Raw genomic sequence first — 41,386 nt, 5'->3', positions numbered from 1 at the left:
TGAGAGCGAGAAGCGGGAGGCGTTCGGCGAGTGGTTGCACGAGTACAATCACCACCGGTTCCATACCGCCGTTGGCGGTCCTCCCGCTTCCCGCGTACCTAACCTCTCTGGTCAGTACACCTAGGGCGCGAAGGCCAGGAAACAGGCGGTGAAGCCGTGTACGTGGTTCACACCGGCAACCGGGCCGATCTCCCCCGCGGCGAAGAAGCCCGCCACCGGGGCCGCGCCGAGGATACGGCGGACCGCGAGGACGTCGTGGTCGGCCTGGGGGAACAGCGTCTCCCCCCGGCCGTTGCAGGAGAAGAGCAGGCCCGCTCCCACGGCGGTCTCGGCACCGAAGTCGGTGAGCCGACGGGCCAGGTCCTCGTCCGCCGTGCCCGCGTCACGGACCTGGAAACGCACGGTCTGGCCGACCTCGACCATGTCGCCGATGGTGAGCGCCCCCAGTTCTGGATCGGCGCCGTGCAGGGTCCGGATGAGGAAGTCGCCCTGCTCGTGGCGCTCGGCGTACTCGTCCAAGGCGATGCCGATGTGGAGCCCTCGCGCGGCCAGTTCGCGGTCCTCGTCGGAGAGCTCGTCGACCAGCTGCTCGAGTTTCTCGTAGGCGTTCCCGCCCGCCAGTTCCAGCACGAGGTTGCCCTCGGCCTTGGTGATGGTCATGCTCGGCCCCACGGGACGGCAGCCCTGGCTCACGACCGTGCCCAGGACCCCGTCACCCCCGATCAGGACCCCGATGGCCCCGTTGGGCGCCACCTCGCCGTCACAGAAGAGCCGCACGGAGTCCTCACCCCGTATCCCGTCGGCCATCCCGCCGACCAGCGGCAACCCGCCGAGGGCCTCGGTGGTCTCGCGGACGAAGGCCTGGGTGGGGAACTCGTAGGGGTTGGTCAGCAGGATGCCCGCCCGGTCACGCGGGGTCGGCTCACGCATGCCGACCACCGCCAGATGGTCGCCCTCCACCACCGTGTCCAGACGGAAGGGGGTCAACTCGACCCCGGGAAGCCGGGCGCCCCACACGCTGACCGCGCCCTGGCCCTCCACGCCGCGGCCGCCGCCGACCACACCGGTGGCGCTGCACCCCAGGGTGAGCGCCTCACCCGTCAGTTCCATGACCCGCTTGCCCGCGAGCGTGACCTCGTCCGGGTCCGACCCGCTGACGAAGAAGCAGACCAGGTCGGCCGGGCCGTCCATCTGCTCCAGGGCCTGCAGGACGGCTCGCTCGGCCGCGTTCACGAGGTCGGCCCCTGTCGTCAGAGCATCGCCGAACCTAGCCACCAGCTGCCACCCCCGCCTTCGTGGGAACCTTGCCGTCCCATTCTTCCATCCGTACTCCAGACAGGAGCTTTCCTCCTGCTGGCCACTCAAACGCCCGTAGCCCTACACTCCGAGTCGTGACCCCTTTTCCCCGTACGCGCGACGCGCTGCGCGAGTCCGGCCACGTCCTCCGATCCACGGCCGAGGAGGTTCGGGAGAACCTCTTGGCGCGGATGGGATCCGGGCGGGCCCGCTTCCCCGGGTTGCACGGTTTCGACGCCACCGTGCTGCCCCAGCTGGAGCGCGCCCTGCTCGCCGGACACGACCTGGTGCTGCTGGGTGAGCGCGGCCAGGGCAAGACACGGCTGATCCGCACGATCGCCGGGCTGCTCGACGAGTGGTCACCAGCCGTCGCGGGCTGCGCGGTCAACGACCACCCCTTCGCCCCTGTCTGCCCCACCTGTGCGCGCCGTTCGGAGGACGAGGACCTACCGGTGGTCTGGCGCCACCGGGACGACCGCTACGGGGAGAAGCTCGCCACGCCCGACACCGGCACCGCGGAGCTGGTCGGGGACGTGGACCCGGCCAAGCTCGCCGAAGGACGGTCCCTCGGCGACCCAGAGACCGTGCACTACGGCCTGCTCCCCCGGGCCAACCGGGGCGTGTTCTGTGTGAACGAGCTCCCCGACCTGCCCGCCCGCGCCCAGGTGGCGCTGTTCAACGTGCTGGAGGAGCGCGACCTCCAGGTACGCGGGTACACCCTGCGCCTTCCGCTGGACCTGCTGCTGGTGGCCAGCGCCAACCCTGAGGACTACACGAGCCGGGGCCGCATCGTCACCCCTCTCAAAGACCGCTTCGGCGCCCAGGTGCGCACCCACTACCCGCCCGAACTCGACGACGAGCTCGCCCTGATCAGGCAGGAGGCGGTCCTGCCCGCGGGCACGACCGTCCCCTCGCACCTGCTGGAGACCGTCGCCCGGTTCACCCGGCTCGTACGGGCCTCCAACAAGGTCGACCAGCGCTCGGGGGTGTCCGTGCGCTTCGCCGTGGCCGCGGCCGAGACCGTGGCCGCCTCGGCGCTGCGCCGTGCCGCACTGGCCGGGGAGGAGATCCCGGTCGCGCGCGTCTGCGACCTGGTGGGGGTGGCCGAACCCCTCCTGGGCAAGGTCGAGTTCGAGACCGGAGCGGCCGGGCGGGAGGGGTCCATCCTCGAGATCCTGCTGCGCCGGTCGGTCGCCGAGACCTTCCGGGACCGGCTCGGCGGGGCCGACCTGGAGGCGCTCACCGACCGGTTCTCCGGCGGCGGCACAGTGGAGACCGGCGACCTGGTGGGCGCCGCCGAACTGCTGCACCGGGTCGGTGCGGTCCCAGGGCTTTCCGGACTGATCGAACGGGCGGCGCCCGAGGCGGTCGACGGCCCTCCCACCCCGGGACTTGCCGCCGCGGTGGTCGAGTTCGCCTTGGAGGGCCTGTACCTGGAACGGCGCTTGGGCAAGGACGCTCTGCCGGACGGGGGTGTCTACCGCTTCTGATGTGGTTCCGGTACCGGGCGTACACGGGTGGCCCCGACCCGCTGGCGGATCCGCACGCGGACGCCGTGCCCGTCACTGAGCTCACGGAGGCGCCCGCCGGGACCTCGGGGACTGGCGGGACGTCCGGTACCGGCGGGTCCCACGGTACCGACGGGGACGTGGGGCTGTGGGCGCCCTCGGCGGCCGAGGACCACGGGCTGTCCCCGGGCGAACTGCGCCGGTTGGGCGAGGCGGCGTTGGGCGAGATCGAGGCGGCACGCAGGACCGCCCCAGGAGACCACTGGGGCGGCACCGGGGACGGAGGCGACCCCACCGGGGCGAGCGTGCCCCACGACGGCCTCGACCGGCCCCTGGACGCCGTCGCGACCCTGCGCGAGGCGGCGCTGCGCCGGGCCTCGGCCGGGTCGGGCTCCGACGACGCGTTCGGTGCGGCCGCGCTGCGGGCGGAGGACGTACGGTACGCGGAGACCGAACCCTCGGGGGCGGCCGCCGTGTGCCTGCTCGTGGACCTGTCCCACTCGATGGTGGCCCAACGCCTGCACGAGGCTGCGACCCGCACCGCGCTGGCACTGCACACCCTGGCGCGGACCCGCCACCCCGAGGACCGGGTGCTGGTGATCGGATTCGGTGACCGCGCCCGCGAGATGACCCCCGCGGACCTGGTCGAACACGACTGGCGGCCGGTCCCCGGCACCAACCTCCAGCACGCGCTGCTGCTGGCCAGGCGGTACCTGCGCCGCCACCGCGGGCTGCGGCCGGTGGTCCTGGCGGTCACCGACGGCGAACCCACCGCGCACCTGGACGAGGAGGGCGAGGCCCGGTTCTCCTGGCCGCCCCTGCCGCGCACGGCCGAGGTGACCGCCGCCGAACTCGACTCCGCGGTGGGTGAGGGCGCGGAGGTGACGTTCTTCCTGCTCGCGGAGGCACCCCGCTTCCAAGAGCTGCTGGCGGGCCGCCGGAGTGTGCGCGTGGTGGGCGCCGACGCCGAGGCTCTGGGGCCGCTGGTCGTCGAGCGCTACCTGCGGCGGCGGGACTGAGCGGCGGCAGGGCTCGGGCGGCGCCGGTTCCGGACAACGGCGGGCCGGGCGCTCAGCGCTCGAAGATGTTGACGTCCGAGGCCAACAGCATCAGTTCCTCCGGGGCGTCGCCGCCCGAGTAGAGGAGCTGGTGGCGGTTGGCGGGCATGAGCGTCTCAGTGAAGCGCAGCGGTCGCTCACCGTCGTAGGACACACGTTCCTGGACCAGGAGTGGGATGCCGGGGCCCAGACCGAACGAGTCGGCCTCGTCCTGCGAGGGCATCCGCGCACCCACGATGTCCCAGTTCCACCGCTCTCGGAAGCCGAGCTCGCGCATGGCCGCGCTGACACCGCCCTCCAGGTGGTCGGGGGACATGAGCGCCGTGTTCTTGGCGATGCTGAAGGGGAAGTAGGTGACTTGCGACTGCCAGAGGCTGTTGTCGACGAAGCGGTCCGAGGAGCGGATCACGACCAGGCCGCCGTGCGGGCCCTCCTCGTCGGAGTCGTGGCGCAGCCGCTTGGCCACTTTCGGCCGCATGGTGTCCAGGCTGACTTTGATCTTCTCGTCGCTGTTGGGGTAGCCGGCCATCTCGAGCCTGGGCTGGTAGCCCGCTTCGAAGCGCTCGGAGTCGGTGCCGCCGGAGATCGGCGTGGCCAAGTGGATGATCGGCTGGTGGTCGGCGACGTAGGCGCCCCGGCCGACCTGGATGACGATGCGGCCCTCGTCCTGGAGGATGCGCATCCCCAGGCGCGCGGTGGCACGCGAGACCCGGAGATCCCCGGCGAGCTCCTCCTCGCCCGGCAGTTTCTCGCCCGGCTGGTACTGGCCCTTGGCGAGTGCCTCGCGCAGGTAGTCGGCCACCACGGTCTTCTTCGTCGTACTCATGCGCTGTTTCAGTCCCGGTAGTAGGCCTGGAGGTTGCCGTGCTCGAACTGATAGCGGATGCTGTGCCCGGCATAGACAGTGTGCACCAAACGGATGGGCCGGTCCTCCGAGTAGTCGGTGCGGTTGACGTTCAGCACCGGCACCCCCGGCGGTAGTTCGAGTTGGGACGCCTCCTGCGGCGTGGGCATCCGGGTCTCCAGTTCGTCCACGTACCCGGCCTGGCGGTGGCCGTGCTCCATGAGCTCCACCAGCGCGCTCTCCACGTCCTCTGGCAGCATGAGCGGGGTCCCCTGGACCAGGTCCATCGGGTAGTACGCGGAGCTGATCGAACCCGAGCGCTCCCCGGAGAACCGGTGCATGCGCCGGACCACCGTCATGTCGCCCTCCGGTACCCGCAGTCGGCTGGCGATGTCCGGGGTGGCGCTGAGCAGCTGGAGCTCCTCCAGATTCAACCCGCTCATGTTGGATTCGTTGAGCCCGCCGGGGCCGCCCTTGCTACGGGTCGCGTAGAAGATCTCGGGGACCACGTCCTGCACGAAGTGCCCGCGCCCGGGCCTGCTGACGATCAGCCCTTGGTTGCGCAACATGCCCAGGGCCAAGCGGATCGTGTTGCGGGAGGCTTCGAACCGCTCCTCCAGCTGCTTTTCCGAGGGGAGCTGACCGCCCAGGGGCAGGCTGCGCTCGTGGATCTCCCGACTCAGCGCTCGAGCAATCTGTCGGTATCTGCTTTCCGCCCGCATAAGTCCGCCCTCGTGGGGGTAAAAGACCAACAAGCTAGCTTGTTGGTACAAGCTGAGTGGTTCACCAGCAAAACAGGTACAACCGGTTCCGTTGGACCCATCTTAGATGAAGGCCACCCTCAGTACATGGTGGATCTGCCGTTGAGACACCGAAAACGGAGAACATGAGACCCCGACGATCACCAGCGCCCCACCAGGAACAGCAGCACGAAAGAGCAAGGACCTAGTGAGACAGATTCCACCACCCCCTCGGTTCGCAAGGGGGCCGACCAAGACCTGACGGACACACCCCCGAGGAGAGCACGACATGGAGACCACGTTCATGATCCTCACGTTCGCCGGACTCGCCCTGATGGGCCTCGCGGCGGGGTTCTTCCTCGCCATCTCCATCGGCATCCGCCGACAGGACAACCGCGGCCGCTACCGCTCGCTGCGGGAGGACGACAACGACAGCGCTCTCTCCCACACCGGCCGACTCGTCTGCGGACTGCGCTTCCGCGCCGACGAGGACGACGACGGGCTCCCGGCGCAGGACCGCACGCCCACCGCGGCCTGATCCACCGGAACCGAAGACCCGCTCACCACGCAGTACACGCAACACAGTGGCAGTGCGCCGCGACGGGCCCGGCAACGAGGCCGGAAGACCCGCGCGGCCAGGGCACGCCAGCACGGAGACCCCGCGCTCACGGCGGATCGGCAGCACCGACCAGACGAACGCACACGGGGACTCCCCGGCACAGGCCCCATACCGCACGGGCTCCCTTTCGAAGGGCTCAGCCCTCCAGGGCTTGCAACAGGTCCGCGACCAGGTCGTCACCGGACTCGATACCCACGGAGATCCGTACCAGATCGGACGGAACCTCCAGCGCGGACCCGGCGGTGGACGCGTGCGTCATCCGCCCGGGGTGCTCGATGAGGGACTCCACCCCGCCCAAGGACTCGCCCAGGGTGAACACCTTGGTCCGCTCACACAGCTCGAGTGCCGCCTTCTCCCCGTCGCGCAGAGCGAAGGAGACCATCCCGCCGAAGGAACGCATCTGCCGCTCGGCGATCTTGTGCCCCGGGTGACCGTCCAGCCCGGGGTAGTAGACGCGCCGCACGGCGGGGTGCCCGGTCAACGCGGTCACGACGCGCTCGGCGTTCTCGCTGTGGCGGTCCATCCGCACCCCCAGAGTCTTGGCCCCGCGCAGGGTCAGCCAGGAGTCGAAGGGACCCGGAACGGCACCCATGGTGTTCTGGTGGAAGGCCAGCCGCTCGCCCAGCTCGGCGTCGGCCACGACCAGCGCTCCCCCGACCACGTCGGAGTGGCCGCCGACGTACTTGGTGGTGGAGTGCACGACCACGTCGGCGCCCAGCGTGAGCGGCTGCTGGAGGTAGGGCGAGGCGAACGTGTTGTCGACGACGTGGAGGGCGCCCGCGTCGTGGGTGATCTGGGCGACCGTCTCGATGTCGGTGATCCCGAGCAGCGGATTGGTGGGCGTCTCCGTCCACACCACCTTGGTGTTGGGGCGCACCGCGTCGCGGACGGCGTCGGTGTCGGCCTGGTCGACCGCGTCCCAGCTCACGCCCCAGCGCTCGACCACCTTGGAGATCAGGCGGAAGGTGCCCCCGTAGGCGTCACCGGGGATGAGGATGTGGTCGCCAGGGGCGAGCACCGTGCGCAGCAGGGTGTCCTCGGCCGCCATGCCGGAGGCGAAGGCCAGACCGCGCGACCCGGCCTCCAGGGCTGCCAAGCACTCCTCGAGCGCCGTGCGCGTGGGGTTGGCTGTGCGGGAGTACTCGTACCCCTGCCGCATCCCGCCCACGCCGTCCTGGGCGTAGGTACTCGTCTGGTAGATCGGCACAACCACGGCTCCGGTGCCGGCGTCCGGCTCCTGCCCCGCGTGGATGGCCAGCGTCTCGAACCCGTCGAACTTCTTCCCGTCGAACTTCATGTGGCCACAATAGCCCCCGGAATCCACCCGGGAACCGCTGTCAACTGGGAGGTCTCACACCTTGGACAGGGGTCGGGGCCGCGCCGCGGGCCTCCTCGGCGGCTGGCTACGCGGGCGGGAAGTGCCGGCGCGAACCCGGCTCCGGCGGATCGGCGGGTACCTCGGAGGGCAGGCCGTTCACCGGGGTGGGCACCCGCGTGGGTGTCCCCGTCTCGCGCATCGGCGGGTCCCAGCCCATTTCGGGGTCGTACCCGCGGACCACCTTGCCGGGGATGCCCGCGATGACGGCGTAGTCGGGGTAGTGGCCCGGACGGACCACGGTCCCCGCGGCGACCACGGAGTTCCTGCCCAGGTGGACCCCCGGCAGGATCACGCAGTTGGCGCCGAGCCAGGAGCCGTCGCCGACGCTCACCGGGTCGTCCACGGGCCACTGGAGGCCGACGGGGATATCGGTGTTCGCGTAGGCGTGGTTCTGGTCGGTGATGTAGACGTAGGGGCCGGTGTAGACGTGGTCCCCGAGGTCGACGGAGCGGTGGGCCACGATGTGCGAGCCGCGGCCGATGGCGCAGCCGGAGCCGATCCGCACCACGGTCTCCTCGCCGAGGTCGTAGTCGGGCCCCATACCCGCGGCCAGGGTGATGTCACCGCCCAGGACGGTGTGCACCCCGATCTCGATCCACGGCTCCCCGTAGAGCGTGGCCGTGGGGAAGGAGATCGCCGACCCCTCGCCGAAGCGCGCGAACTTCCGAGCGGCCTTGGAATCGGATCGGATCGTCGCGTGGCTCCGTGCGTACGACCAGACGGAACGGATGATCCAGGACAGCAGCCGTGACACGCGTGCACCCACTTATTACCCGGCAGTAATACTGACGCGAACAGTAACAGTGTCCGAGTATGCGCCATAGTGTCCGGTACCTGAACACCGGGGCCCGAACGGCGCTCGGTATGAGCAGGGTCCGGGCCCCGGAGGTTCGGATCAGCCCGACAGGTGGGCCAGCAGGTCCTGCCTGGTGAGAATCCCCACCGGCTTGCCGTCGCGCAGCACGACCAGCGCCCCGGAAGTGCGCAGCAGACGGACGCAGTCGCTGACCGGGGTGCCCGTACCCACCGTGGCCAGCGGCTTGCCCATGTGGGTCTCCACCAGGTCGTCCAGCTCGGCGCGGCCGTCGAAGAGCGCGTCCAGGAGGTTGCGCTCGGCGATGGAGCCCACGACCTCGGCCGCCATGACCGGCGGCTCCTCCTTCATCACCGGAAGCTGGGAGACGCCGTACTCGCGCATGATCGCCACGGCGGTGCCGACCGTCTCGTCGGGGTGGCTGTGCACGAAGTCGGGCATCTCGCCCTCCTTGTCCCCCAGCACCTGACCGGCCGTGGCCTCCTCCGTCTCGGCGGACAGGAAGCCGTAGTCGGCCATCCACTCGTCGTTGAAGATCTTGCCCAGGTAGCCGCGGCCGCCGTCGGGCAGCAGGACCACCATGACGTCGTCGGGGCCCAGGTCCTTGGCCACGTGCAGGGCCGCCTCGACCGCCAGACCGCAGGAACCGCCGACCAGGAGGCCCTCCTCCTTGGCCAGGCGGCGGGTCATCAGGAACGAGTCCTTGTCGCTGATCGGCACGATCTCGTCGCAGATCGCCGTGTCGTAGGTGCCGGGCCAGATGTCCTCACCGACACCCTCCACCAGGTACGGGCGCCCGCTGCCGCCCGAGTACACGGAGCCCTCGGGGTCGGCCCCGACGATCTGCACACCGCCCTCGGAAGCCTCCTTGAGGTACTTGCCGGTGCCGCTGATGGTCCCGCCGGTGCCGATGCCCGCCACGAAGTGCGTGATCCGCCCCTCGGTCTGGTCCCAGATCTCCGGGCCGGTGGCGTGGTAGTGCGACTCCGGGTTGTTCTCGTTCTCGTACTGGTTGGGCTTCCAGGCGCCGGGGATCTCCGCGGCCATCCGGTCCGAGACCGAGTAGTAGGAATCGGGGTGGTCGGGGGCGACCGTCGTCGGGCAGACCACGACCTCGGCCCCGTACGCGCGCAGCACCGAAAGCTTGTCCGGACCGACCTTGTCCGGGCAGACGAAGATGCAGCGGTAGCCCTTCTCCTGCGCGACGAGGGCCAGGCCGATACCGGTGTTGCCCGAAGTCGGTTCGACGATGGTGCCACCCGGCTTGAGTTCACCGCTCTTCTCCGCGGCCTCGACCATGCGCAGCGCGATACGGTCCTTCACCGAGCCGCCCGGGTTGAAGTACTCGACCTTCGCCAGGATCGTCGGGGCCAAGCCCTCCGTGACTTTCCGGAGGCGGACCAGCGGAGTGTCCCCGACCAGGTCGATCAGTGAGTCGTGTACCCGCAACTTTGCTCCTTTGCATAGTGGCGACCGGGTCTTCGGCCCGCCGGTATCGCTTCCCCGGTGGGGCCCGGGGCGGGTGGGACCGGTCCGGTCCCCCACACCATGACTCTAACCTCACCAACCAGCGCGTTCGGCGCGCCTGCGGAGGGTGTAGACCGGTCCGGGACGGCGCAGCCCCGCGGGTGGAAACGGCCCCCGCGTGCGGATCCGGACCGTTCCGCCCACGCGTGTCTTGGGTGTCTCCGGAGCGCGGATTGTGTCCCGCCGGGCTACGTGACCACGGGGTCCCCCGCCGGTAACGTCGGCAGGGAGTGTTCCGGCGCCATCACCGGCCCGCCGCCACCGGGCGGACGGATCCGACGCTTCGGGGGAGTACCGATGCTGCGAGCCGCACGAGCGCGACGCATCGCGGCCGCAACCGCGTTCGGCGGGGGCGGACTCACACTCGTGGGCGGGGGCACCCTGGCCCTGCTCTACCTCCAGGCGCGACTCGCCAGACGCGCCGTGGGCAGCACCGACTGGCAGCGGCCCCAGGCCGACGGCACCTACGGGGACGGCGACGGACCTCCCCTGAGCTTCCTCATGCTCGGCGACTCCACTGCGGCCGGGTTCGCGGTGGAGCTGGCCCGGCAGACCCCAGGTGTGCTCGTGGCCGCGGGGCTCGCGGCCGCCACCGACCGGCCGGTGCGCATGCGCTGCACCGCCACGCCCGGAGCCACCTCCGCGAACCTGAAGGGCCAGGTGGAGCGGGCAGGGGTCGGTCTCCCGGGGGCCGGCTACGACATCGCGGTGATCTTCATCGGCGCCAACGACGTCATCCGCCGGGTCCGGCCCAACGACGCCGTCGCCGCGCTGCGGGAGGTCACCGGGGACCTCGTCGGCCGGGGCACCCCGGTCGTGGTGGCCACCTGCCCCGACCTCGGCACCGTCCGCTCCATCGGCTGGCCCCTGCGCTCGGTGGCCCGGCGCGCCTCGCGGCAACTGGCCGCAGCCCAGACGATCGCCGTCACGGAGGCCGGCGGCCGGACGGTCTCGCTGAGCGACATCCTCTCCGACGATTTCCGGTCCGACCCGGTATCCATGTTCGGGCCCGACCGATTTCATCCGTCAGCCCGCGGGTACGCGCAGGCCGCGTTCGCCGTCCTCCCCTCCGCCTGCGCCGCCCTGGGACTGCTCCCCGAGCTCGACGAAACCGAGCGGACCAGGGGCGTCCTGCCCGTCGACCGCGCCGCCGTCGTGGCGGCCGAGACGCCGGGCACGGAGGTGTCGCGCGCCGCTGACCAGGGACCTGCCGACCACCGGGCCGGCTGGGCCGCGCTCGTCCGAGGCCCCTTCCGGTCCCGCGGAACGCCGCCGCCCACACCCTCGGACGGCTCTGAGGAGACCGGCGACCAAGCGGACGCGCCAAGGCCGACCCCGGGTGGCGCGCGGGAGCGCCCGACAGGTTAACTGGTCAGTAACAAGACCTGCCGTGACCCGACCAAGGACGAAGAACATGCCCGAAGCAGTCATCGTCGCCACCGCGCGCTCCCCGATCGGCCGAGCCTTCAAGGGCTCCCTCAAGGACCTGCGCCCGGACGACCTCACCACCCAGATCGTCAGCTCCGCCCTGGCCAAGGTGCCCGAGCTCGACCCCAAGAGCATCGACGACCTCATGCTCGGCTGCGGTCTCCCCGGCGGTGACCAGGGCTTCAACATGGCCCGCATCATCGCCGTTCAGCTCGGCCTCGACACCGTCCCGGGCACCACCGTCACCCGCTACTGCTCCTCCTCCCTCCAGACCACCCGGATGGCCTACCACGCCATCAAGGCGGGCGAGGGCGACGTGTTCGTCTCCGCTGGTGTGGAGACCGTCAGCCGCTTCGTCAACGGCAGCAGCGACAACCCGCAGAACGAGAACCCGCTCTTCGCCGACGCCAAGGCGCGCACCGAGAAGCGCAAGGAGGGCGGCCAGGGCGTCTGGACCGACCCCCGTGAGAACGGCGACCTGCCCGACGCCTACATCGAGATGGGCCAGACCGCGGAGAACGTCGCCGAGATCACCGGCATCTCCCGCCAGCGCCAGGACGAGTTCGCCGTCCGCTCGCAGAACCTCGCCGAGAAGTCGATCGACAACGGCTTCTGGGAGCGCGAGATCACGCCGGTGGCCCTGCCCGACGGCACCGTGGTCAGCACCGACGACGGCATCCGCCGCGGCACCACCTACGAGAAGGTCTCACAGCTCAAGCCGGTGTTCCGCCCCGACGGCAGCGTCACCGCCGGCAACGCCTGCCCGCTCAACGACGGCGCCTCCGCGCTCGTCATCATGAGCGACACCAAGGCCAAGCAGCTGGGCATCACCCCGCTGGCCCGCATCGTGTCCACCGGCGTGACGGGTCTGAGCCCCGAGGTCATGGGCCTCGGCCCGGTCGAGGCCTCCAAGCAGGCCCTGGCCCGCGCCAACATGGCCGTCGGCGACATCGACCTGGCCGAGATCAACGAGGCTTTCGCCGCGCAGGTCCTGCCCTCCGCCGACCAGCTGGGCATCGACGTCGACAGCCAGCTGAACGTCAACGGCGGCGCCATCGCCGTCGGCCACCCGTTCGGCAGCACCGGCGCCCGCATCACCGGCACCCTGCTCAACGGCCTCCAGTTCCACGACAAGACCTTCGGGCTGGAGACCATGTGCGTCGGCGGCGGCCAGGGCATGGCCGCCGTGTTCGAGCGCCTCAGCTGATCCACTGCCCCATACGGGCTGAGACCGGCACGGAGGGGCCTCGGACCGCGGGTTCGGGGCCCCTTTCGTCATGCCTCGACCCGGTTGCGGACCCCCTGCACCCCTTGTCCGGACCCACCGGAACACGCGCTCCTGCGCGTCGGGCCGTGCCTCTACCGGCTACGGGTGTTCCCCGGGGAAACGTTCTCGCACTGGCAAGGTAAAAGCTGGTGACCGGGGCTTGTCCAAACCGTGATCCTGATGCAGGGTCGCAGGTAAGTGCCACACGCCGAACGCACTGCGGAGGTGCCTATGTCGGTAACCCACTCGCCGGAGATCCACGCAAAGCTCATCGAACGTATCCCGGTCGTCACCGGCCGAGGACTCCACGAGTGGTTCGACTCGCTCGACCAGGGACCCGGCCTCGTGCGCCCCGCCGACCGGACACGCTGGCTGGCTGACGAGTACGACCTCACCCACGGCTACGCACAGGCCATCGTCACCGAATACGACCGCCGCCGCAGGAACCGCAACATCCCCGCGCCGCGCCGCGGGATCGCCTGACCGGACCATCCTTCGCCCGCATGGGCCGACGCGCACCGCACACCCGGAACGGGGACCGCCAACGGCGGCCGGTGCGAGGGCGCGCGGCGGCATGCCCGGCCACGACACGACGGAGGGGCCGCCCCCCGGGAATACCCGGGTGACGGCCCCTCGACACGCGAAGGTGTACCTGAGGAGGCCGTGCCCCTCGTCCGCTAGTCCGCGAACATCGTCTTGATGATCCAGAGCAGGCGCAGGATCTCGATGTACAGCCAGACCAGGGAGACGGTCAGGCCGAAGGCGAACTGCCAGGCGAACTTGTTGGGGACACCGGCCGCGATGCCCTCCTCGATGCCGCGGAACTCGATCGCCAGGGTCAGGGCGGCCAGGACCACGAACACGATGCCGATGCCCAGACCCAGCCAGGTGGGTTCGCGCAGGCCGATGCCGCCGGCCATGAAGAAGCTGGCCACGAAGTTGATCAGCATCAGCGCCGCGGCGCCCATGACGGCGTACATGACGGCCTTCATGAAGCCGTCGGTCACCTTGATGATGCGGTACTTGTACAGCGCCAGCATCACGGCGAAGACCGCGACGGTACCGATGACGGCCTGGGTGACCAGGGTCAGACCGGCGTCCGCGTCGCCCAGGGTGGCCGAGAGGGAGGTACCCAGGACGGCGGAGAGACCGCCGACGAGGAGACCCTGCAAAGCCGCGTAGACGAGGATCGCGACCGGGTTGGTGATCTGCTTGAACGCGATGACCAGGCCGAGCACGAGCCCGCCCAGCACACCGACGATCATCAGCATCATGGCCATGCCCGCGTTGGCGAAGTCATTGGCCGTGTAGAGGAGGTAGTTGATGACGCCGAAGAGGGCGACGACGCCCAGGGTCATGCCGGTGCGCATGACGACGTCGTCGATGGTCATCGGCTGCTCGGCCGAGGCCTGCTGGGGGTAGCCGGGCTGGGGGTACCCCTGCTGGGGGTAGCCCTGCTGGCCGTAGGGCTGCTGCGGGTACGGCTGTCCGTAACCCTGCTGCCCGTAACCCTGCTGACCGTAACCGGGCTGTCCATAGCCCTGTTGAGGGCCGGACTGCTGTTGAAGCGCCCGCTTGAGGACGGGGTTGGAACTCCGCATCCGCATGTCTAGTAAAGGCCTTTCACGCGTGGATTGCTGCCCACAAGTTAACGTACCGGCTCCGGCGCGGGTTCCTGGGCCAAGGTCACCGTTGCGAAACAGCCGCAGAATCGCTCGGGATAAGCCCCCATAAATGGCGCAGGTCACAATGCCGGGAGCGGAAAGGGCCCGCACCCGTGTCACCGGTGCGGGCCGTTCGGGGCGGATCCGCTCCCGGACCCCTCGATCATCGGTTTGTTGGGCGTGGAAACCCGGTCCTTCAGGGCCGGGAGGAAACGCCCTGCTCCTTCCGCATCGTGTAGGCATAACCGTCGGCTCGCTGGAGCAGACGAACGTACCGGTGGTTGACGCCCTGGACGGTGCCCTGGGCGGTGGTGATGTTGAAACTCCCCGAAGCGCGCACGGCGACCCGGCCTGTGTGCGTCCCCTTCTTCTTCCCCTTGGGGACTACCGCGCGGACCAGATCACCGGTGGCGAAGGAGAAGAAACGCTTGGTGCGGGGCAGCCGCAGCCGGGCGAAGCCGTGCTTGTCGGTCCGGGTACGGGCGTATGAGCCCCGTCCCGCACACCCGGCCACCAGGACCGCCTCCACGGTCTGGGTGATGGTCTCGACCTTGCCCACGGCCACGGCGTCCAGGGTGTGGGACTTGGGCAGCCGGTTTCGGGTGCGGTTGAATTTGGTGCGCCCACCCGAGCCCACGCGGGTGGGCAGGCGCTGGTCCGCGGCCCGCCAGAGCGCCCACCGGGTGGACTGCGCCGCGGCCGCATCCCGCAGCGGAGCCTTGGCTTGGGCCAGCACCCGGGACAGGACACGCTGGTTGGTGACGAACTCTTCCACGGGCCGGTTGCCCTTGGCCTGGTTGCAGGGCACACACGCCAGGACCAGGTTGGAGAGGCGGTCCGAGCCACCCCGCGAGCGCGGGTGGACGTGGTCGATATTGAGCGGGGTGTTCGTGGCCCCGCAGTAGACGCAGGTGCGGTCGAACGCGGCCAGCAGGTACTCGCGCACCTCGAACCCGTGCAAGGTCCCCTGCTGGTACTCCACCCCCTCCAACGGCTTGCCCGCGGACAGGGCGTGGGTGTCGAAGGCGACCCGTTCCACGTGCACCGCCCGCACCGGAGCCCACCGGGCGAGCCGCTCCACCCACGAGGTGGTCGTCTCCACCCGGTGGCGCAGGGACGGGGCCAACCATCCTGGGGGTCGGGTGCGGTTGGCGAACCGGGGCGTGCGGTAGCGCAGGTTCGCGCCACGTCGCCTTCGCCGGTAGGCGGAGCGCTGGCCCATCTTCTTGCGGATCTGGGCGCCGCGGTGGTCGAGCTGGAGGCCGTAGCGGCCCCGGCGCTCACCGGCCTGGGCGGTGAACACGGCGACGCCGGTGTGCTTCGAGCCCGGGTCGATACCGATCTCCACCCCGTCGACTTCGGACTCAGCGCGCGTGCGGTCGGTCAGCCTGATGGTGAAGGGGGTGTGGCGGTGCACCACCGCGCGTTTCTTGGCTAGGAGCTTGCGGGCCCGGGCGGGAGGGCACGGTTGGAGGGGGACGTGGTGTTTGTCGAGGACGAACACGGATGGGTGGGTGGTGCGCACCTCACGGTGCTGCTCCCCAACCCCGGCGGGGTTGGGGGTGGCGCCACCGGTACCGGGTGAGGTGCCGGTGGTCTCCCCTCGACCATGTCCCGCACCGGGTACCACCGTGTGGTGGTGTCCGTGCCCCGTTTCGTTCCCGATCCGGGGGGGGTGTCTGCTGGCACGGATTCCAGAGGGAAAAGGGCTGCGCCGGAGGCATCCGTTGAGGGTGGTGGAGGGCGACGGGCGGGCCGCTGGGGAAGCACGGCTTGGTGGGTCTGCTCTCCTGTGCGGAACGTAGCCATCGAGGTCACCTCCTCTAGGGTGATGGCTGGGTCTGGTAAAGGCGGCCTTCAACCGCGTGGGTTGAAGGCCCGGTCCTTCGGGACCGGGATCCCTTTACGTCAGTTGCGGCTCACAAGGGAACGTGCGAGGAACAGCATATTGGCCGGGCGCTCCGCGAGGCGGCGCATGTAGTAGCCGTACCACTGGTCGCCGTAGGGAACGTAGACGCGCACGCGCTTGCCCTCGGCGGCCAGCCGGACCTGCTCACCGTCCCGGATGCCGTACAGCATCTGGTACTCGTAGTCGTCCGGGCCGCGGCCGTTGGCGGCGGCCAGCTCACCGGCGATGGAGACCATGCGCGGGTCGTGCGAGGCGACCATCGGATAGCCCTCGCCCTCCATCAGGATGCGCAGGGAGCGCACGTAGGCCCGGTCCACCTCGTGCTTGTCCCGGAAGGCCGCGGACTCGGGCTCGTCGTAGGCGCCCTTGCACAGGCGCACACGTGAACCGGCCCCGCTGAGGTCGCGGCAGTCGGCCTCGGTACGGCGCAGGTAGGCCTGGAGCACGGCCCCCACGAACGGGAAGTCCTCACGCAGCTCCCGCAGGATCCCCAGCGTGGAGTCGGTGGTGGTGTGGTCCTCCATGTCCAGCGTCACCGTGGTACCGATCGCCTTGGCGGACTCGGCGATCAGGCGCGCGTTGTCCAGCGCGATCTTCTCGCCGTCCCGGTTCAGGAACTGGCCCACCGCGGAGAGCTTGACCGACACCTCGGCACGGTCGCCCAGCCCGGCCTCGCCCAGGGCGGCGAGCAGGTCCCGGTAGGCGTTCACCGTGTCCGCGGCCTGGGACAGGTCCGTGGTGTCCTCACCGAGGAAGTCCAGGGTGATGTGGCGGTCCGTGGCCAGCTCCCCCACGGCGGGCAGGGCCTCCTCCAGGTTGGCGCCGGCGACGAAACGGCTGACCATGGCCCGTGTCATGGGAGTGCGCTCGATGACCTCCCGGCAGGTCGCGGACCTGGCGGCGAGCAGCAAGGGCTTGCGAAGCATGGTGACCTCGGAGAAGACGTGCGCGAGCCGACGGGCTGGCGCGGACGAAGAGCGCGGCCGGTCGGTGCCGCCGACCGCTTCAGTGGGTTCCTCGGGGGGTCGGGGCCGCTGGAGCGCGGCCCCGGGTGGCTCGCGCACCCCCTCAGGACGGAGGAGGGGGTACGCGGCCGGGGCTGCCCCGGACGGGGCGGCGGAGCTACCCCTGGTGGGGGTAGGAGGACTCGGTCGGCGCGACGAAGGTCTCCTTGATGGCGCGCGGGCTGGCCCAACGGGACAGGTTCTGGGCGGAACCGGCCTTGTCGTTGGTACCGGAGGCGCGGGCGCCGCCGAAGGGCTGCTGGCCGACGATGGAGCCGGTCGGACGGTCGTTGATGTAGAAGTTGCCGGCGGTGAAGCGCAGGGCCTCGGTCGCCTTGGCCACCGCCGCGCGGTCGTTGCCGAGGACGGCGCCGGTCAGCGCGTACGCGGAGCCCTCGTCGACGATCTTGAGGACCTCGTCGAACTTGTCGTCCTCGTAGACGTGGACGGCGACGACCGGGCCGAAGTACTCGGTGCGGAACACGTCGTTGGACGGGTCCGTGCCCTCGATGATGGTCGGGCGCACGAAGTAGCCCACCGAGTCGTCGGCGGTACCGCCCGCGATGATGTCCAGCGTCGGGTCGGACTTGGCGTCCTCGAGGACCTTGGACAGCTTGTCGAAGGAGCGGCGGTCGATGACGGCGCCGACGAAGTTCGACAGGTCGGAGACGTCGCCCATGGTCAGGGCCTCGGTCTCAGTGACCAGGTCGTCGCGCATCCGCTCCCACACGGAGCGGGCCACGAAGGCGCGCGACGCGGCGGAGCACTTCTGGCCCTGGTACTCGAAGGCACCGCGCACGATGGCGGTGCGCAGGACCTCCGGGTCGGCGGAGGAGTGGGCGACGATGAAGTCCTTGCCACCGGTCTCGCCCACGATGCGCGGGTATGAGCGGTAGTTGGAGATGTTCTCGCCGACGCTCTTCCACAGGTGCTGGAAGGTCTGGGTCGAACCGGTGAAGTGCACACCGGCCAGCTCCGGATCGTTCAGGGCGATGTCGGAGACGGCGAGACCGTCACCGGTGACCATGTTGATGACGCCCGGGGGCATCCCGGCCTCCTCCAGGAGGCGCATGGTCAGCTCCGCGGCGAACTGCTGCGTCGGGGACGGCTTCCACACGACCACGTTGCCCATGAGGGCCGGGGCGGTGGGCAGGTTGCCCGCGATGGCGGTGAAGTTGAAGGGGGTGATCGCGTAGACGAACCCCTCCAGCGGGCGCTGCTCCATCCGGTTCCACACGCCGCGCACGCTCAGGGGCTGCTGCGCCATGAGCTGGCGCGCGTAGGAGACGTTGAAGCGCCAGAAGTCGATGAGCTCACAGGCCGCGTCGATCTCCGCCTGCTGGATGGTCTTCGACTGGCCGAGCATGGTGGCCGCGTTGATCGTGGCGCGCCAAGGACCGGCGAGCAGGTCGGCGGCGCGGAGGATGATCGCGGCGCGGTCGTCGAAGGACATGGCCCGCCAAGCGGGCGCGGCGGCCTTCGCGGCGGCGACGGCGTCGCGGGCGTCCTGGTGGGTGGCGTTGCGCATCGTGCCCAGGACGGACGCGTGGTTGTGCGGCTGGACGGCGTCGACCGGGTCACCGCCGCCCATACGGCTCTCGCCGTTGATCCGCATCGGCAGGTCGATGCTCTCCCGGCCGAGCTCCTCGAGCTTGGCGACGAGTTCGGTGCGCTCCGCGCTCCCTGGCGCGTAGGAGAGGACGGGTTCGTTCACCGGCAGCGGGACGTTGGTCACGGCGTCCATGGGCACCTCCCTGGAAAGAATGTCCCTGAACGAGCAGGGTTGGCTGATTCAACCGTCCCAGAACAGCGCCCCTCGAACCTTGTGGGACGGGCCACTCTTTGCCAGCCTTATTTGTTCACTAGGACAAGACGAGGCATTCATGGACGCATGGCCCCCCACACCCCGACCTCGCCGTTCCAGTAGTGTCATGCACCGTAAGCAAACGGTGAAGGACGCCAACATGCCTGGTCAACAGGGATCAGAAAGCTCTGAGAGCACAGGACTCCCCCTACGTCGCCTGCTCCTCGCCCTCGGCGACCCCATCGTGGACGTCGCCGCGGCACCCGACGGGCTTGATGTTCAGGTGGACAACGTGGTCATCCTCGACCCAGAGGACCGGGGCGAGGCCCGCGAGGGCGACCTGGTCCTGCTCATCGGTGTCCGCGGCGGTGCTGCCCGGCGCCTGGTGCGCGTTCTGGCCGAACAGGGCGCGACGGCGGTCGCGGTCAAGACCAGCGGGCACGCCCAGCCCGAAGAGGTACTCCCGCCCCCCAGCGACGCCCGGGTTCCCCGCCCGTCCCGCACCGGCGGGCACGACGAGCTGCGCGGGCTCCGCGCCCAGGCACAGGAGAGCGGTATCGCCCTGCTCGCGGTCCGGCCCGAGGTCCGCTGGGACCAGTTGCAGTCGGTATGCCGGAGCATCGTGGACGACGCCCGGCTGACGGCGGCCGAAGACCTGGGGGAGGCCACCGGCGACCTGTTCTCCATGGCGCAGACCATCGCCCAGCTCACCGGCGGTCTGGTGAGCATCGAGGACTCCGCGAGCCGGGTCCTGGCCTATTCCAGCGGCGCCGAGGTGGACGAGCTGCGTCGGCTCTCGGTCCTCGGCAGGCAGGGCCCCGAATCCTACCTGGCCCTGCTGCGCGAGTGGGGCGTGTTCACCAAACTGCGTGCGGGCGAGGAGGTCGTACGGGTCGAGGAGCACCCCGAACTGGGCATCCGCCGACGCTTGGCGGTCGGGATCCACGCCGGACACCAGCCCTTGGGCAGCATCTGGGTCCAGGAGGGCTCCCACCCCTTGGCCCAGCACGCCGAGGAGGCTCTGCTGGGCGCGGCCCGCACCACCGCGCTCCAGATGATCCGCCAGCGCACCCAGACCAGTGCCGGGCTGCGGTTGCGCGAGGACCTGCTGTCCAGCCTGTTGGAGGGGCGGATCGACGCGAGCGCGCTCGCCGACACGGTCGAGGTGCACACCGACCGGGCCGCGCTGGTGGTCGCCTTCTCCCTCAGCCAGCCCGCGGGAGGGGGCCCGGCGGGGGCCGCCGGCGAGGTCGCGGAACCCGAGGGCGGTGAGGCTCCGGAGCGCCCCGACCGGCCGGAACGGGAACTGCGGCGCCGCCAGCTGATCGACCTGGTCTCGGTGCACACCGCCGCCTACCGGCGCAGTTCCCTGGTGACCGAACTCGACGGGCGCGTGTACGTGCTGCTGCCGGATCTCGCCCGGGCACCTGGCAAAGACGGTTGGCGCGGGGTCGAGCAGTCGGTTCTGGCCCTGACCCGTAAGACGGTGGGTGCGGCCCGGGCCGCGCTGGGCCTGTACGTCCAGGCGGCCGTGGGCTCACTGGTGGAACGGCTGGGCCACGTACCCGACTCCCGTGCCGAGGCCGACCGGGTGCTCGACGCGATGAGCCGCGACCTGGTCCGGGAGACCGACTGGGAGGTGGCCACCATCTCCGACGTGCGCTCCCGGGTACTGATCAGCGAGACCCTCGCACACCTGCGCGCCGACCCGTCGCTCCGCGACCCCCGGGTCATCAGCCTGATCGAGTACGACCGTGCCGGCGGCGCCGACCTGGTGCACTCGCTGCTGGCGTACCTGGAGGCCTTCGGCGACGCCCGGGCGGCAGCCGAGCGCCTGCACATCCACCCGAACACCCTCCGCTACCGCGTCCGCCGGGCCGCCTCCGTGAGCGGTATCGACCTGGGAGACCCGGGCGAACGGCTGTTCACCCAGCTCCAGCTCCTGATGGAGCAGCAGGGGCCGGGCTCAGAAGAGGTCTAGCCGACCGGTGTCACGTCGCAGGCGGCCGGACCGTCAGAACGGTAAGGAGACCGGGACCAGGCCGATCACGTGAGCGAGGAAACGCCGACATGAGCCTACAGATCTCCGCGCTCGAGGCCGGGCTGTTTGTCACCACCGTCCTCTGCGTCCTCGTCAACGGGATCGAGGTGGCGGCCAAGGCGGTGCGGGCCCGCTTCGTCATGGCCAACTCGGCGGAAGTCGGGATCGCGCCGCGCTGGATCCCGTACCTCGCGGTGGTCGAGGGGGCCGGTACAGCGGGGCTCGTTGCCGGACTCTTCGGGCTACCCCTCGTCGGCCTGGCGGCAGCAGCGGGGCTGGTCGTGTTCTTCGCCGTCGCGGTGCTCGTCCACGCCAGGGCACGGGTGTTGCACAACATCGCCTTTCCCGCGCTTTTCCTGTTCCTCGCTGTGGGGTCAGCGGCGTACTTCGCCTTGGTCCCTACCTGAGCAGTCTCCCTACCTGAACAGTCAGGGGGTTAGCGGCGCCGGAGAGGTCGGGGACCTGGCCGCGGCCGAGGCCCACCTGCGCCCTAACGGGGTGCCGTTCGAGCGCACAGGCGACACTGCAGTGGCGCCGCCGTGGCCTTCCGGGCCGCTGACGCGGTGGTCTGAGTACCCCCGGTCGGACTCGAACCGACACTTGTGACCCTTTTAGGGGGCCTGCCTCTTCCATTGGGCTACGAGGGCGTGCCCATCCTACCGGCCGGGGCGATTGCCCACTTTGGTTCGCCTTGGCCGGATGGGGACACGAAACGACCGGCTTCCTCAGGAAACCGGTCGTTTCGTACACCCCGAAAGGAGGTGCGGGCCGTCCGCCCGCGTGTCGGGTCAGCTCACCCGGCGCAGGTGACCGTCCTCGACCTGCGGGTAGCTGGCCTCTTCGAAGGCCTGGCGCGGGTCCGACATCTCCGGGAGCGCGGCGAAGTCGCGGCGCAGGAAGAGCGCGAGCGTCCAGTCGGAGAGGACACGCAGCTTGCGGTTGAAGGTCGGCACCGCGAGCAGGTGGTACGCGCGGTGGGCGTACCAGGCCAGGCGGCCGTTCAGCTTGATCTTGCCGAACAGCTGGGCAGCGCCCTTGTGCAGGCCGAGCCCGGCAACCGCGCCCAGGTTCTTGTGCTGGTAGGCCTTGAGCTTGCCGTTGCGCAGCGTCGCGATGACGTTGTCGGCGAGCACCGGCGCCTGGCGGACCGCGTTCTGGGCGTTGGGCGGGTAGAAGCCGCCGTCGCCGTCGGGCACCTGCGCGTTGTCACCACCGGCGAACACGTTGTCCGTGCCGTTGACGGTGAGGAACTCGCTCGTGTCGACGTGGCCCTTGGGCCCCAAGGGCAGGTCGCTGGCGGCGACGACCGGGCTGGGCTTGACGCCCGCGGTCCACACCAGGGTGCCCGCGTCGAACTCGGCTCCGTCGCTGAGCTTGATGCGCTGGTCGACGGCGGATTCGAGGAAGGTCTCGAGCCGTACGTCGATGCCGCGGCGCCGGAGCTGGTTGAGCGCCTTGCCGCCGACCTCCGGGCCGACCTCGGGCAGGATCTTGTCCGCGGCCTCGATGAGGTAGAAGTTCACATCCTCGAGGTCGATCGAGGGGTGGAGTCGGACCGCGTCGCGGACCATGTCCTCCAGTTCGGCGACGGCCTCGGCCCCGGCGAACCCGCCGCCGACGAACACGAAGTTCAGCGCCTTGGCGCGAACTTCCTTGTCCTCGGTGGAATCGGCGATGGTCAGCTGGTTGAGCACGTGGTTGCGCAGGTAGGCCGCCTCTTCGACGGTCTTGATCCCGATGCCCGACCCGGCCAGGCCCGGGATGGGCAGGGTGCGCGAGACCGCGCCGGCCGCCATCACGAGGTAGTCGTAGTGGAGCGTCTCCGGCTCACCGACGTTGGGCTCGTAGCGGACCGTGTTGTCGGCGTGGTCGATGCGCGCCACGCGGCCGCCCAGCACGCGGACCCGGCTGAAGGCCTTCCGCAGCGGGACCACGACGTGGCGCGGGGAGATGTTGCCCGCGGCCGTCTCGGGCAGGAACGGCTGGTAGGTCATGTAGGAGTTCGGGTCGATGACGGTGATACGGGCTTCACCGGACCCCAGCTTCTTCTCCAGCCGCCTCGCGGTGTACATCCCGAGGTAACCGCCGCCGACGATGAGGATGTGCGGGATCTCCGCCTCGTCCCCGCCGCCGTGTACCAGCCGGTAGTTCCTGCTCTCGGTCATCGCATTTCCGCCCTAACGGTTCTTCTGTGGCGCCCTTTCCCAAGGGCCGCGAAGGTTTTCACGGTCTTCGGTGACCCGCGCCGGTCGGCGCCGGTCCCCTCTGAGCCGTGGTTCTTACCCCGGCTCCTGCTGGAAGGTGCTTGTGCATTCTTTCACAAGCCCCTACCTACAGGAAGGTTCACATCCGCCTACCTTCAGACCACCCCTCAGCTCAGACGAAGAGTGTTTTCGCAGGTCAGATGGGTTGTGAATGCTTTCACAAGAGTCGCACGGGTGATGCGTCTCACCGAAGGACCCCGGTGCGGCCCTCCCGAAAGCCCCTTCGGTCAGGCCCGAAGTCCCCTACCGGGAAGTCGCACGGTCGTCGGGTCCGTCTTACCCCGGACCGATGAGACTCCACGCAACACCGTCGAGGATGTCCTGTTCACTCGCGGTGAAGTGGCCGGCGCCCGTACGCGCCAGCACACGGGACAGCACCAGAGCGCCCGCGCCGATGACGTCCACCCGGCCCGGGTGCATCACACCGATCTCCGCCCGCTCAGCATGCCGCGAGGACAGCAGGTCGCGGGTGATCCGGTCCAGTTCCCGCGCGCTCACCCTCGTGTGGTGGATGCGCTCGGAGTCGTAGTCGGGCAGGTCCAGGGCGATCCCGGCGACCGTGGTCGCGGTCCCGGCCACACACACCACCGAACCGGCCTCCCGCAGCGGGACGACCTTCTCCACCTCGTCCAGGGCCGAGTCGATATCGGCAGTGGCCGCCTCGACCTGCTCCTCGGTGGGCGGGTCGTCGCGCAGGTGGCGCTCGCTCATCCGCACGCAGCCGATGTCCACCGACAGGGACGCCCGGACCAGGTCCCCGTCCTCGCCCTGGCCGCCCAGCACGAACTCCGTGGAGCCGCCGCCGATGTCGACCACGAGGAAGGGCGGCGGGAAGTCCCCGTTGGCTTCGCCGTCGGCCGCCGCGGCCTCAAGCTCGGCCGTGGCGCCCACGAAGGACAGCTCGGCCTCGTCCAGGCCGGTGACCACCTCGGGCTCCACACCCAGGATCCCGCGGACACCGTCCACGAACTCCTGCCGGTTGCTGGCGTCCCGGGTCGCGCTGGTGGCGACCATCCGCACCGAATCCGGGCCCAGCTCGATCCCGTGCGCCTCAATCGCCTCCGCGAACTCCCGCAGCGCCGCGAAGGTCCGCTCCAGGGCCTGGGGCGCGAACGCGCCGGTCTCGTCGACGCCCTCGCCCAGCCGGACGATCTCCATACGCCGGTCGGCGTCGACCACCTGCACCTCGTCACCGTCCACAGCGACGACGTCGGCGATCAACAGCCTGATCGAGTTGGTTCCGCAGTCGATCGACGCGACACCGCTCATGAACCGTCCGTCCCTTCAGCGCCCTCGGGGGCGTCCTCGTCCACGCACACACACGGACCCTTCTCCCACCATTTCGGGAGCTCCTCCAGGGCCTGGGAACCGAAGGGGTTGGCCCCCGGCACGGCCAGCTCATGACCGACCAGCGCATGCAGGCACTTGACCCGGGTGGGCATACCACCGGTGCTCTGCATCCCCTCGGGCAGCGGCTCCAGTCCGTCCACACGCGCCTGCTCGGCCCGCTCCGCGAGGTAGGACTCGTGGGCCTTGGTGTAGGCGGCCTGGAGTTCCGGGTCCCCGCCCAGACGCTCCTGCATCTCACGCATCCGGCCGTCGTTCTCCATCCGGCCGATGGCGGAGGCGGCGCGCGGGCACGTCAGGTAGTACAACGTCGGGAAGGGGGTGCCGTCTTCCAGGCGGGGAGCGGTCTTCACCACGTCGGGCAGGCCGCAGGGGCAGCGGTGCGCAACGGCGCGCACGCCGCGCGGTTGACGGCCCAGCTGGAGTTCGATCGCGGCGAGGTCCCGGTCGGACGCGGGACCGCCGTCGGTGTGCCCCGGAACGGGCTGATGTGCGGAAGTCATGACCCACACAGCATAGGCGCTGCGCAGGGCGGAGCGGCCACCGGGCAAGCGCCCGAGAGGCAGGTCAGAGGCCGTCGTCCACCTGGGGGCTGTCGGCCTCCTCCACCGAGCGCCACAGCTGCGCGAACCACGGTTCGGCGGGCTTCTCCGGGTCCGCGTCCGCCTCGCTCTCCGTATCGGGACGGATGACGATGTAGGCGGTCTCGTCGGGGTACTGGTAGTGGAGCCGGGAGCGGGCCTCGCGCTCCACGTACTCGTCCTCGCGGAGTACCTCCTGGCGCTCCTCCAGGTAGGCGACGTTCTCCTCCATGCGGGCGCTCTCGTCCTGGAGTTCCGATATCTGGGACCGCTGCATGATGTACTCCCGCAGCGGATAGGCCAGGCTCAGCGCGATGGCGCAGACGACGAGGGCGAGGATCGCCGCCCGGCTGGTGAGCATGGGCCGCACCTTTCCGGTACGGCCCATGCCGGAGTCCTTCGTGCCCGACCGCACAGCGCCCGTGGCGCCGCGCTTCCTCGCAGGGCCCTTGGCGGACCTGTCGGATTTGGTCGCCTTCTCGGCCTTTGTGGGCTGCTGCTTGGATTCGCGGGACACTGGGGCAGACTAGCCGCGCTTGGCGAACCTCGGGAAGGCCGACACGCCCGCGTAGACGGCCGCGTCGTCCAGCTCCTCCTCGATCCGCAGAAGCTGGTTGTACTTGGCGACCCGCTCGCTCCGCGCCGGGGCACCGGTCTTGATCTGACCGGCGTTGGTGGCCACCGCGATGTCCGCGATGGTCGTGTCCTCGGTCTCGCCGGAACGGTGGCTGATCATCGCCGTGTAACCGCTGCGCTGGGCGAGGGAGACCGCGTCCAGCGTCTCGGTCAGGGTGCCGATCTGGTTGACCTTCACCAGGAGCGAGTTCGCGGTGTCGGAGAGGATGCCGCGCTGGAGCCGCTCGGGGTTGGTGACGAACAGGTCGTCGCCCACGAGCTGGACCTTGGCGCCGAGCTGGTCGGTGAGCGTCTTCCAGCCGTCCCAGTCGTCCTCGTCGAGGGGGTCCTCGATGGAGACCAGCGGGTAGGCGTCGACGAGCTCCGCGTAGTAGGCGGCCATCTCCTCGGCGGTGCGGGTCTTGCCCTCGAAGGTGTAGACACCGTCGGCGAACAGCTCGCTGGCGGCCACGTCCAGGGCGAGCGCGATGTCGGTGCCGACCTTGTAACCCGCCTTCTCGATCGCCTCGACGATCAGGTCCAGTGCGGCGCGGTTGCTGTCCAGGTTGGGGGCGAAACCGCCCTCGTCGCCGACGCCGGTGCCCAGGCCGTGCGCCTTGAGGACCGATTTCAGTGAGTGGTAGACCTCGGTGCCCCAACGGAGGGCCTCGGTGAAGCTCGCGGCGCCCACAGGAGCGACCATGAACTCCTGGATGTCGACGTTGCTGTCGGCGTGCGCGCCACCGTTGAGGATGTTCATCATGGGCACGGGCAGGACGTGCGCGTTGGGGCCGCCGATGTAACGGAACAGCGGCAGGCCGGCCTCGTCGGCGGCGGCCTTGGCCACGGCCAGGGAGGTACCCAGGATGGCGTTGGCGCCGATCCGGGACTTGTCCGTGGTGCCGTCCAGGTCGATGAGCGCGCGGTCGATGATGCGCTGCTCGTCGGGGCTGTGGCCGAGCAGCTCGTCCGCGATCTCGTCGTTGACGGCGGTGACGGCCTTGGCCACTCCCTTGCCGCCGTAGCGTTCGCCGCCGTCACGCAGCTCGACGGCCTCGAACTGGCCGGTGGAGGCGCCGCTGGGGACACCCGCGCGGGTGATGGTCCCGTCGTCGAGCAGAACCTCGACCTCGACTGTCGGGTTACCCCGGGAATCAAGGATCTCCCGCGCCTGTACTGACTCGATGGACGCCACGATCTCTCCGTCTCTTCGGTGTTCGGGCCCACGCTCTCCGGACCCGACACGAGCCTAGCGACCCCGACCGCCCGTATGGGAGCCCACCCCGCCACATTGGTCTAGTCCTTATCGGCCATTCCGGCTTTCAGGGCGGAGAGGGCGATCTCCACGGCGGCCGCGCGGTGGGCGGCGCACTCCTCCGGGGGAAGCATGACCGCGATGTCCTGGATGCCGCCCAAAGCGGTCACGGCGCCCATCTTGGCGGGGGTCGCGGGCTCCGGTCCGACCAGCGCCCTGTCCAGGCGCTGGCGCCAGGCGATGACGGATTCGACGAACCCCATTTCCGCCAGGGCACCCATGTCGTTCAGCAGGGCGAGCAGCAGAGTGCTGTGGCGTACACAGAGGTCGAAGTAGCCTCCCAGGATTTCGCGGGGGTCCTCTACCGACCCGCCCTCGATCCACTCGAGCATCTCCTCGGTGTCGTCGCGCAGGGGATCGATCAGCGCCCGGAGCAGGTCCTTCTTGGACGGGAAGTGGTAGTAGAGCGCCGCCTTCGTGATGTCGAGCCGTTCGGCGATCTCCCGAAGGCTCGTCTTCTCGTAGCCCTTCTGCCCGAAGAAGTCCAGGGCCACCGCCCTGATCTCGGCCTTCGTGTCGTTCTGCGCTCTGGGCACCCTCACCGCTCCCGTCTCTCGCCACCGCTCCGGCGAGTCTACCCCGAACTTTCCGGCCGGTAAGTTACTTGACGCCCGGTAAGTGACTGCCTAACGTGGATGCTCCACCACAGCCAAGGAGCTCTGAGGGCCACATGACCGCCGTTCGAACCGTCCTCGTCTCCGGCGCCAGCATCGCCGGGCCCGCCCTCGCCCACTGGCTCCACCACTACGGCATCCGGACCACCGTCGTGGAGAAGGCGCCCGCGCCGCGCCCAGGGGGCTACGCCATCGACCTGCGCGGCAAGGCCATCGACGTGGTCGAGCGCATGGGTCGCCTGACCGAGATCCGCGACCGGGTGACCGAGATGCGCTACGGCACCTTGGTCGACGGCCGGGGACGCCGACGCGCAGGCTTCGACACCAGCGTCGTCTCCCCCGCGGAGCGGTCGCTGGAGCTGTTGCGCGGCGACCTGGTGAGCGTCCTGCACCAGCCCACGACCGAGCACACCGAATACCTCTACAACGAGTCCATCACCGGGATCGATCAGCGCGACGGCGGTGTGCGCGTCACCTTCGAGAACGCCGACGCACGCGACTTCGACCTGGTCGTGGGCGCCGACGGGCTGCACTCCAACACGCGCGGGCTCGTCTTCGGCCCAGAGGACCCCCTAGCCCGCTACCTCGGCGCCTACATCAGCATCTTCACCGTCCCCAACCACCTGGGGCTGGACCGCGAGGCCCGGCTGTACAACACCCCCGGCAAGCTGGCCGGGATGTACCAGACTCCCCGGGCCGAGGGCGCCAAGGCGATGTTCGGCCTGCACGCTCCGCACCACGTGGGCGCGGAACGCCGCTCCCCCGAGGACCAGCGCCGCTACCTGCGCAAGGAGTTCACCGGTAACGGCTGGGAGAGCGACCGGATCCTGGAGGCCATGGAGAACTCCGAGGACTTCTACTTCGACTCGATCACCCAGATCCGGATGGACCGGTGGTCGCTGGGGCGGGTCACCCTGCTGGGCGACGCCGGGTACTGCCCCTCACCGCTGTCCGGTCAGGGCAGCAGCCTGGCCGTGGTCGGCGCGTACGTTCTGGCCGAGGAGCTGGCCCGGCACACGGAGGTGACACACGCTTTGGCCGCCTACGAGGGCCGGATGCGCCCCTTCGTGAAGGCCAACCAGGACATCGCAGGCAGCGGCATGCACTTCCTTGCGCCTAAGACCCGGCTCGGTATCGCCGGCCGAGACCTGATGGTGCGCGCCTCATCCCTGTTCAAGACGCTGGGCACGTTCACGGGGAAAATGGACCGGGCCGCCGAAGCGATCGATCTGGACGCACCGGCACCCGATTCCGCGATCGCCGCCACCCGCGACCGGAGCTGACCGGTAAGCGACACGCGCCCTATTCCGGGCGGAACAACAGCGTTTCGAGTGTTCTAAACCAAACCGCCCGGAAGCGGCCGGTCCCCTTGTCCCGGGCCCACCCGCGCCTATAGTTCGAGTCATCGACAGCCGTGGGATCCGCCCTGTCCACGCCCACACGGCGAGGCCCGCGCGGATGGTGGGGACTCGATGGCCAACCCTCAGACCGAACCGGCGGACGGGGCCCTGCGCCCGGCGCGCCAGAGACACGGAGAGTTCGCCCTGCTCCTGGCCGCGATCGGGGTGACCGCGGCGTCCATGGGCTACGCGTCCCTGGCGATCACCGGCGGGATCGACACCCAGGTGCTCGTCTACACGCTGGCCCTCGGGGGCGGCGCCCTCGGCCTGAACGTGCTCATGCGCTTCATGACGCCCTACGCCGACCCCGTCCTGGTCCCGGTCGCCACCGCCCTCAGCGGGTTCGGCGTCACGATGATCTGGGCGCTCCAGATGACCCGCAACGTCAACCCCGGGAGCGGGGAGGCCGACCGGCAACTCCTGTGGGCACTGGTCGGCATGGGCCTGTGCGCGGGCACCGTGCTCTTCGTGCGCAACCCCCGTCGGCTGACCATGTACACGTACCTGATCGCCTTGGTCGCCTTGGTCCTGCTCATTCTGCCGCTGTCACCGATCGGGCACGAGGTCCTGGGCGCGCGGCGGTGGATCATGATCGGTCCCTTCACCATGCAGCCCTCGGAGTTCGCGAAGGTGCTGCTGGTGGTCTTCCTGGCCTCCTACCTGGGCCGACAGCGCGACATCCTGGCACTGGTCAGCAGGACCGTGAAGATCGGCAGAGTGAAGGTGTTCAGCGTGCCGCGCGCCCGAGACCTCGCCCCGATGGGCGTGGGCTGGGGCATGGCGATCCTGCTGCTGGTCGGCACCAGGGACCTGGGCACCTCGCTGCTGCTGTTCGGCACGTTCCTCGCGGTGCTCTACGCGGCCACCGCGCGCAAGTCCTGGGTGCTGATCGGCCTGGTGGCCTTCTCCGCCGGGGCGTACGTCGCATACCTGCTGTTCGGACACGTACAGAACCGGGTGCGGATCTGGCTTAACGCCTTCGACGAGGAGGTGTACCACAGCGCGGGCGGCAGCTTCCAAGTGGTGGAAGGCATGATCGCCCTGGCCTACGGCGGCCTCCTTGGCACCGGCTTCGAGCAGGGCGACGCACAGAACATCTTCGCCGCCGACAGCGACCTGATCCTGGTATCCGTGGGCGAGAAACTGGGCCTGACCGGCCTGATGGCCGTTCTGGCCCTGCTGTTCCTGTTCGCGCAGCGGGCCCTGCGCATCGCCCTGGGCTGCAAGGACGTGTTCCTCAAACTCACCGCGCTCGGCTACGGGTTCCTCACCGCCTTCAACGTGTTCATCGTGCTGGGCGGCGTCACCCTGATCATCCCGCTCACCGGCATGACCACACCGTTCCTGTCGGCGGGCGGGTCCGCGCTGATGGCCAACTGGCTGATCGTGGGCCTGTTGCTGACCATCAGCGAGACCGCCCGCCGGCCTCAGGAGATGTTCAGCTCCGGGATGGCCCCCGGTGACCCCTCCACCGAGGTGATCAACGTGCGCAACCTGCCGGACGGACTCCGGGAAGGGCAGTGAGCATCAAGGCCGGCCCGGTCAGGTCAGGAACGTGATGCACAGGGAGGCAACGACCATAGCGAAAAGCATCACGACCGCTGAGTAGCCCAGGACCTTGCCCGCCCGCAGCTTGGTCAGGGCGAGCAGGGGTAGCGCCCAGAACGGCTGGATGCCGTTGGTGAGCTGGTCGCCCATCGCCACCGCCATCACACCCACACCCGGTTCGAGGCCCAGGCTCTCCGTCGCGCCGATGACCACCGGTCCCTGCACGGCCCACTGACCGCCGCCCGAGGGCACCGCCAGGTTGACCAGTGCGGCACTGACCAGAGCCAGGAACGGATAGCTGAAGGGCGTGGCGATGGAGACGAACCACCCGGTGATGACCTCCAGCAGACCAGAGCTGTCCATGATCCCCATGATCCCGGCGTAGAAGGGGAACTGGACGATCACCGCGGAAGCGTTCTTGGCGCCCTCCGCGGCCGCGGAGGAGTAGCCCGCCAACGTCCCGTGCAGCCCGAGGCCCGCCATCAGGAACGTGAAGTTGAGCAGGTTGATGTCCATACCCACGACACCGTCCGCCACGAGGGCCGGCACGAGGTAGACGAGGCCGACGGCGACCACCGCGTACACCAGGATCCGGCTGTGCATGAGGCGCTGGGCAGGTGAGAGGGCACGCAGTTCAGTGCGGGTGGGACGGCCACCCGCACCGTCACCGCCGAGTGGGCCATCGTCGTCGCTGTCACCGATCTGCTCGCTCTCGTCTCCCTTGGGGTGCATGCTCATCAGCAGCAGAGGGGCGCCGATCAGCATCGCCACGAGGAAGACCAGGTTGAACGGTTGGAAGATGGTCTCACTGAGCGGGATCAGACCGATCTGGTCCTCCAGGAAGTGCCCCTCGGTGTTGACCAGCAGCGGAGCTGAACCGGACAGGCCGCTGTGCCAGAGCATCAGGCCCGTGTACCCGCCCGCCGCGAGGAGCGGGAAGTGCACCTTGACCCCGCGCTCCTTGCAGGAACGGGCCACCTCCACGGCCAGGAGGGCACCGGCGATCAGACCGAGCCCCCAGTGCACGATGCCCAGCAGGGCGGCGCCCAGGGCGGTGACGGCCACCGCGCTCAACGGCCCGCGCGCCAGCCCCGCCACCCAGACGATCGCCCGGCGGGCCGGGGGCGAGGAAGCCAGCGCGTAGCCGGTGACCAGCACGAGGGTCATCTGCATCCCGAATTCCAGGAGGTCCCAGAACCCGCCGTACCAATCCCCGACCAGGCCGATCGGGGTGCGGTCGGTGACGAAGAGGGCCAACCCGAAGACCAGGGCGGACAGGATGATCGCGAAGACGAAGGCGTCCGGCACCCACCGGGTGCTGAACGCCGCGAGGGCATTGCCGAAACGTCGCATGGTTCTCCCGCACGTAAGGAGGGCGCAGCCGGCTGGACGGTGCCGGACCTGCGACTTCTCCTGTTTGACGACAGAACTCTGTTGCCTACGCCACACCCGAGTCAAGGGTGGAAAACCCACACCGGAGGAGCTGGAGTGTATGGCGGGAAAGGATTGCCGCTACCCGGCAGCGCACCTGAAGTCCCGCGGAGTCGGACAGGGCACCGGGATCGACCGCACCACAAAGGGCTTCGGCCTCCCTTCCCCGTAGCGAGGGACCCGCCGCCGGGGATCCCCGCCCGGAGTGGTCACTCGCCGGTTTTCGCCCAGTACTCGCGCCACTGTTCTTCGGTGAGTTCACGGGGCTCGTGCCCGTCCGCGCGGGCCGCTGCTTCGGTGGCACGGACCCGGCCGTCGAATCGGCGGGCAGCCAGACGGAGATCGGTCTCGGGGTCGCGGCCCTGATCGCGTTCGGCTGCCACGGCAGCAAAGAGCTCTCCGCCCTCGGCGGCGTCGTCGCCGACCAGGTCGGCGGGGAAACCGTTGCGCACGGCACGCTTCTGGAGCTCGTAGGCCAGCAGTACGGCAGGCTGGGCGAAGGGCACCCCGTCGAGCACCGAGGTCTCACCGCTGCCGCCGTTGGCCTTGGCCTTCTCCGCGCGCTCAGCCGCCTTGACCGCCTCCCAGTTCGACCACACCTCGTCGGTGCCGGACACGTCCTGGCCGCCGAACACGTGCGGGTGGCGGCGGGTCATCTTGTCGATGATGGCGTCGGCGACGTCGTCCACCGTGAACCGGGCCGGGTCGCCCTCGGGGCGTTCGGCACCGATCGCGGCGTGGAAGACCACCTGCAACAGCACGTCGCCGAGCTCCTCGCGCAGCTGCGGGTAGTCGGCGTCCTCGATGGTCTCCAGGGTCTCGTAGGACTCCTGGATCAGGTACTTGGCCAGGGACTCGTGGGTCTGCGAACTGTCCCAGGGGCACTCGCGGCGCAGTGCCTCCATCACCTCGACCAGGCGTAGGACCCGGTGCCCGGCCGGGTTCGATGCCTCACTCAACTGTCGTCCTCACTCACGTGCTGGTCGGGTGCGGGAAGCCAACCGCCTTCGCGCAGGGCGGTCAGCACAGCGGCCACGGACTCCGCGGGGGCCGCGCCCACCGTGTCGACCACCAGGTCGGCGTCGAGCGGCTCCTCGTAGGGGTCGGAGATTCCGGTGAACTCGGGGATCTCCCCCGCACGCGCCTTGGCGTACAGGCCCTTGCGGTCGCGGGCCTCGCACACTTCGAGGGGTGTCGCCACGTGCACCAGGAAGAAGTCCCCGAACTCCTCCACCATGGCACGCACCTCGGCCCGGCCAGCGGCGTACGGCGCGATCGGCGCGCACACGGCCACACCGCCGTGGCGGGTGATCTCCGAGGCGACGTAACCGATGCGGCGGATGTTGAGTTCGCGGTCCTCTCGGGAGAAGGTCAGCCCTTTGGAGAGCATGCGGCGTACCACGTCCCCGTCGAGGAGGGTGACCGTGCGCCCGGCCCGGCGGATGCCGTCGCAGACCCCTCGGGCGATGGTGGACTTGCCCGAGCCGGACAGGCCGGTGAAAAGCAGGGTTATGCCGCGCCTGGTGCGGGCGGGGCGCAGCCGCGAGAGTTCGGCGCTGACGCGGGCCGGCGTGAACCAGGAGGGCAGTTCACGTCCGTGCGCCAGTTCCTGCTCTACCTCTTCGTCGGAGAGCTCCGCGAGGACGTCGCCGGGGGCGACGTGGGTGCGGGGCTTCCAGAGCGCCTCATCCTCGTCGTACCGCCAGGGCTCGGGGGCCAGGACGGTGAGCGGGGGCCGGAGAGCCATGACGCGCTCGGACTCGGGACCCGCGCCGCCGGCCTCCACCAGAAGGTGGGTGGCCCCATGGGCGGCGGCGACGTGCGCGGCCAGGGCGGCGTCTCGCTCGGTCCACACCCCGCCGAGCCGGCCGGCGGAGCGCGCCTCAGCCCGGGGCAGCGTGACCACGACGAACGTGCTCCGGGGCGGCAGCAGGGGTTCGGCCGCCAGGACCGCGGTGGCCAGTCCCTCGTCGTCCTGGCCGGTGTCGATGATGACCAGGACCTCGGCGCGTTCGCCGCCTCTGCCCAGTGCCTCGGCCTCGGCCCGGATCTGGTGCAGGGCCCGGTGGTGCAGGGGACGGTCGGCGACCACCGCCAGCAGGGGCTGGTCGGCGGAGGGTTCGAGCTCGCGCTGGGCGCGGACCTCGGCTGGGGCGGTGCGCAGCTCGCGCAGCACCCCGTACATGGGCGGGCGCAGCAGTGTGACGTCGCCGGCCAAGTAGTGGCGCGGGCCGACGCCCCCGGAGTCCGTGCCCGGCGCCTCGGAGACCTCTCCGGTGCTCTCCCAGTGCTCTCGGACCACCAGCTCCGCCAGCGGCGCCCCCTCCAGGTCGGTGAGGGTGAGCCGTTCCTCCGCCACCAGCTCCTCGGGTACTTCGAGGGTGACCGGAACCGGCCAGGGTCGGCCGTCGAGCAGGCGGCCCTCCCTCGCCACCGAACGCGCCTCCTCCCGAGTCATGAACCCGGGCAGCGGGTAGGCTCCGCTGAGAATGAGCTCCAGGTGGGCGAGGCCGTCCGGACCTGGGGCGAAGACCGGAGCTGCCGGTCGGCCGGTGTCCTCGACCGACCCGTTCCCCTGCCATTGGGCGCTTACCACGTGCTTCCTCTCCTCGGGCCGTCCACTCGGGGTTGTCCGTAAAAAGCCTGCGCCCAGCGTATGCCCGCCGTGGCTCCCCACTGGGCGCCCCATCTCACGATCCGGAATAGCGGCAGCTCAAGGCGGGTTCACATGAACGTGACCCGACCTGTTCTCCCGGAATCGGGGGCCGGGTCCGAACCGACTCGACCCCCGAACCCGGGCCGCGCGCGACCGGCGGACTGGTTAAGCTGAGGGGAGCCGGGCGGCCCATGCCCATCCAGTACGGCCGCCCACCACCGTCAACGCTCACGTACGGACCGTCCCCGGTGACCCGCGGGGCGGTGGCAACCGTGCTCGCCGTACACGTCCGAGTTTCGACGTTCAGGCTGGTCACGGGGGAGATCGCGGCAGCAACCGCCTTCACCACCACACGAACCGCCAGGCGCGACGCCTGAACCGGACCACTTCCATTCTTGGTGCTATGAGCCTCATTGGACTTCTCGCCGACGTCTCCAAGGACCCGGCGCTGCACAGCGCGATCGAGACCGCCCGGGGCGGCCGCGATCCCCACCTCGACCTCGTCGCCCCCGCGGCGCTGCGCCCCTTCATGGTGGGGGCGCTGGCGGCCGACGCACCCGTGGGCGCGGAGCGGCCGGTTCTCGCCGTCACCGCCACCGAGCGGGAGGCCGTCGACCTGGCCGACGCGCTCAGCTCGCTGCTGCCCGCGGAGTCGGTGGCGCACTTCCCGGCGTGGGAGACCCTTCCGCACGAGCGGCTGTCCCCGCGTTCCGACACCGTCGGCCAGCGCCTCGCCGTCCTGCGCCGACTCGCACACCCGGACCCCGCGGACCCGCTGACCGCCCCGCTGCGCGTGGTCGTGGCCCCGGTACGAAGCGTGCTCCAGCCGCTGGTCGGCGGACTCGGCGACCTCGAGCCCGTCCGGATCCGGCCCGGCGACGACGTCGCGCTGGAGGACGTGGTCAGCAACCTCACCAACACCGGTTACGCCCGCGTGGACCTGGTGGAGAAGCGCGGCGACATGGCCGTGCGCGGAGGCATCCTGGACGTCTTCCCGCCGACCGAGGAGCACCCCCTCCGGTTGGAGTTCTGGGGCGACACCGTCGAGGACATCCGGTACTTCCAGGTTGCCGACCAGCGCTCCATCACGCCCCTCGAGAGCGGCGACGACCCGCGGACCAGCGCCGCCTCCGGCCTGTTCGCGCCGCCCTGTCGGGAGCTGCTGCTCACCGAGACCGTCCGCGGGCGCGCCCGCGCCCTGGCCGACGAGCACCCCTCCCTGGCCGAGATCCTCACCAAGATCGCCGACGGGGTGTCGGTCGAGGGCATGGAAGCGTTCGCCCCAGTGCTCGCCGAGCGCATGGAGCCGCTTTTCACCTACCTGCCCGACAACGCCATGGTGCTGGGCTGCGACCCCGAACGGATCCGCGCCCGCGCCCTGGAGCTGGAGGCCACCAGCGCCGAGTTCCTGGACGCGTCGTGGATCAACGCGGCCTCCGGCGGCGAGGCCCCCATCGATCTGGGCGAGTCCGCTTACATGTCCATCTCCGAGCTGCGCGCCATCGCCGCCGACCGGGGGCTGCCCTGGTGGGGACTGACCCCGTTCAGCTCCGGAGAGGTGAACGACGCCGGCGAGGAGGACAACGCGGTCGTGGTGGGCGCGGTACCCGCGGACACCTACCGCGGCGACACCGAGCGCGCCCTCGCCGACGTGAAGAGCTGGTTGCACGACAACTGGAGCGTCGTGCTGGTCACCCAGGGCCACGGGCCCGCCGAACGCCTCGTGGCGATGCTGCGCGACGCCGGCCTCGGTGCGGCGCTCGCCGCCGACCTGCTCGAACCGCCCAAGGACGCGATCGCGACCGTCACCACCGGCATGGTCGACCACGGCTTCCTACTGCGCTCCGTGCACACGGTGGTGCTCACCGAGACCGATCTGGCGGGGCAGAAGTCCTCCACACGCGACATGCGCCGGATGCCCAGCCGCCGCAAGGGCACCGTGGACCCGCTCCAGCTCAAGCCGGGCGACCACGTCGTGCACGAACAGCACGGGGTCGGCCGCTACCTGGAGATGGTCAGCCGCCAGATCCAGGGCGCCACCCGCGAATACCTGCTCATCGAGTACGCGCCGTCCAAGCGCGGCCAGCCCGGCGACCGGCTGTTCGTGCCGACCGAGCAGCTCAGCGAGGTCACCCGGTACGTGGGCGGCGAGGCACCGACCCTGTCCAAGATGGGCGGCGCCGACTGGAACAAGGCCAAGAGCCGCGCCCGCAAGGTCGTCCGCGAGATCGCCGGCGACCTGATCCGGCTGTACTCGGCGCGGCAGGCCTCGCCGGGGCACGCCTTCGGCCCGGACACCCCGTGGCAGCACGAGCTGGAGGACGCCTTCCCCTACGTGGAGACGCCCGACCAGATGGCCGCGATCGACGAGGTCAAGGCGGACATGGGCAAGTCGGTCCCGATGGACCGGCTGATCTGCGGGGACGTGGGTTACGGCAAGACCGAGGTGGCGGTACGGGCGGCGTTCAAGGCCGTACAGGAAGGCAAGCAGGTCGCCCTGCTGGTGCCCACCACCCTGCTGGTCCAGCAGCACCTGTCCACGTTCACCGAGCGGTACGCGTCCTTCCCCATCTCGGTGAAGCCGATGTCGCGGTTCCAGACCGACGGCGAGGTGGAGGTCACCCGCGAGGGGTTGCGCTCGGGCGAGGTCGACGTGGTCATCGGCACGCACCGGCTGCTGTCCCAGGAGACCCGCTTCAAGGACCTGGGCCTGGTCATCGTCGACGAGGAACAGCGCTTCGGCGTGGAGCACAAGGAGGCCCTGAAGCGGCTGCGCACCCAGGTGGACGTGCTCGCGATGTCGGCGACGCCCATCCCGCGCACCTTGGAGATGGGCCTGACGGGCATCCGTGAGATGACCACGATCCTCACCCCGCCGGAGGAGCGCCACCCGGTACTCACCTTCGTCGGTCCCTACGAGGACAAGCAGATCACCGCGGCGATCCGGCGCGAGCTGATGCGTGAGGGCCAGGTGTTCTTCGTGCACAACCGGGTGGCGTCGATCGACAAGGTGGCCGCCTCCATCAAGCGCCTGGTGCCCGAGGCCCGGGTGGCGTACGCGCACGGCCAGATGAACGAGCAGCAGCTCGAGAAGGTCATGGTCGACTTCTGGGAGAAGAACTACGACGTGCTGGTCTCCACGACCATCGTCGAGTCCGGCCTGGACGTGCCCAACGCCAACACCCTGATCATCGACCGCGCCGACACCTACGGCCTGTCGCAGCTGCACCAGCTGCGCGGCCGGGTGGGCCGCGGCCGTGAGCGCGCCTACGCGTACTTCCTGTACCCGCCGGAGAAGCCCTTGAGCGAGACCGCCTACGAGCGCCTCGCGACGGTGGCACAGCACACCGAGACCGGGGCGGGCATGTACGTGGCGATGAAGGACCTGGAGATCCGGGGCGCGGGCAACATCCTGGGCGCAGAGCAGTCCGGGACCATCGCCGGGGTGGGCTTCGACCTGTACGTGCGCATGGTCGGTGAGGCCGTGGCCGAGCTCAAGGGCGACCCGGAGGCCGTCCCCGAGGCCGAGACCAAGGTCGAACTGCCGATCAACGCGCACATCCCGCACGACTACGTGCCGGGCGAGCGGCTGCGGTTGCAGTCGTACAAGCGGATCGCGAGTGTCACCAGCGAAGAGGACATCCTCGCCGCCTACGAGGAGCTCACCGACCGGTACGGCACCCCGCCCCAGCCGGTGGACAACCTCATGGCGGTGGCGCGGTTCCGGGTACTCGCCAAGTCGGCGGGGCTGGCCGACGTGGTCCTGCAGGGCAACCAGATCCGCTTCTCCCCCGTGGAGCTGCGCGAGTCCCAGGAGCTGCGGCTGCGGCGGATGTACCCCAAGTCGGTGCGGAAGGAGGCCGCGAAGACCCTCCTCGTACCGGTCCCCAAGGCCGGGGGGATGGGCGCCAAGCCGCTACGCGACCTGGAACTGCTCAAGTGGTGCACCGACCTGGTGAACGCCATCTTCGAGCCGGACAAGCAGGGCGCCCGCCGCGAAGTCCAGAACGACGGCTGAGGGGCCGGGCCGCCCGGGAGGGCTTTCCCCGGGCGGCCCGGCCCCGACCGCACGGTTCCGAGCGGCTCAGTTCCGGTTCGTGGTGTCGATGTCCTCCGGGGCGGCCTCGTAGGTGATGCCGAACATGTCGTCCTCGGACTCCTCGTCCGTGCGGCCGCCCCGGCGCCACCAGCCGCCACCCCCGGTCCGCTTCTCCGAACGCCGTTGGGCCCGCAGCTCCGCACGGGCCTCCTTCCGGGCCTGGCGCTCGACCGCGCGATCCCGCTTGCGGGCCTCCCGCGCCCGCTTGAGTTCGGCCCGCCGTTCGACGATGGTGGGCTCCGCCTCCACCCCGTCGTCGGCCTCCTCCTCACGGCGGTGCAGAGCCGTCACCGTGGCCAGCCCCTTGCCCACAGGGACGTCAGGGGGCAGCTCCACGACCGGCGGCGAGGGTTCTGCGCTCTTCTCCGCCTGGACCTCCTCCCGCCGAGTGACCACGGCGCGGCTCAGCTTGCGCGAGTACCACCAGTTCGCGATCCACGCCGCCACCGCCGCGGCCACACCCACCTCCAGGGCGGCCACCAGGCCGACCTGCCAGGCCGAGGGGCCCACCTCGGTGAGCCGTTGGGCACCCAGCGCCCCGCCCGCCAGCGCGGCCAGCGCGGCGCACAGCATCCCCGTCGTCACACCGCACACGAACCCCCACAGGGGCGCCGCTTCGCTGACCACGTCCGGAGCGCTGCGCTGGGTCAGCACCCCGCCGATCGCCCCGGCCACGAACGGCACCGCCAGCGCCGCCAGTGACAGCGCCGGCGCGGCTCCGTTGGCGGGCAGCGCCGCCAGCATCGGCAGCGCGGGCACCGCGCCCACCGACACCCCGGTGGGCGCGACCACCGTGGCCTCACCCACCGAGAAACCCGGGCCGAGCGCGTAGCAGACCGCGAAGACCACCGCGTTGGGCAGGTAGGCCAACTGGACGAGCACCAGGAGCACGCCGCCCACCACGCCGGGCCCGAGCGCCCGCGTGATCTCGACCGCCTCGGGAAGGTTCACCGCCAGTGCTGTCAGGAACAGCAGCAACCCGCCCGCGAGCAGCGTCCCCGTCGACGCGAGCATCCCCACCAGCAGCGACCGCGACCGAGCGGGCATCAGGTCGAGGAGGTCGCCCACGGCCACGCCCTTGTCCTTCATGAGCTGGCGCAGTACGCCCAACCCGCCGGCGAGGAACGCGATGAGGAAGCCCATGAGGAGGGCGCGCGGCATGCTCGGTTCAAAGGCCTCGGTGTGCGCGAGCAGAGCGAGCGTGCCCGCGATCGCCGCGTAGGGGCCGGCGATGGCCAGGGCGGCCCGGTACACGTGCCTGAGCCGCTCGATCTCGCAGCTGCGGGCCAACCACCGGCCGAACCGGTACAGCAGCAGCCCCGGCAGCAGCACCAGTCCGAGTGGCAGCAGGCTGATATCGCCCTCGGGCATCGCGAAGGAGACGTGGTGGCCCACCAACCACGCCAGGACGGCACCGCGCAGCAGGTCGGCGATGTCCTCACCGAAGGTGTCGTGGGGCGCGGCCACCCAGCCGACCATGGTGAGGGTGACGATCACCGCCAGCCCGATACCGGCGGCGGAGGCGGCGGCGATCCCGCCGGTGGAGTAGACCGGACGGGCCGGGCCGGTCTCGGCCGCGGGCTCGCTCCCGGATCCGCCGTCGGCTCCGGTCTTGGACCGCTTCGGTTGTCGGCCTCGGTCGGGGGGAGATCCTGGCGTACTCACCCGACTTATGCTGCCAGGGACCGGAATGCTCCGCGGTATCCCGGCCGCGCGTGTCGTGTCCGCATCGCCCCGGCGGGGAACCTTCCGCGAACGCGATACGTCGTAAGCTGAGAGGCCGCCCCCTACGAAGGACGCCAGATGGCAGAACTCGAACCCGATCGCTATCGCCTGTCCGATGAGGAACGCGACGAAGCGCTGGTTCACCTGCGCACAGCGTTCCAAGAAGGCCGTCTCGGCATCGACGAGCACGAGGAACGCACTGACCGTGCCCTGCAGGCGGTCACCAACGGCGACCTGGTCCCCCTCTTCGACGACCTCCCCCGGGCACTGCGTCCCGACTCCCTCACCGGAGGGGCGGAGCAGGGGTCAGCCGCTCCTGATCCTGCCCCCGTGGCACACTCCCCAGACCCTCCCGAGCCCGCGGCAGCAGCGGACGACCGAGCCCCGGAGCCTCGCGACCACGGGGCGAACATCGGCGGGCTCCTCGGCTGGGGAGGCTTCCTGCTCCTGGTGTGGGGCGTGCCCGTTCTCGTCAACGGCAGCCTCATCCCCATCGCGATCTTCCTGGGGTTCTTCTGTCTGATGGTGGTCGGGCCGCTCGCCGGGCAGCTGGCCTACAACCGCCACCGCCGCCTGCAGGGTGGTGGCGGACCCGGCCAGATCAGCGGAGGCTGACACCCGCTCAGTAGAGGGGTCCCGGTCCTGCAGGACCGGGTTTCCACGCCCAACAAACCGATGAAACGGCTCCGCCCCGCCTACCGGAAATCCGGCGGCGGGGCGGAGCCGTTCGAAAGCCCTACGGGGCCAGCCTCTTAGAAGAGCTCGCGGGCGAGCTGGGCGGTCTCGGTCGGGGTCTTGCCGACCTTGACACCCACAGCCTCCAGAGCCTCCTTCTTGGCCGCGGCCGTACCCGAGGAACCCGACACGATGGCACCCGCGTGACCCATCGT

Annotated in this window: 32 protein-coding genes, 1 tRNA gene and 2 pseudogenes; 13 read left to right on the top strand and 22 right to left on the bottom strand. The window is 70.1% G+C overall.

Annotated features, from left to right (window positions below):
- Positions 1–124 (top strand): annotated as a pseudogene (locus tag ACYVD1_RS26315) (IS481 family transposase); the annotation flags it as partial.
- Here the strand turns inward: ACYVD1_RS26315 and ACYVD1_RS26310 are convergent.
- A complete protein-coding gene (locus tag ACYVD1_RS26310) occupies positions 121–1,275 on the bottom strand; it encodes an FIST signal transduction protein (RefSeq protein ID WP_460777161.1) in 1,155 nt (384 codons plus the stop codon). The pseudogene ACYVD1_RS26315 and the gene ACYVD1_RS26310 overlap by 4 nt on opposite strands.
- Before the next feature lie 116 nt (positions 1,276–1,391).
- Here ACYVD1_RS26310 and ACYVD1_RS26305 point away from each other — a divergent pair, with 116 nt between their 5' ends.
- Positions 1,392–2,786 (top strand): sigma 54-interacting transcriptional regulator, encoded by a 1,395-nt coding sequence (locus ACYVD1_RS26305; protein ID WP_460777160.1) that lies wholly within the window; start codon positions 1,392–1,394, stop codon positions 2,784–2,786.
- Complete coding sequence (locus tag ACYVD1_RS26300; protein ID WP_460777159.1) at positions 2,786–3,823, top strand: VWA domain-containing protein; 1,038 nt, start codon at positions 2,786–2,788, stop codon at positions 3,821–3,823. Before ACYVD1_RS26305 ends, ACYVD1_RS26300 begins: the two co-directional genes overlap by 1 nt.
- Before the next feature lie 52 nt (positions 3,824–3,875).
- Here the strand turns inward: ACYVD1_RS26300 and ACYVD1_RS26295 are convergent, their stop codons facing one another.
- Entirely contained in the window at positions 3,876–4,688 is an 813-nt protein-coding gene (locus ACYVD1_RS26295) for a GntR family transcriptional regulator (RefSeq protein WP_460745766.1), read from the bottom strand.
- Between the two features lie 8 nt (positions 4,689–4,696).
- A complete protein-coding gene (locus ACYVD1_RS26290; RefSeq protein WP_460777165.1) occupies positions 4,697–5,428 on the bottom strand; it encodes a GntR family transcriptional regulator in 732 nt (243 codons plus the stop codon).
- Between the two features lie 307 nt (positions 5,429–5,735).
- On the opposite strand from ACYVD1_RS26290, the gene ACYVD1_RS26285 reads away from it, so the two are divergent.
- Positions 5,736–5,984, top strand: a complete 249-nt coding sequence (locus ACYVD1_RS26285; protein WP_460777158.1) for a hypothetical protein — start codon at positions 5,736–5,738, stop codon at positions 5,982–5,984.
- A gap of 217 nt (positions 5,985–6,201) precedes the next feature.
- Here the strand turns inward: ACYVD1_RS26285 and ACYVD1_RS26280 are convergent, their stop codons facing one another.
- The 3 genes from ACYVD1_RS26280 to ACYVD1_RS26270 form a co-directional block, all read right to left on the bottom strand.
- A complete protein-coding gene (locus tag ACYVD1_RS26280) occupies positions 6,202–7,362 on the bottom strand; it encodes a cystathionine gamma-synthase (RefSeq protein ID WP_460777157.1) in 1,161 nt (386 codons plus the stop codon).
- Between the two features lie 106 nt (positions 7,363–7,468).
- Positions 7,469–8,197: an acyltransferase gene (locus tag ACYVD1_RS26275; RefSeq protein WP_460777156.1), complete on the bottom strand. Its 729-nt coding sequence runs from the start codon at positions 8,195–8,197 to the stop codon at positions 7,469–7,471.
- Between the two features lie 141 nt (positions 8,198–8,338).
- The gene (locus ACYVD1_RS26270) at positions 8,339–9,706 is read right to left on the bottom strand and encodes a cystathionine beta-synthase (protein ID WP_460777155.1); all 1,368 of its coding nucleotides are present in this window, start codon (positions 9,704–9,706) and stop codon (positions 8,339–8,341) included.
- A 375-nt stretch (positions 9,707–10,081) separates the two neighbouring features.
- On the opposite strand from ACYVD1_RS26270, the gene ACYVD1_RS26265 reads away from it, so the two are divergent.
- The 3 genes from ACYVD1_RS26265 (at position 10,082) to ACYVD1_RS26255 (ending at position 12,962) form a co-directional block, all read left to right on the top strand.
- Positions 10,082–11,152, top strand: coding sequence for an SGNH/GDSL hydrolase family protein (locus ACYVD1_RS26265; protein ID WP_460777154.1), 1,071 nt, complete (start codon positions 10,082–10,084; stop codon positions 11,150–11,152).
- A gap of 46 nt (positions 11,153–11,198) precedes the next feature.
- The gene (locus ACYVD1_RS26260) at positions 11,199–12,419 is read left to right on the top strand and encodes an acetyl-CoA C-acetyltransferase (RefSeq protein ID WP_460777153.1); all 1,221 of its coding nucleotides are present in this window, start codon (positions 11,199–11,201) and stop codon (positions 12,417–12,419) included.
- Between the two features lie 291 nt (positions 12,420–12,710).
- Positions 12,711–12,962: a DUF4287 domain-containing protein gene (locus ACYVD1_RS26255; protein ID WP_460777152.1), complete on the top strand. Its 252-nt coding sequence runs from the start codon at positions 12,711–12,713 to the stop codon at positions 12,960–12,962.
- A 194-nt stretch (positions 12,963–13,156) separates the two neighbouring features.
- On the opposite strand, the gene ACYVD1_RS26250 is transcribed toward ACYVD1_RS26255, so the two are convergent.
- The 4 genes from ACYVD1_RS26250 to pruA all read right to left on the bottom strand — a co-directional run bounded on the left by ACYVD1_RS26250 (position 13,157) and on the right by pruA (position 18,800).
- Positions 13,157–14,086 carry a Bax inhibitor-1/YccA family protein gene (locus ACYVD1_RS26250; RefSeq protein WP_460777151.1) on the bottom strand — a complete coding sequence of 310 codons (930 nt, stop codon included), beginning with the start codon at positions 14,084–14,086 and terminating at the stop codon, positions 13,157–13,159.
- Between the two features lie 253 nt (positions 14,087–14,339).
- Positions 14,340–15,668 carry an RNA-guided endonuclease IscB gene (iscB, locus tag ACYVD1_RS26245; RefSeq protein ID WP_460777150.1) on the bottom strand — a complete coding sequence of 443 codons (1,329 nt, stop codon included), beginning with the start codon at positions 15,666–15,668 and terminating at the stop codon, positions 14,340–14,342.
- Positions 15,669–16,051: 383 nt separating this feature from the next.
- Complete coding sequence (locus ACYVD1_RS26240) at positions 16,052–16,978, bottom strand: proline dehydrogenase family protein (protein ID WP_460777164.1); 927 nt, start codon at positions 16,976–16,978, stop codon at positions 16,052–16,054.
- Between the two features lie 196 nt (positions 16,979–17,174).
- A complete protein-coding gene (pruA, locus tag ACYVD1_RS26235) occupies positions 17,175–18,800 on the bottom strand; it encodes an L-glutamate gamma-semialdehyde dehydrogenase (RefSeq protein WP_460777149.1) in 1,626 nt (541 codons plus the stop codon).
- Positions 18,801–19,020: 220 nt separating this feature from the next.
- On the opposite strand from pruA, the gene ACYVD1_RS26230 reads away from it, so the two are divergent.
- Complete coding sequence (locus ACYVD1_RS26230) at positions 19,021–20,841, top strand: helix-turn-helix domain-containing protein (protein WP_460777148.1); 1,821 nt, start codon at positions 19,021–19,023, stop codon at positions 20,839–20,841.
- Between the two features lie 89 nt (positions 20,842–20,930).
- Positions 20,931–21,308 (top strand): DoxX family protein, encoded by a 378-nt coding sequence (locus ACYVD1_RS26225; protein ID WP_460777147.1) that lies wholly within the window; start codon positions 20,931–20,933, stop codon positions 21,306–21,308.
- Between the two features lie 166 nt (positions 21,309–21,474).
- Here the strand turns inward: ACYVD1_RS26225 and ACYVD1_RS26220 are convergent.
- The 7 genes from ACYVD1_RS26220 to ACYVD1_RS26190 all read right to left on the bottom strand — a co-directional run bounded on the left by ACYVD1_RS26220 (position 21,475) and on the right by ACYVD1_RS26190 (position 27,559).
- Positions 21,475–21,548, bottom strand: a tRNA-Leu gene (locus ACYVD1_RS26220).
- Between the two features lie 141 nt (positions 21,549–21,689).
- A complete protein-coding gene (locus ACYVD1_RS26215; protein ID WP_460777146.1) occupies positions 21,690–23,066 on the bottom strand; it encodes an NAD(P)/FAD-dependent oxidoreductase in 1,377 nt (458 codons plus the stop codon).
- Between the two features lie 375 nt (positions 23,067–23,441).
- Entirely contained in the window at positions 23,442–24,434 is a 993-nt protein-coding gene (locus tag ACYVD1_RS26210) for a Ppx/GppA phosphatase family protein (protein ID WP_460777145.1), read from the bottom strand.
- Positions 24,431–25,015, bottom strand: coding sequence for a DUF501 domain-containing protein (locus ACYVD1_RS26205; RefSeq protein WP_460777143.1), 585 nt, complete (start codon positions 25,013–25,015; stop codon positions 24,431–24,433). Before ACYVD1_RS26205 ends, ACYVD1_RS26210 begins: the two co-directional genes overlap by 4 nt.
- Before the next feature lie 64 nt (positions 25,016–25,079).
- Entirely contained in the window at positions 25,080–25,454 is a 375-nt protein-coding gene (locus ACYVD1_RS26200; protein WP_460777163.1) for an FtsB family cell division protein, read from the bottom strand.
- Between the two features lie 165 nt (positions 25,455–25,619).
- Positions 25,620–26,903, bottom strand: a complete 1,284-nt coding sequence (eno, locus tag ACYVD1_RS26195) for a phosphopyruvate hydratase (RefSeq protein WP_460777142.1) — start codon at positions 26,901–26,903, stop codon at positions 25,620–25,622.
- 101 nt (positions 26,904–27,004) lie between these two features.
- The gene (locus tag ACYVD1_RS26190; protein ID WP_460777140.1) at positions 27,005–27,559 is read right to left on the bottom strand and encodes a TetR/AcrR family transcriptional regulator; all 555 of its coding nucleotides are present in this window, start codon (positions 27,557–27,559) and stop codon (positions 27,005–27,007) included.
- A 134-nt stretch (positions 27,560–27,693) separates the two neighbouring features.
- On the opposite strand from ACYVD1_RS26190, the gene ACYVD1_RS26185 reads away from it, so the two are divergent.
- Complete coding sequence (locus ACYVD1_RS26185) at positions 27,694–28,920, top strand: FAD-dependent monooxygenase (RefSeq protein ID WP_460777139.1); 1,227 nt, start codon at positions 27,694–27,696, stop codon at positions 28,918–28,920.
- 189 nt (positions 28,921–29,109) lie between these two features.
- Positions 29,110–30,561 (top strand): FtsW/RodA/SpoVE family cell cycle protein, encoded by a 1,452-nt coding sequence (locus ACYVD1_RS26180; RefSeq protein ID WP_460777138.1) that lies wholly within the window; start codon positions 29,110–29,112, stop codon positions 30,559–30,561.
- Positions 30,562–30,579: 18 nt separating this feature from the next.
- Here the strand turns inward: ACYVD1_RS26180 and ACYVD1_RS26175 are convergent, their stop codons facing one another.
- From ACYVD1_RS26175 to cysC, 3 genes are all read right to left on the bottom strand, one after another.
- Positions 30,580–31,938 (bottom strand): short-chain fatty acid transporter, encoded by a 1,359-nt coding sequence (locus ACYVD1_RS26175; protein WP_460777137.1) that lies wholly within the window; start codon positions 31,936–31,938, stop codon positions 30,580–30,582.
- A gap of 287 nt (positions 31,939–32,225) precedes the next feature.
- Entirely contained in the window at positions 32,226–32,921 is a 696-nt protein-coding gene (locus tag ACYVD1_RS26170) for a MazG family protein (protein WP_460777162.1), read from the bottom strand.
- A 50-nt stretch (positions 32,922–32,971) separates the two neighbouring features.
- The gene (gene cysC / locus ACYVD1_RS26165; RefSeq protein ID WP_460777136.1) at positions 32,972–34,612 is read right to left on the bottom strand and encodes an adenylyl-sulfate kinase; all 1,641 of its coding nucleotides are present in this window, start codon (positions 34,610–34,612) and stop codon (positions 32,972–32,974) included.
- Between the two features lie 463 nt (positions 34,613–35,075).
- Between cysC and mfd the strand changes: the two genes are divergently transcribed.
- A complete protein-coding gene (gene mfd / locus ACYVD1_RS26160; protein ID WP_460777135.1) occupies positions 35,076–38,690 on the top strand; it encodes a transcription-repair coupling factor in 3,615 nt (1,204 codons plus the stop codon).
- Positions 38,691–38,756: 66 nt separating this feature from the next.
- On the opposite strand, the gene ACYVD1_RS26155 is transcribed toward mfd, so the two are convergent.
- Complete coding sequence (locus ACYVD1_RS26155) at positions 38,757–40,436, bottom strand: cell division protein PerM (protein ID WP_460777134.1); 1,680 nt, start codon at positions 40,434–40,436, stop codon at positions 38,757–38,759.
- Positions 40,437–40,574: 138 nt separating this feature from the next.
- Here ACYVD1_RS26155 and ACYVD1_RS26150 point away from each other — a divergent pair, with 138 nt between their 5' ends.
- On the top strand, positions 40,575–41,111 hold the full coding sequence (locus tag ACYVD1_RS26150) for a DUF1707 SHOCT-like domain-containing protein (protein ID WP_460777133.1): 537 nt from the start codon (positions 40,575–40,577) through the stop codon (positions 41,109–41,111).
- Between the two features lie 137 nt (positions 41,112–41,248).
- On the opposite strand, the pseudogene ACYVD1_RS26145 reads toward ACYVD1_RS26150, so the two are convergent.
- A pseudogene (locus tag ACYVD1_RS26145) lies at positions 41,249–41,386 on the bottom strand (succinate--CoA ligase subunit alpha); the annotation flags it as partial.

The organism is Nocardiopsis nanhaiensis (assembly GCF_054778635.1).
This window is presented reverse-complemented; position numbering and strand designations above follow the sequence as displayed.

What these genes read in the sequence shown, in the direction of transcription:
- ACYVD1_RS26300 (WP_460777159.1), top strand. Translation starts at nt 2,786, where the DNA reads ATGTGGTTCCGGTACCGGGCGTACACGGGTGGCCCCGACCCGCTGGCG.
- ACYVD1_RS26295 (WP_460745766.1), bottom strand. Translation starts at nt 4,688, where the DNA reads ATGAGTACGACGAAGAAGACCGTGGTGGCCGACTACCTGCGCGAGGCA.
- ACYVD1_RS26290 (WP_460777165.1), bottom strand. Translation starts at nt 5,428, where the DNA reads ATGCGGGCGGAAAGCAGATACCGACAGATTGCTCGAGCGCTGAGTCGG.
- ACYVD1_RS26285 (WP_460777158.1), top strand. Translation starts at nt 5,736, where the DNA reads ATGGAGACCACGTTCATGATCCTCACGTTCGCCGGACTCGCCCTGATG.
- ACYVD1_RS26280 (WP_460777157.1), bottom strand. Translation starts at nt 7,362, where the DNA reads ATGAAGTTCGACGGGAAGAAGTTCGACGGGTTCGAGACGCTGGCCATC.
- ACYVD1_RS26265 (WP_460777154.1), top strand. Translation starts at nt 10,082, where the DNA reads ATGCTGCGAGCCGCACGAGCGCGACGCATCGCGGCCGCAACCGCGTTC.
- ACYVD1_RS26260 (WP_460777153.1), top strand. Translation starts at nt 11,199, where the DNA reads ATGCCCGAAGCAGTCATCGTCGCCACCGCGCGCTCCCCGATCGGCCGA.
- ACYVD1_RS26255 (WP_460777152.1), top strand. Translation starts at nt 12,711, where the DNA reads ATGTCGGTAACCCACTCGCCGGAGATCCACGCAAAGCTCATCGAACGT.
- ACYVD1_RS26250 (WP_460777151.1), bottom strand. Translation starts at nt 14,086, where the DNA reads ATGCGGATGCGGAGTTCCAACCCCGTCCTCAAGCGGGCGCTTCAACAG.
- ACYVD1_RS26240 (WP_460777164.1), bottom strand. Translation starts at nt 16,978, where the DNA reads ATGCTTCGCAAGCCCTTGCTGCTCGCCGCCAGGTCCGCGACCTGCCGG.
- pruA (WP_460777149.1), bottom strand. Translation starts at nt 18,800, where the DNA reads ATGGACGCCGTGACCAACGTCCCGCTGCCGGTGAACGAACCCGTCCTC.
- ACYVD1_RS26230 (WP_460777148.1), top strand. Translation starts at nt 19,021, where the DNA reads ATGCCTGGTCAACAGGGATCAGAAAGCTCTGAGAGCACAGGACTCCCC.
- ACYVD1_RS26225 (WP_460777147.1), top strand. Translation starts at nt 20,931, where the DNA reads ATGAGCCTACAGATCTCCGCGCTCGAGGCCGGGCTGTTTGTCACCACC.
- ACYVD1_RS26215 (WP_460777146.1), bottom strand. Translation starts at nt 23,066, where the DNA reads ATGACCGAGAGCAGGAACTACCGGCTGGTACACGGCGGCGGGGACGAG.
- ACYVD1_RS26210 (WP_460777145.1), bottom strand. Translation starts at nt 24,434, where the DNA reads ATGAGCGGTGTCGCGTCGATCGACTGCGGAACCAACTCGATCAGGCTG.
- ACYVD1_RS26205 (WP_460777143.1), bottom strand. Translation starts at nt 25,015, where the DNA reads ATGACTTCCGCACATCAGCCCGTTCCGGGGCACACCGACGGCGGTCCC.
- ACYVD1_RS26200 (WP_460777163.1), bottom strand. Translation starts at nt 25,454, where the DNA reads ATGCTCACCAGCCGGGCGGCGATCCTCGCCCTCGTCGTCTGCGCCATC.
- ACYVD1_RS26185 (WP_460777139.1), top strand. Translation starts at nt 27,694, where the DNA reads ATGACCGCCGTTCGAACCGTCCTCGTCTCCGGCGCCAGCATCGCCGGG.
- ACYVD1_RS26180 (WP_460777138.1), top strand. Translation starts at nt 29,110, where the DNA reads ATGGCCAACCCTCAGACCGAACCGGCGGACGGGGCCCTGCGCCCGGCG.
- ACYVD1_RS26175 (WP_460777137.1), bottom strand. Translation starts at nt 31,938, where the DNA reads ATGCGACGTTTCGGCAATGCCCTCGCGGCGTTCAGCACCCGGTGGGTG.
- ACYVD1_RS26170 (WP_460777162.1), bottom strand. Translation starts at nt 32,921, where the DNA reads ATGGAGGCACTGCGCCGCGAGTGCCCCTGGGACAGTTCGCAGACCCAC.
- mfd (WP_460777135.1), top strand. Translation starts at nt 35,076, where the DNA reads ATGAGCCTCATTGGACTTCTCGCCGACGTCTCCAAGGACCCGGCGCTG.
- ACYVD1_RS26150 (WP_460777133.1), top strand. Translation starts at nt 40,575, where the DNA reads ATGGCAGAACTCGAACCCGATCGCTATCGCCTGTCCGATGAGGAACGC.